This window comes from Streptomyces xingningensis, from assembly GCF_054957865.1.
Genome location: NZ_JBDJPF010000002.1, coordinates 57253 through 112451, shown reverse-complemented (window position 1 = coordinate 112451; position 55199 = coordinate 57253). Strand labels below are relative to the sequence as shown.

Genomic DNA, 55199 nt, shown 5'->3' with positions numbered 1-55199 from the left:
GGCTGGGGCTCGAACTGCCCGGCACGCGCGACAACGAGATCCTCACCGACACCGCGGCCGCCTATCTCGGCACCGGCTGGCTGCTGCTGGACGCCTATCGGGAGGATTCCCTCACCACCCAGAAGCTGGGCTATCTCACCCCGGAGGAGTTCGGCTACGTGCTGGCCAAGCGGGCGCTCGTCTTCGACGAGGACCCCTCCCCCTGGTTCACCAGCCCACAGGCGTATGACGCCTACACCCAGGGCCTGGCCCGGGCACGCCGTGATGCGCAGCGGCCGCCGCTGGCGGCGGCCGGGCTGCTGGGCCGACACCGTTACGCGCGGGACCGGCGCAGCGCGGGACGGGCCGCGGCTTCGACGACGTTCGAAGGGGAATTCGAAGGGGAGTACGCCTTCGAGGGCCCCGATCCGCTGCGCGTCAGCTTTCCCTGCCCGACCTGTCACCAGCGGATCCGGGTCCCGGTGCAGGGCAGGCTGCGGGCCCGCTGCGGGCTGTGCCGCACGGTGCTGGACTGCGAGACCTGACAGTCGCCGTCAGTCGACCGCCGTCAGCCGGTCACCTGCCCCACCAGCGGCGCACCACCCGCTCCGCCGGTTTGCCGTGCGGGGTGTAGGCGAGCTCCTTGGGGGTCTCCCCGGTGTCCGGCCAGTCGTCCCACATCCACCAGCAGACCCCGGCCCACCAGGGCTTGCCGTCGAAGGTGGCCAGCAACGCCTCAAAGGCGGCCGCCTGTTCGGCGTTGTCCTTGCGCTTGCTGACCGTCCAGGAGTAAGGGGCGGTGATGGTGCCGTGCTGGCTGACGTATCCCGCCTCGGTGAAAAGGATCTTGCGTTTCTGCTTGGCGGAGAAGGCGGCCAGCTCCTTGGTTATCGGCTGCCACGCCCGGCGCAGCGCGGCGGTGTCGCTGGTGGGCTTCTCGCCGAGCGGGAAATAGGCGTCGATGCCGATGACATCGAGGTCCTTCCAGAACTGAATGTTCTGGTAGTCGTCGTAATTGGCGGCATAGGTGAGCGGTCCCTTGTACACCGAGCGGATGGCCTTGATGACCTTCCCCCAGTGTTTTCCGTCCCGGGAAGTGCCCGCGAGTTCGGTGCCGACGGAGAATTGCTCGACCCCGTTGTCCTTGGCGAGCTTGGCGTAGTGGGTGATAAAGCGCTCGTACGCTGCGAACCAGGCGTCCGGGTGGGCGGGCTTGATCTCGGCCCGGTCGCCCCCGTCCTTTCGGTCCACATGGGGCTTGACCATGGTCTTGAGTCCGACGGAGTGCGCCAGCCTGATGATGTGGCGCAGGCTGTCGTCGGCGGCGGTCTCCTCCGTGGTGTGCATGGACGAGTCGCTGATCGTGTCCTGGTACCAGGTCGGAGTGAAGGTCACCCAGCGGGCGCCGGTGGCGGCGATATCGCGCAGATACGTTTTGGCTCTGGGGTTCTTGTAATCTTCCGTGTTCCACGCGGGGAGCGTGAATCCTCTCAACCCGCTCTCCTTCTTGCCCTTGGCGAGGTCCTTGTTGTCACCCTCGCCGGCGCCCGGCCCGCTGCTCTTGTCGCTCACCGGACTGCCGGCATTGTCAAGGGGGTTGCCGTGCACGTCGGCGGCGGAGCATCCGGCGAGGAAGAGGGCGGCCGCGGCCGCCAGCGCGGCGGCCGCCCTCCTCTTCGCGCTCACTGCGCCAGGTCCGTCGGGGAGACGAAGGTGTAGCCGAGGGCGCGGATGCCGTCGACCGTCTGCTGCAGCGGTGCCGTGTCGTAGTACGGGTGGTAGAAGAAGCTGGCCACCCCGTCCCGGACGGCCAGGTTGGCCTTGGCCGAGGCGATCAGGTCGGCGGGGAGCCGCGCCGGGTGGTTGTTGTACGGGAGGGGCTCGTAGTTTCCGAGGTCCTCGGGCAACACCGTGGTGCCGTATACGTCCTTGACCGCGTAGGGGAAGAACTGACCGATGTAGCGGCTGGTGTCGGGGGCGCCGCTCAGTGTTCCTGCGAAGTACAACGATCTCTCCAGACGAGCGGAGTAGCTCTGACCGAAGACACCGTAGTCGGTCGCGGAGGCCGCGTAGTGCGGAGTCGTCCAGAAGTTCGGTCTGGGCAGTCCGGCCGCGGTGAAGGCGGCAAGGGAGGAGGTGATCCGGGACTGGGCCCAGGCCGCGGAGTCCTCCGCGGGCGGCCCGTCGAGGACCACGTTGTTCGCGGTGTCGACATGGGCGCGGAAGAACTCGAAGTCGTCACCCGTGACACCGGTGTAGGGGTTGTTCACATTGCTGTACTGATGGGTGAAGCCGTGGTTCATCAGCGTTGCACCGTGCGCCAGCATGTACTGGAGCGCGGCGGTGACCTGCGGGGCCTGCGCCAGGGTGACGGTCTGCGGAACCCCGTTGTTGTAGACACCATTGGGGTCGGTGTAGACCGGGATGACGTTGATCCCGTAGGGGATCTGCTGGGAGAAGAGATAGTCGGCCATCCGCCGCAGATCGGCCGGGTTGGACTTGGGGCTGATGTCCTCGAGCCGGACGAACGCCCGGTGCCGCTCGGCGGTTTGCGGGGCGAGCCCGTCGAAGAGCAGGTCCTCGAAGGCGATGACGCGGTCCTGCTCGGAGACATAGGAGAAGGGGATCTCGCCGATATAGGTGAGATTGCCCGTGCGGATCGCCCAGGGGCTGGTGGTGCCGGTGGCGGCGTCCGTGGCCTGGGCAAGCTGGGTGACCTGGGGGTGGCCGGAGCCGGTCAGCAGCGCCGGATGCAGCACCCCGCCGTCCGCCCCGGCGGGGATGCTCCTGGTCAACTGCTGTCCCTTGTAGGCGACTTGGTTGATGCTGCCGACGCTGCCGTTGGGTGCGAAGTACGAGTTGGTGGGATCCCAGCCGTACTGCTGCTCGAAGTTGGTGACGCCGACGGCGTTGGCCATGCCCCAGATGTTGTCGCCGACCCAGGTGACGGGGTGGCTGGTGGCCAGGACGTCCTGGTAGAACGCGGCCGGAACAGCATCGGGGATGGAGCCGCCATAGTAGGTCGAGCCGACATAGACGGTGGCCGTGTACTGGTTGACCATGCCCGCGGTGTAGGCCGAGACGGGCTCGGGGGTCACGGTGCCGAAGTGACCGGCCAGGTTGGCGATCGCCATCGCATAGAGCTCGCCCAGGTACCCGTAGGGGCCGGTGGTGTCATAGAGGACGAGCGCGGAGGCGCCGGAGGTGGTGGCGGCCGCAACGGCCTTGGTGGTTACGGGAGTTGACCTCGCCACGGCGGGAGTCGCCATGGCGAGGGACTTCTTGGCGCCCCGCGCCGGGGGCCGGATGGCCAGCTTCCCGGCCCGGCGCAGCCGGTCGTTGGCCAGCCCCGCGGCGGCCCAGGACTTCAGGTCCCTGGTGTTCACCCCGGACAGCGCGGTGGGCCCGGGGCCCTTGAGACCGTGCGGTGCCGGGCGCCTGCCGCCCCCCGGGGCCGGCTCCGCCCCGTATCCCGTGGAAAGCGCGACGCCGCCCAGCAGGGCGGCGACTATCGCAAGTACGAACGGGATTCGGAAAATCCGTGGTCTCCTCCGGGAATTTTTCATTTCCATTCCCCCCTGCTTGATATATCTTTGCCGTCCCCCGGCTCGTCCCCCCGGACGCCGGTGGCAGACCTGACAGTTGGCTGATTCTTATGGCGGCCCGGCCCCCTGTCAATAGACCGCCAATGGACAACTCCGGTCCACTCCGGGCAGATTTTGTCAGCCCATTTGGTACGGACCGCAGACCTCATTCTTCACAAGCCTGGTCCGAGCAGGCGAAATTACCGACGAGTCACGAGAATCGTCAATTCCAGTCCACCAACTTCCTTCACCTACAACCGGCTTGTTCACCGAGTCTGGTACGGTCCCCCCGCAGTCTCGAACGAGGCTGAAAATGGGGGGGAACCCATGTACGGAAAACCCGCTCTGGGCACCGTTGTGCCCTTGGCCGGGCTGACGGTCGCCCCGCGTGTCCTGCCGGGCCTGCCCTTTGCCAAGGGACTTCAGGAAGCCGCCGGTGCAGGCTTCCTGCTGTACTGCGCGGTGGCCGCCGCACTGTTTTCGGCAAAACTCTGGTTCGGGATACGGAATTCCGGTGGCCGCCGGTGAACACCCAACTCCTGATCTGGTCCAGCATCGCCATCATCGTGATGGCCGGGTGCTACAACACCACTCTCTTCCTGCTCTCCAGACGTCGCTTCCGGCGCGGGCGCGGCCCGCGCGAACCACGTCTCTACGTCTTTCTGCTCGCCTGCCTCAACGAGGACAAGGTCCTCGCCGAGAGCCTGTCCCGCATCACCGCGCTGCCCGCCCCGAACGTCCTGGCCCTGGTCATCGACGACGCCTCCGACGACCGCACCGGCGAGATCGCCCGGAACGCCTGCGCCGCCGACCCCCGGGTCCGGCTGCTCCAGCGCCAACTGCCCAACGCCCGCAAGGGAAAAGGAGCCGCCCTCAACGCGGGCATCCGCCATCTGCGCGAGTCGGGCCTGTTGCTGGGCCGCCATCCACGCGATGTCATCGTCTGTGTCGTGGACGCGGACGGGCGGCTCGACCCGCATGTGGTCCAGGCGGTCGACCCGTACTTCAACAACCCGCGCACCGGCGGCACCCAGATCGGGGTGCGGATGTACAACCGGCACCAGGGTCTGCTCGCCCGGCTCCAGGACATGGAGTTCGTCGTCTACGGCGACATCTTCCAAAGCGCCCGGCGCTACATCGGCAGCGTCGGCATGGGCGGCAACGGCCAGTTCATGCGGCTCGCCGCGCTGGACACGCTGATGGGCCCGGACGGCAGCGGACCGTGGAGCGACTCGCTCACCGAGGACCTCGATCTGGGCGTGCGGCTGATCGCTCGCGGCTGGACCAACCAGCACTGCACCTCGGCCGCGGTCTCCCAGCAGGCCGTGCTCGACGTACGGCGGCTGGTGCGCCAGCGCTCCCGCTGGTTCCAGGGGCATCTGCAGTCGGCGAGCCTCGTCCCGCTGATCGTCCGCGAGGTGCCCACCCGGGCCGCGATGGACCTGCTCTACCACCTCTCCAGCCCGGTGCTGATCCTGCTCACCTCCCTGCTGCCGGTGTCCTTCCTGGTCGCCGTGGGCGGCACCGTCATCGGCTCGATCGAGGCCGGACGCGCACTGATCTCCCCGATGTGGGTGATCGGCCCCTATGTGCTGTCCTTCACCGCGGCGTATGTCTACGGCTGGGTGTACTCCCGGCGCGAACAGGGCCTCGGACTGCTGCGCGCGGTCCTGCTGTCGCACGTCTTCATCTTCTACGGCTACATCTGGTTCGCCGCCGGATGGTGGGGCCTGTGGCGGATGCTCACCGGCAAGCAGACCTGGCTCAAGACCGCCCGCACCTAATACCCATCGGCCGACACCATCTTCCAGGGAGACCCATGTCCCCGAACATGATCAACGCGCCGGTGCGGGCCATGCTCGTACTCGGCACCCGCCCGGAGGCCATCAAGCTGGCGCCGGTGGCCCGTGCCATGGCGGCGTCCCCGCTGTTCGAGCCCATCGTGGTGACCACCGGGCAGCACCGCGAGATGCTGCACCAGATGCTGGACCTGCTCCAGGTGCGCGGCCGCATCGAGCTCGATGTGATGCGCGACCGCCAGCAGCTGTCCACCCTGACCGCCCGGCTGATCGACGGCCTCGGTGAGGTGACCCGCGACCGGCGCCCCGATCTCGTCGTCGTCCAGGGCGACACCACCACCGCGCTGACCGGCGCCCTGGCGGCGTTCTACGAGCACATTCCGGTCGCCCATGTCGAGGCGGGCCTGCGCACCGGGGTGCCGGACAACCCCTTCCCCGAGGAGCTCAACCGCCGGCTCATAGGACGCGTGGCGCGCTGGCACTTCGCCCCCACCCGCCGCGCCGCCGGGCACCTCACGGCCGAAGGCGTACCGGAGTCCGAGGTGTTCATCACCGGCAACACCGTGATCGACAATCTGCTGTGGGTGCTCGCCAGGGGTGCGGGACGCAGCCACTTCACCACCGGTCTGCGGCGCGTCCTGCTCACCCTGCACCGCCGGGAGAACCAGGGCGACACCATGCGGGGCATGGGCAGAGCGCTGCGGCGGTTCGCCGACCGGGGCGATGTGGAGATCCTGCTGCCACTGCACAAGAGCCCGGCCGTCCGGGATGCCCTGCTGCCCGAGCTGACCGGCCACCCCGGCATCCGGGTGGTGGAACCACTGGACTATCCCGACTTCTCCGCCACCCTTGCGGCCTGTGACCTGGTGCTCACCGACTCGGGCGGCATCCAGGAGGAGACCCCCACGCTCGGCAAGCCGACCCTGGTCCTGCGGACCACCACCGAGCGGCCCGAGGCGGTGGAGGCGGGCGCGGCACGGCTGGTGGGCACCGCGCCGGAGGTCATCCTGGCGGCGGCCCGGCGGCTCCTGGACGACCCGGCGGAGTACCGGCGGATGGCGACGGCGGGCAACCCCTTCGGGGACGGCCAGGCCACCGACCGCATCATCGCGCAGCTGGCCGAGGACTTCGGGGCGGACGCGGACGCGGCACCACCGGCGAATCCGCTGATCGCCCGCCTGCCCGAGGAACCGGGGCCATACTCGACACCATGACGAGAGTGCAGCGGCTGCTCGGCCTCGCGCTGGTCTGCGTGGCGGCGCTGGTGGGCCTTGGATTCGCGCTCAGCGCCCTGTGGGAGAGCGGCGGCTCGGGCCGGCCGTGGGCCGAGGGTTCGGTGCACGGCTCCTGGCGGTCGGTGTTCGACGGCCACGGCACCAACATGGGCCGCGACGACGGGCTGGCCCTGTCACCGGAACCGGCCCGGCGCCCCGGGGAAACCCACGCCGGGCTGGTCGTCTCCACCACGAGCTACGACAACGTGGACTACGAGGCCCGGATGCGGACCGTCGCCCAGCTGCGCACCCCCAAGCCGAACCCCTGGGAGGTGCCGTGGCTGGTCTGGGCGTACAGCGATCCGGAGCACTTCTACTACATCACCCTCAAGCCCAACGGCTGGGAGCTGGGCAAGCGGGATCCGGCGTATCCGGGCGGCCAGCGCTTCCTGGCCACCGGGACCGGGGACTTCCCGGTCGGGAAGTGGTCGGACGTGCGGATCGCGCAGCGGGATGCGCGGATGGAGGTGAGCGTGGGAGGGCATGGGCTGGTCGCCTACCAGGATCAGGAGCGGCCCTACCTGAAGGGGGCCGTGGGGGTGTACACGGAGGATGCGCGGGTGGTGTTCAGCGAGGTGGCGGCGCGGTCGGTGTAACGCCGGGGGTTGTGCTCCGTCCACACGGTCCGGCCTCGGCGCGGTCCGGCCTCAGCAGGGTGCCGGATCCACAGTGCTCAGCGCCCGCTCGATCTCGGAGACCGGAAATGGCGTCCGCTTGCTCTCCGTGAGAAGACGCCGGTGAAACTCGTCCAGGACGACGGCAACCCGGGCGTGCCGTTCGATGATCGCGGCGATCTCCGGCGGTATCGGCCGCCTCGGACGCTTGACCTTGACACCCGTGTCAAGGTTCTAGTGTCCGAACCATGCTGAAGGAGATCGAGATGCGGATCGGAGAGCTGGCGAACCTGACCGGCGTCAGTGCCCGGTCCCTGCGCTACTACGAGCAGCAGGGCCTCCTGGCGCCCCTCCGCGCCGAGAACGGCTACCGCGCGTACGGCGAGCTGGACGCCGTACGGGCCGCGAACATCAAGGACATGCTCGACGCCGGCCTCACCCTGGACGAAGTCCGCCCCGCGCTGGTCAACGGTTGCCTGGACCTGCCGCTGCGCGAAAGCCCTTACTGCGCCGATGAGTTGCGCCGGGCCACCGACCGGCTCACCGCGCTGGACGACCGGATCGCCGCGCTCCAGAAGCTGCGCGGCCGGCTCGCGAAGCACATCGACAAGACCGTCACCCGCCGCCCCGTGGAGGGCACCGGCTGACGGCCGGCGCCGAAACGCGGGCCGGAACCTACGGTGCCGCGCCGATCAGCCATGCCCTGCCACCGGCTCCCCCGGGCCGCCTTCGCCGCAGGCCTGCGGGCGAGCGAGCCGGCGGCACCCCAAGGCCGAGGCCCTATGGACAACTACTGAATCCGACAGACCCTGAACAACCATGGGAGTACGAAGTGACACTTCTTGACACGGAACCAGGAACGGGAGTGCCGGATACCGGCGTGCCCGCAAGTCGACGCCGGTGGGCGCTCGTTCTCCTTGCCGGAGCGCTGGCACTGGACACCGGTGGAGCTGCGGTCATCAATGCCGCCTTGCCCTCCATCGGTGATGAGTACGACATTGGCAGCTCCGCGCTGCAGTGGACGATGACGGCATATTCCATTGCTTTTGCCGGGTTCCTCCTGTTCGGGGGCAGGATCGCGGACGTCCTGGGCCGCAGGAAGATCTTCGCGGTGGGCGTCGCGCTCTTCGTCGCGGCCTCGCTGGGCGCCGCGCTCGCTCCGACCGTTGGGGTGCTGATCGCGGCTCGTGCGCTGCAGGGGATCGGTGCGGCGCTGTCCGGCCCTGCGTCGCTTGCTCTGCTCAGCCAGATCTTTCCCGAAGGACCGCAGCGGAACCGGGCGCTGGCGGTCTATGCGGCGACCGGCGGGTCCAGCTTCAGCGCCGGGCTGGTTGCCGGCGGGGTCCTCACCGACTTCCTTGGCTGGCGCTCGGCGTTCGCCATCAGTGTCCTCGCCGGAGTTCTGATCCTGGCAGGGGTCCGGGCGCTGCTTCCTGCGGGCCGGCGCCAGCCGCGCCCCCTGGACATCCCGGGCGCGATCCTGGTCACCCTGGGTATAGGCCTGGTCGTGTACGGCGTGAGCGAGGGCAGTGAAGTCGGCTGGAGGTCCGCACAGGTCCTGGCCTCACTGGTGTTGGCCGCGATCGGGCTGGCGGGCTTCGTCGGGTGGGAGAAGGGGCGGACGGAGCCGCTGCTTCCGATGAGTATCTTCCGCAGCAGCCCGGTGCGGGCCGCCTCCCTCACCGGCGCTGTCTTCTACACCTGTGCCGGTGGGCTGCTGTTCTTCTCGCCGCTGTATGCGCAAGGGATACTCGGTTACTCGCCGTTCGAGTCTGCACTGGCCGTCCTGCCCATGGGCGTAGTCGTGATCATCAGTTCGCAGATCGCCGGACGTCTGATGTCGCCTGCGGCCTATAAGCCCCTGATGGCTGCCAGCCTGCTTCTCATCGGAACCGGCATCACTCTGTGGGTGGGCACACCTGAGCACGGCTCGTACTGGGTGCACATGCTCCCCGGCATCGTGGTCATGAGCACCGGCCAGGGTTTGGGTTTCGGCGCGATGACGGCCGCCACGCTGGAGGGCCTGCCGCTCCACCAGCACGGAGTCGCCGGCGCGGTCAATGTGACCGCGCAACAGGTGGGCAACAGCGTCGGCTTGGCGATCCTGGTTGCTGTTTCGACCGGTGTCAGCGGCGGTGCCACAAATCCAGCCGATCAGCTGTCGGGTTTCCACGCGGCATATTGGGTGGCGGGCGCCATCGGGCTCCTGGGCGGGCTGACCGTTCTGCTCACCAGGTTTCCCAAGGCGGACTCCGCGCCATCGGCCTCCGCGGAGAGGCCGTAACAACACCGTCCGGACGTGCCTGAACATGCCCGACAGCCGTGCGGATCGCGCAGCGGGCTGCGTGGGTGGGGTTCCGCGAGGTGGCGGCGCGGTCGGTGTGGCGCCGGGGGTTGTGGTCCCGCCTACGCATCGCGGTGCCATCTGCGTCAGGCAGCCGGGCAGAATGACGCCCCACTGGGCCTCCACCACCCCGGACCGCGCAGCGCGTGCGCGATGGCGATGGCGATGGCGGCGGAACGGTCCGCGCGGGCCTTGTCGCGCGGTGCCGGGGTCAAAGCAACCGGTAGCCCGGGCGGGCGCAGGGCGCCGTAGTTGGTGAAGCGGCGCGTGCCACAGATGCGGCACTGCTCCTCGCCGTCGCCCGGCTCCCAACCGGACTGGTGGCGGCAGTTGTTCATCAAACGTCCCACGGTGCTCGTCATCGCTCGTCCTGGTGTAGTTGCTGCCGGTGATGAAGGAGTGCTTCGACGGCTCGACCAAGGGTTCTGGAGAAGGTGATCGCGGAGGTGTAGCCGTCACCAGGGCCGAGACGGAGGAGGTGGTGAGCCTCCTCGACCGCCGCGAGGGCGCCCGTACGGACCGGGTCGTCCGCTTCTCGGCCGCGGGCGGCGGTTTCGACCTCGTCGGTCAGTAGGTGAATGCTGACGCGGAGCCGGTCGGTCAGCGTTCTCACGCGGCCTAGCGTCGGCAGGCGGCTGCCCAGGGTGCCTACTTCGCGGAGCAGTTCGTCCACGGGTGCGGCTCGGGGTGGGACTGGGGTGAATCCGCCGCCGGTGTTGCCGGTGTACGGGAAGAAGGGCATGAGGGTGCTCCTTGCGGCGCCGCGCGCGTGCGCAGCCGGTGCGTACTTGGTTTCGGCCGGAACCGAGCGCCGCCCGAGTGGCCTGAAGCCCTTCCGGCAGGGGTGTGCGCCGGGCGTATGGAGGGCATCAGGACAGCGGGAACACGGCGCCAGATGGCCGGAGTTGAGTTTCCGGTTCTGGTCACCAAGTATCTGCCACGCCCTCTACGCTCGTCTCCACCAGCGGTTTGTCAGTTCTGACATGAAAATGGCGGTTGCAGCCATGCCTGCGCCGAAGAGACTCGACCCGTCCCGGTCTCGCCTCGCGCAGTTCGGGGCGCTGATCCGGGAGTTGCGGCTGGCCCGAGGCTGGACGCAGCACCAACTCGGCAAGGAGGTGGCGATCACCCATACAGTCATCTCCCGGTTCGAGACCGGTGGCGTCATCCCCACACAGAGCACCGCCCAGGCTCTTGACGGGGTGCTCAAGGCGAGAGGCCGCCTGTTCGACGCGTGGGACTGCCTCAATGACAGCCCCGAGGCCAAATGGGCACAGCGGTACTTCGGCCTCGAATCGAAGGCGATCAGGATCCGTCACCTGGCGGACTTCATCCCAGGACTGTTCCAGACCGAGCCGTTCGCGCGAGAGGTCCTGGACCGAGGCATGGCGTTCTACGGCGGCGATCTCGAGGAGAAGGTGCGGCACCGCTTGTCGCATGCTGCGATTCTCGACCGCGCAGAACCTCCAGAGTTCTCGGCAGTCATCGAAGAACAGGCGTTCCATCACCACATCGCCAGCAGCCGTGTTATGCGTGACCAACTTGCACAGGTGATCACGGCAAGCGACAGGCCGAATGTCCGGATCAGAGTGATCCCCTTCGATAGGAAAGGGATGTTTCTCGGATTACGGTCCATGACGATCTTGACACTACCCAAAGGGCGACAAGTCGTTCACTTCAGCGATCCGGTTCGCCCCACCTACGTGACCAACACAGCAGACGTAGTCAGGTACGCCGCTCTATACGATCGCCAGCGAGACGACGCCCTGTCGGAATCTGCATCAATCGCACTGATTCGCAAGCTGATTGAGGAGAACCACCCATGCGCACCGACCATTTCGACATAACCACCGCGAGCTGGCGCAAGAGCTCCTACAGCCAAGGCGGGGACCCAAATAACTGCATAGAAGTTGCCACCAACCTGCAGGGTTTCGTCCCTGTCCGGGACAGCAAGGCCCCTCACCGGACCACCCTCGGTTTCAGCAGCCCCGCCTGGTCCGCCTTTGTGATGGCCATCGCCGAAAGCTCCGGCCGCCTCTCCGCCTGACCTGGACGCGTGTGGCGATCACGCTCCGCCGGCAGGGACTGTCTCGCGCAGGAAGCCGGTCAGCAGATCTGTCACCACGGCAGGCCGCTCCAGGCTGGGCAGATGAGCGGCCCAGGGCAGTTCGAGATGCCGGGCGTTGGCGAGCAGCCCGGGCAGCCGTGCGGCTATCTGCCGGAAATCAGCCAGGTCGCGCCCGCCTGAGACAGCGAGACAGGACGCCCTGATCGCCGACAGATCGATCTCCGCCTTGTGCCACCCGGCTCCCTCGGGCGCGGCCAGTTGCACCTCGAAGGCACGCCGCTGCATCCGGCGCACCTCCTGCCGGACCGTCTCCTCGGCATCCGGCCCCAGCCAGGTGTCCACGTTCAGTTCCACCGCCCCCGCGAGATCGCCCGCTTCGATCAGCGCGTCCTCCCGCTGACCGAACGCGCGCAGCTCATCGGTGGGTTCATGCTCCGGCAGTCCGGCGCACAACAGCGCCAAGGCGGTGACCCGGTCCGGTCGGCGCGCGGCGACCTCCAGGGCAACACATCCGCCGTACGAGGAGGCGACCAGCGCCACTTGCTCGATACCGAGGGCGTCCAGCAGGTCCAACACATCCCCGGCGTCGTTGTCACGCCGGTCCGGCAAGGGCGTCCGGCCGAAGCCCCGGAAGTCGCAGCGCACCACCCGGTACCCAGCGTCAATCAGGGCCGGCCACTGCGGATCCCACATCCTCCGGTCGCACACCGCGGAGTGCAGCAGTACCAGCGCGGGGCCTTCCCCGGCCGCATCGTAGGCGAGCGTCATACGGCAGACCCTAGGCGGCAGGCGATCCAAGCGCCCATCAATATCGCGGTTCCTTGAGTGACGCCGGGTTCCGACCCACCCGCCCGGGCGGGTACGGAACCCGGTCGTGCCGCGTCAGGCACGTTGTGGGTCAGCTTCCGGCGGAGCGGCGGCGCCACCGGACCAGGCTCGCGCCGCCCGCGAGGAGCGCGGCGGCGATGCCCGCGCCGGTGAGGATCCGGGTGCCGGTGGCGGCGAGGCCGCCGTCGTGTTTCCTGCCCGGCGACGAGGACGAGGACTACGTTCCCGGTTGCACACCGATCAGCGAGATCCGCTCCCTGTTCGCGAGAGGTTCCGAACACCGGCTGCGTGACGTCCTGAAGCAGCACACCGAGGACAGATGAACCACCCATACCGGTGAACTTCGCATTGGCGCAGGGCAAACGGGGCAGTGTGGCTGAGCATCCACAGGTGCCACCGGATTACTTGAGGGAGCCATGAAATCTGCCAAGCTGCTGGCCGCCGCCTTCGCCACCGGGCTGGCCCTGACCACCGCCGCGGTGACCGTGCCCGATGCGGCCTCCGCCGCGCCCCACACTCACCAGGTGCCGAAGCCCAAGACCTTCACACTGTCCAACAAGGACAACCGCACGGCTCTCACCGTGCTCAAGGGAGACACCGTCACGGTCCGGCTCACCGGCCAGCAGAACGGCGACTCGACCTGGGCGTGGAGCGGCCCCACCGCCGCCGACAACGCCGTGCTCCGCCGGGACGCCCAGTCCACAGCACCGAACGGCGACGCCATGGCGACCTTCCACCCGCGGGCCTCCGGCACCACCACCCTCGATTCCCAACTGCGCTGTGTGCCCCGCCGAGCCGACCACTCCTGTTCACACGCGGTCGTCCCCTGGCAGGTCACCGTCAGGGTGAAGTAGCCGGCACCCCACAGGTGGTCAGCACCCGTACGGTGTCTTCGCCCGGTCCTCCGTGATCCTCGCGAAGGCACCGTACGGTGTGTCAACAGTGCGTGATGTGCCCCGCGTTGGCTGGTCCTCGTCTCAGCCGTTCGCGGCGCCGCCATGTGGTGGCTCGTCGCCGTAGAGGGCGGCGAGGTCGACGAGGAGAACATCGTGCCGACGGGCCGCGTGCCGTTCGAGGTCGGGCCGGAAGCCGTGCAGGGAATACAGGACGAGCCGTGCCTCGGCGGCCTGGTGGCCCTGGGTGGTGAGCAGGTCGCGGCAGCGTTCCAGGCGGGCCAGGTCGGCCGGGCCGCGCGGGTCGGCGGTGGCCTTGGCCTCGCCGATCAGGGAGATGCGCGAGCGAGGGGAACACGGACGCTGTCCGGGGCCGAGGGCGAGGACGTCGATCTCGTGCTTGGTGCGGGCGGCAGGGTCGGCGATCTCCGCGGCACCGACCTGGCCGAAGCGCGGGCCCGGCAGTTCGGTGCGAGCGTAGGTACGCGTCCAGGTGCGGGCGAGATCCTCGAAATGAGGGCCGAGAATCTTGGAGTGAAAGGTGGGCGAGGAGGCACGCCATGCCTCGGCGGCATGCCCGTCCTCGATGTGGTCCGCCTGGGGCAGGGTGATGAGCTGGTTGAAGCGGATCACCGGGTCGGGCAGCGTGATCACCGGGGTGCGCTGCTTGAGCATGTCCTGCTCGCGCCGCACATACCCGGCCGACTCCAGCACCTCCAGCGGATGCGTGACCGCCGAGCGGTCCCGGCCGAGAGCGGCTCCCACCTTCGTCGGGGTGGAGGCGCCTTCCGCAATGGCGGTGAGGATCTCGTAGTAGAGCGTGCGGTGGGTGATACGCGGGTCCTCACGCAGCAGGTATTCCGTCTCGGTACGCGAGTAGGTGGCCCGGTACGGCGCGAGCAGCACCTGCTCCACCCATGCGCCGAAGTCCTCGGGCCGCTGCGGCGAGGGGACATCCGTGAGAGGGCGGTAGCCGGGTGCACCGCCCACCACGGAGTCCAGCAGCAGCGCGGTATGCGCGTCCTCGATCCCCCAGAAGGCACGAGCGGCCCGGTGGTCGAACGGCGCAAGCCGCAAGTCGACCATGGCCCGCCCCCGCAGCGGCTTGGTGCCCGAGAGCAGCTCATGCATCACGCTCATCGCCGAGCCACACAGGATCAACGCTCCTCGTGGCGCCTTCTCGACACCGAACTGGGAATCGTCGTAGATGTGCTGCAACAGGCCCGACACCTCGGGCGAATGCTGTAGCCAGTACGGGAACTCGTCGATCACCAGCAGTCCGCCGCCACCCGGGCGCGAGGTGAGCGACAATGCGGTACGCAGCAGCTGATCCCAGTCGTCCAAGCGCAACGACCCGGTCGGCAGCCCCGTGTGGGCGGCGATCTGAGCCGCGAAGCGCTCCTGCGCACCACGCCGCCCGTCCTCCTGCACAGCCGTCACATACAGGCCACCCATGGCCTGGGTCAGCAAGCGCAGCAGAAACGACTTCCCGTACCGACGGCGGCCGGACACAACCCCGATCCGCAGCGTCTCTCCGGCCTGTGCGACAAACTCGGCCAACTGCCGCCACTCGGCATCCCGGTCGACCATCCGTGACGGCTTCTCCGGCAACTGGACCACGAGCGCTCCCGGCACCTGAATGTCTTGCCTAAACTGTAGAAATCAACCTTACCTATTTAGGATGCTGTCGCAACCGGGCGGGGCAGGGCGCCACGCGCGCCGGGACCGGCTGCCTGTTGCGGGCAGTCGACCAGCCCGCCCACGAACTCCTTACAGAAATGCGTCGTTCGTAGCGCGACTGGTGCCTTCGTTGCCCGACACCGCGGTGCCCTAGAGTCGCTGCATGCGACGAAGGGCAGGAGTGGCGATGGCCGGGGCGGCAGCCCTGGCCTGGGGCGAGTGGTTGAACTGGCGCTGGTCTCGAGCTCTCGTGGGGAACAGCGGGGGCGCTGCCGAGGCCGTGGTCGTGCTGGGATACCGGAACCCCCAAGCGACGGCAAACTTCATCAACCGCTGGCGAGTCCGTGCCGGAATTCGCTCCATCACCGCTGACCGTGCACGTGGCACTCGCGTGATCTTCAGCGGCGGGGCGATCGGCAGTGGTGCCACAGAGGCCCAATTGATGGCCGACTACGCGAAGTCGGTGCTCGCGTTCGACGGCACAGTGCTCCTCGAAGATCAAAGCGGGACCACATGGGAGAACATCACGAACGTGATCCCACTGCTCGAAGACGTCGACCGCATCAAGATCGCCTCCCAGCCGGCTCACGCGCTCAAGGCCCGCGCGTACTTGCGGCGGCAGCGCCCCGATCTTGCCGAGCGGCTCGTGCGTGCGGATGACTACCGCCCTGGCGAGTGGATGATCGTCAAACCGCTGCTGGCTCTGTACGGATTGTGGACACTCCGCGGCCTCAAAGCCGACGAACGGAAGATTTCGCTGTAGTCAGCCGCTGTCGCGCCGGCATGGCAGGGAGCCTGGACCTCGTCCCCGTCCACGAGGTCCAGGACAGCGGCCCGCCGTTACACCGTCAGCGCCCGGTCCGTCGGCCGGATCGGGGCGGGCAGCGTGCTCGCGCCCGTCAGGTAGTGATCGACCGCCCGCGCCGCGGAGCGGCCCTCCGCGATCGCCCAGACGATCAGCGACTGACCGCGGCCCGCGTCACCGGCGACGAAGACACCCGGCACATTGGTGGCGTACTCCCCGTCCCGCGCGATGTTGCCACGGGCGTCCAGCTCCAGCCCCAGCTGGTCGACCAGGCCATTCGCCCGGTCCGTGCCCGTGAACCCCATGGCCAGGGTGACCAGTTGGGCCGGGATGCGCCGCTCCGTGCCGGGCTTCTGCACCGGCTTGCCGTCCTTGAACTCCACCTCGATCAGGTGCAGCCACTGCACCCGGCCGACAGTCTCTCCCTTTTCAGGGGCGGAACCCTCGAAGCGGGTCGTGGACACGGAGTAGACCCGCTCGCCGCCCTCCTCATGGGCCGAGGTGACCTTGTAGAGCATGGGGAACGTCGGCCACGGCTGGGCAGCCGTCCGCTCCTCCCCCGGCCGCGGCATGATCTCCAACTGGGTGACGGACGCGGCCCCTTGGCGGTGCGCCGTGCCGACACAGTCGGCGCCCGTGTCACCACCGCCGATGACGACCACATGCTTGCCCTCGGCGGTGATCGGCGGGGCGACGAAGTCGCCCTCCTGCACCTTGTTGGCGACGGGCAGGTACTCCATGGCGAAGTGGATGCCCGTCAGCTCCCGCCCGGGCACCGGCAGGTCACGGGAGGTGGTGGCACCGGCGGCGATGACCACCGCGTCGTAACGGCCGCGGAGCTTCGCGCCGTCGATGTCCCGGCCGATCTCCACCTCGGTACGGAACTTGGTGCCCTCCGCCCGCATCTGCTCGATGCGCCGGTTGATGTGGCGCTTCTCCATCTTGAACTCGGGGATGCCATAGCGCAGCAGCCCGCCGATGCGGTCGGCGCGCTCATAGACGGCCACCGTGTGCCCGGCCCGGGTCAGCTGCTGGGCGGCGGCCAGGCCCGCCGGGCCGGAGCCGATGACGGCGACGGTCTTGCCGGAGAGCCGCTCGGGGGGCTGGGGGGTGACGTCGCCGGTGGCCCAGGCCTTGTCGATGATGGTGACTTCGACGTTCTTGATGGTGACGGGCGGCTGGTTGATGCCCAGTACGCACGCGGACTCGCAGGGGGCGGGGCACAGCCGGCCGGTGAATTCGGGGAAGTTGTTGGTCGCGTGCAGCCGCTCGCTGGCGGCCCGCCAGTCCTCGCGGTAGGCGTAGTCGTTCCACTCGGGGATGAGGTTTCCCAGCGGGCAGCCGTTGTGACAGAACGGGATGCCGCAGTCCATGCAGCGGCCCGCCTGCTTGCTGATGACCGGAAGGAGGGAGCCGGGGACGTACACCTCGTTCCAGTCGCGGACGCGCTCCTCGACCGGGCGGGTGCGGGCGGCCTCGCGGTCGGTGGTGAGAAAGCCCTTCGGGTCAGCCATGGGTCGCCGCCTCCATCATCTTCCGGTGGGTCTCGGTCTCGGAGAGACCGGCTCGCTCGGCGGCATCCTTGGCGGCGAGCACTGCCTTGTAGGTGGGGGGCACGACCTTGCCGAAGCGGGCGGCGGCCGTGTCCCAGTCGGCGAGGAGCGCGGCCGCGACGGTCGAGGCGGTCTCCTCGTGATGGCGGCGCACCACTGAGTGCAGCCACCGCCGGTCGTCGGCGTCGAGGGGTTCGACGGCGGTGGCCAGCTCCTGGTTGACGTTGTCGGGATCGAGGTCGATGACATAGGCGATGCCACCGGACATGCCGGCCGCGAAGTTGCGGCCGGTGGGGCCGAGGACGACGGCCCGGCCGCCGGTCATGTACTCGCAGCCGTGGTCGCCGACGCCCTCACAGACCACGGTGGCACCGGAGTTGCGGACGCAGAACCGTTCGCCGACGCTGCCGCGGAGATACAGTTCGCCGCCGGTGGCGCCATAGGCGAGGGTGTTGCCCGCGATGGTGGAGTACTCGGCGAGGTGGTCGGCGCCCCGGTCGGGGCGGACGACGATCCGGCCGCCGGAGAGGCCCTTGCCGATGTAGTCGTTGGCGTCGCCCTCCAGTCGCAGGGTGACGCCGCGCGGCAGGAAGGCACCGAAGGACTGGCCCGCGGAACCGGTGAAGGTGATGTCGATGGTGTCGTCGGGCAGGCCCGCGCCGCCGAAGCGCTTGGTCACCTCATGGCCGAGCATGGTGCCGACGGTGCGGTTGATGTTGCGGATGGCCACCTGGGCGCGTACCGGCTGGGCCTCCTCGGCACCGACGGTGTTGAGCGCGTCGGCGGCCAGCTTGATCAGCTCATTGTCGAGGGCCTTGGCCAGGCCGTGGTCCTGGTCCGTGGTGCGGTGGCGGGCGGCCCCGGCGGGCAGCTCCGGTACATGGAGCAGCGGCGCCAGGTCCAGGCCCTGTGCCTTCCAGTGGTCGACGGCCCGGGTGGTGTCGAGGAGTCCGGCGCGGCCGACGGCCTCCTCCAGGGTGCGGAAGCCCAGTTCGGCGAGGAGTTCACGGACCTCTTCGGCGATGAACTCAAAGAAGTTGACGACGAACTCGGCCTTGCCGCTGAAGCGTTCGCGCAGCACCGGGTTCTGGGTGGCGATGCCGACCGGGCAGGTGTCCAGGTGGCAGACGCGCATCATGACGCAGCCGGAGACGACCAGCGGTGCGGTGGCGAAGCCGAACTCCTCGGCGCCGAGCAGGGCGGCGACGATCACATCCCGGCCGGTCTTGAGCTGGCCGTCGGTCTGCACCACGATCCGGTCGCGCAGCCCGTTGAGCAGCAGGGTCTGCTGGGTCTCGGCGAGGCCCAGCTCCCAGGGGCCGCCGGCGTGCTTGAGGCTGGTGAGCGGGGAGGCGCCGGTGCCCCCGTCGTGGCCGGAGATCAGCACCACATCGGCGTGTGCCTTGGAGACACCCGCCGCGACGGTGCCGACGCCGACCTCGGAGACCAGCTTCACATGGATGCGGGCGGCCGGGTTGGCGTTCTTGAGGTCGTGGATCAGCTGGGCGAGATCCTCGATGGAGTAGATGTCGTGGTGCGGGGGCGGTGAGATCAGGCCGACGCCGGGGGTGGAGTGCCGGGTCCTGGCCACCCAGGGGTAGACCTTGTGGCCGGGCAGCTGGCCGCCCTCGCCGGGCTTGGCGCCCTGAGCCATCTTGATCTGGATGTCATCGGAGTTGACCAGGTATTCGCTGGTCACGCCGAAGCGGCCGGAGGCGACCTGCTTGATGCTGGAGCGGCGCGCCGGGTCGTGGAGGCGGTCCGGGTCCTCGCCGCCCTCGCCGGTGTTGGACTTGGCGCCCAGCCGGTTCATGGCGATGGCGAGCGTCTCATGGGCCTCGCGGGAAATGGAGCCATAGGACATGGCGCCGGTGGAGAAGCGCTTGACGATCTCGCTGACCGGCTCGACCTCGTCCAGCGGGACGGGCTCGCGGTCGCCCTTGAGCGAGAACAGCCCGCGCAGGGTCATCAGCCGCTCGGACTGCTCGTTCACGCGCTCGGTGTACTGCTTGAAGATGTCGTAGCGCCGGGCGCGGGTGGAGTGCTGGAGCCGGAAGACGGTGTCGGGGTCAAAGAGGTGCGGCTCGCCCTCACGGCGCCACTGGTACTCGCCGCCGATCTCCAGCCTGCGGTGGCTGGCGGGGACGCCGGTGGCCGGGTAGGCCTTGGCGTGCCGGGCTGCGACCTCCTGGGCGATGACGTCTAGGCCCACGCCGCCGATCTTGCTGGCGGTGCCGTGGAAGTAGGTGTCGGAGAAGGACTCGTCCAGCCCGATGGCCTCGAAGATCTGCGCGCCCCGGTAGGAGGCGACGGTGGAGATGCCCATCTTGGACATCACCTTCAACACGCCTTTGCCCAGCGCCCTGATGAGGTTGCGGATCGCGGTCTCGGGGGCGATGTCCGGGAGGAAGGTCCCCGCGCGCACCAGGTCCTCGACGGACTCCATGGCCAGATACGGGTTGACGGCCGCGGCTCCGTAGCCGATCAGCAGCGCGACATGGTGCACCTCGCGGACATCACCGGCCTCCACCAGCAGCCCCACCTGAGTGCGCTGCTTGGTACGGATGAGGTGGTGGTGAATCGCCGAGGTGAGCAACAGTGAGGGGATGGGCGCGTGTTCGGCGTCGGAGTGCCGGTCGGAGAGGACGATCAGGCGGGCGCCGCCCTCGATCGCCGCATCGGCCTCGGCGCACATCTCGGTCAGCCGGGCGGCGAGTTCCCGGCCGCCGCCGCTCACCCGGTAGAGGCCGGAGAGGGTGGCGGCCTTCAGGCCCGGCAGGTCGCCGTCGGCGTTGATGTGGATGAGCTTGGCCAGCTCGTCGTTGTCGATCACCGGGAACGGCAGGGTGACGCTGCGGCAGGAGGCCGCGGTCGGCTCCAGCAGGTTGCCCTGCGGGCCGAGGGAGGAGATCAGGGAGGTGACCAGCTCCTCCCGGATGGCGTCCAGCGGCGGGTTGGTGACCTGCGCGAAGAGCTGGGTGAAGTAGTCGAAGAGCAGCCGCGGGCGCTCGGAGAGCGCGGCGATCGGCGAGTCCGTGCCCATCGAACCGATGGGCTCCGCGCCGGACTTGGCCATGGGCGCGAGGATGACCCGCAGCTCCTCCTCGGTGTAGCCGAAGGTCTGCTGGCGGCGGGTGACCGAGGCGTGGGTGTGCACGATGTGCTCGCGCTCGGGGAGGTCCTTGAGCTGGATGAGCCCGGCCTCCAGCCACTCCCGGTAGGGCTGTTCGGCCGCCAGGGCGGCCTTGATCTCGTCGTCCTCGATGATGCGGTGCTCGGCGGTGTCGACCAGGAACATCCGGCCCGGCTGGAGGCGGCCCTTGCGGACGACCCTGGCGGGGTCGATGTCCAGGACGCCGACCTCGGAGGAGAGGACGACCAGCCCCTCATCGGTGACCCAGTAGCGGCCCGGGCGCAGGCCGTTGCGGTCGAGAACGGCGCCGACGACCGTGCCATCGGTGAAGGTCACACAGGCCGGTCCGTCCCAGGGCTCCATCAGGGTGGAGTGGTACTGGTAGAAGGCGCGCCGGGCCGGGTCCATGGCGGTGTGGTTCTCCCAGGCCTCCGGGATCATCATCAGCACGCTGTGCGGCAGCGAACGCCCGCCCAGGTGGAGCAGTTCCAGCACCTCGTCGAAGGAGGCGGAGTCGGAGGCGTCCGGGGTACAGACCGGGAAGATCCGCTCCAGGCTCCCGCCTTCGCCGCTGTGCCCATGGTCGGCGGAGCCGCTGTGCCCATGGTCGGCGGAGCCGCTGCGCCCATGGTCGGCGGAGCCGAACAGCTCGGAGGCCAGCTGGGATTCCCGGGCCCGCATCCAATTGCGGTTGCCGCCCACCGTGTTGATCTCGCCGTTGTGCGCGACAAAGCGGTACGGGTGGGCGAGCGGCCAGCTGGGGAAGGTGTTGGTGGAGAACCGGGAGTGCACCAGGGCGATGGCCGTGGCGAAGCGGCGGTCGGAGAGGTCCGGGAAGAACGGCTCCAACTGCCCGGTGGTGAGCATGCCCTTGTAGATGAGGGTGCGGGCGGAGAGCGAGGGGAAGTAGACCCCGGCCTCGCGCTCGGCACGCTTGCGCAGTACGAACGCCTTGCGGTCGAGGGCGATCCCGCTGCTCACGCCATCCGCTACGAACAGCTGCCGGAACTCGGGCATGGTGCCGCGGGCGGCACTGCCGAGCAGTTCGGGGGCGACCGGGACGGCACGCCAGCCGAGGACGGTCAGGCCCTCCTCGGCGGCGATCGTCTCGACCTGCGAGACGGCGGTCTCGGCAGCTGCCGGAAGGAAGGCGATGCCCACCGCGTAGGCCCCCGGAGCCGGGAGCTCGAACCCGACGCTCTCGCGCAGGAAGGCGTCCGGGACCTGCACCAGGATGCCCGCGCCGTCGCCCGAGTCCGGCTCGGAGCCGGTGGCGCCGCGGTGTTCGAGATTGCGCAGGACGGTGAGCGCCTGTTCCACCAGCGCATGGCTCGCCTCGCCGGTGAGCGTCGCGACAAAGCCCACGCCGCAGGCGTCGTGCTCATTGCGCGGGTCGTACAGTCCCTGCTGGGCGGGGTGGGATGCAGAACGCATCGGCGCTCCCGTCGTCGTCTTGGCAGTCATGGCGTGTGCATGTGCCGAGGGACGACGTTGGCCCTCCGCGAAGTTGGTGCAGGCTACATGATGGGGCAATTCTCGCAAAGCGGATACTGCGTTCCATCATGTGGACGATGCCGTGTGGCTGAGCGCTTCGCAGTCTGCCGGGGATCGCCCGGTTCGAAGGCGCCGGACACGGCGCAACGCGGGCGGCGTTGCCCGCGGCGCTTGGGGATTGTGCCCTGCTGTCAAAGCCTTGAAACCGCGAGGAAACCTGCACGTTATGCGGTGGCCCGCATAGAGCATCACCCGATGGCGGTGCCAAACGCAATACCGAGGAGGTATGTCACACCCGCGGCGGCCCCGCCGAGCAGCAGCTGGCGCAGTCCGCTGAACCACCACGACCGGGCCGTGACCCGGGCGACGACGGCGCCGCAGGCGAAGAGACCGCCGAGGGCCAGCAGGATGGCGGGCCACAGCTGGTTCATGCCGAGCAGGTAGGGCAGCACGGGCAGCAGCGCGCCCAGCGCGAAGGAGCCGAAGGAGGCCACCGCGGCGGTCATCGGCGACGGCAGATCGGAGGGGTCTATGCCCAGCTCCTCGCGGGCGTGGATCTCCAACGCCTGCTCCGGGTCGTTGGACAGCTGCCGGGCGACCTCGCGGGCGAGCGCGGGCTCCACGCCCCGTGACTCATAGAGCGCGGCCAGCTCCTCCAGCTCGTCGACCGGGTATTTGCGCAGCTCGCCGCGCTCGACGTCCAGCTCGGCCAGGACGAGCTCACGCTGTGAGGCGACCGAGGTGTACTCGCCGACGGCCATGGAGAAGGCCCCGGCCGCGAGCCCGGCCAGGCCGGTGATCACTATGGTCTGTGAGGTGGCGGAGCCGCCGGCCACGCCCGTCATCAGGGCCAGGTTGGACACCAGCCCGTCCATGGCGCCGAAGACGGCGGGGCGCAGCCAGCCGCCGTTGACATCGCGGTGCGTGTGGTTGTCACGGTGGGCGATGTGCGGCGTGGCGACGGTGTCGAGGACAGACATGCTCCGGGTGCTCCCTTCCCGGGGGCGGAGCCTGTCGCTTCACCCCCATCCGATGTCGAAGGTACGCACGAATGAGGGTGATCCGCTAGCAAGGAAGGCCGAACTTACCGCGCTGACCTGCGGTTTTGTAAAACAGGGGTCAGCGTTTGGTGGCCGGCTCGGAGTCCGGGCCGGTGCCGGTGTCGCGCCCCTCGGCGGGCTTGCCGACGGGCTTGCCGTCCCGCTCGCCGTCCCCGCCGTCCCCGCCGTTCTCGGTGGCCCCGCCGTTCTCGGTGGCCCCGCCGTCCCCGGTGGCCGCCGGGGCCGCCACCGCCGTCGGTTCGACGACCGCCTCCCGGCCGGGGACCCGCTTGTTGGAGAGCACGATGTAGGCGACCGCCGCGAGGAAGAGCAGGATCGCCGTCCAGTCGTTGAGCCGCAGGCCCAGCACATGGTGGGCGGTGTCCACCCGCAGGTACTCGGTCCAGAACCGGCCCACCGTGTACGCGGCCACATAGAGGGCGAACGCCCGCCCGTGTCCCAGCTTGAACCTGCGGTCCGCCCAGATCACCAGGGCCGCGACGCCCAGGCACCACAGCGACTCGTACAGGAAGGTCGGGTGGTACGTTCCGGCGACGCGGCCGACCGCCGGATCGGCGTCGATCTTCAGCGCCCAGGGCAGGTCCGTCGGCTTGCCGTAGAGCTCCTGGTTGAACCAGTTGCCCCAGCGGCCGATGGCCTGGGCGATGGCAATGCCGGGCGCCAGGGCGTCCGCCCAGGCGGGGAGCGGAATGCCGCGGCGTCGGCAGCCGATCCAGGCGCCCACGGCACCCAGGGCGACGGCGCCCCAGATGCCGAGCCCGCCTTCCCAGATCTTGAAGGCGTCGACCCAGTTGCGGCCCTCACCGAAGTACAGCTCATAGTCGGTGATCACGTGGTAGAGCCGGCCGCCGACCAGGCCGAACGGCACCGCCCACACGGCGATGTCGGCGACCGTCCCGGCCCGGCCGCCGCGCGCGATCCAGCGTCGGTTGCCGAGCCAGACGGCGACGAAGACGCCGATGATGATGCAGAAGGCATAGCCGCGCAGCGGGATCGGCCCGAGGTGGAGCACGCCGGTCGACGGGCTGGGAATGTATGCGAGATTCATGGCACCACCGACGCTACCCTGCCGGGACGCGCAAGCGGCAACCCACCCGGCACAACAGCTGCGTAACGAGCTTCCCTGCTCAGCTCCTGGCCGCCTCAGCTCTTGGGCGTCGCCGCGGCCAGCTCCCGCAGCTTGGCCGGGGTCAGCGGATTGGCCGGGTCGGCGTAGATGCTCTTGCCGTTGAGCAGCACGGTGGGGGTGGCGTGGTAGGCGCCCTTGTTGAAGGCCTCCTGGTTGTGCCGCACCCAGGAGTCGTGGGTGCCGTCGTCCACGCACTTCTGGAAGCCCGGGGTGTTGAGCTCCCCGACCTTGCCCGCCAGCTCGATCAGGCGGGACTTCTTGGCGTAGGCGTCATTGGTCTCCGGCGGCTGGTTCTTGTACAGCAGGTCGTGGTAGGCCGCGAACCTGCCCGCGTCCTGGGCGCAGGCGGCCGCGTTGGCCGCGTTGATCGAGCCCTTGCCGCCGAGGTTCTTGTCGATGAGCGTGACGATGTGGTACTCGGCCCTGAGGCGGCCCTTGTCCTCCAGCCCGTGGATGGTGTCCCGGAAGGCGTTCTCGAACTGGGCGCAGGCCGGGCAGCGGAAGTCCTCGTAGACCACCAGGGTGGCCTTGGCGGCGGGCTTGCCGACCGGGATGGCGGAGCCGTCCTTGCCGAGGGCGCCCTGGGGGGCCACGGCGGGGGCGGCGGCCTTCGGCTTGCCGCCGCCCTTGCCCGCGGTGGCGGCCCAGACCGCGGCCCCGCCGCCGATGCCGAGCACCGCCACCACCACACCGGCCATCCTGGCCTGTCGTTTGAGATTCCCCCGCGCCTCTTCTCTCCGGCGCTGTTCCTGCAGCCGCTCGCGGGCGCTGCGCTTTCCGTCACTGTTCTTCTGACTCACGTCCCCGTACAACGAACCGGGGGTGCGCTCTCGCACACCCCCGGCGGCAAGTTCCGTCGAACGGGTTAGCCGCGCTTGCGCACGCCCTCCGCGAGTTCACCCGCGAGGGTGCGCACCGCGGCAAGCCCGGTCTCCAGGTCCGGGGCGTCCAGCAGCCGCTTGACGAAGGCCGAGCCGACGATGACACCATCGGCGAACTGGGCGACCTCGGCCGCCTGTTGGGCGTTGGAGACGCCGAGGCCGACGCAGACCGGCAATTCGGTCACGGCCCGGGTGCGGCGCACCAGCTGCCGGGCCTCCTGGCCCACGGACTCCCGGGTGCCGGTGACGCCCATCAGCGAGGCCGCGTAGACAAAGCCGCTGCCCGCTGCCGTGATCTTGGCCAGCCGGTCGTCGCGGCTGCTCGGCGCGACCACGAACACCGTGGCCAGGCCGTGCTGTTGGGCCGCCTTCCGCCAGGCCTCGGACTCCTCGACCGGCAGGTCCGGCAGGATGCAGCCCGCTCCCCCGGCCGCGCCGAGCTCGGCGGCGAACCGTTCGGGGCCATGGCGGTCGACGGGGTTCCAGTACGTCATGCACAGGATGGGCGCGCCGGTCGCCCGGTGCGCCCGGCGGACCGTGTCGATCACATCGGCGATCCGCACCCCGCCGCGCAGGGCGATGTCGTCGGCGGTCTGGATGACCGGGCCGTCCAGGACCGGGTCGCTGTGCGGGAGTCCGACCTCGACGATGTCACAACCGCCGTCGAGCATCGCGGTGATGGCCCGTACGCCGTCGTCCACGGTGGGGAAGCCGGCCGGGAGGTAGCCGACGAGTGCGGCGCGGTTCTCCGCCTTGGCGGCGGCGATGACGGAGTTCAGCAACTCCAGGTTCCCTGCCATCACTTGGCCTCCTGCTTCTCGTCGGCCTCGTCGTAGAGCCCGAAGTAGCGGGCGGCCGTGTCCATGTCCTTGTCGCCGCGCCCGGAGAGGTTCACCAGGATCAGCCCGTCGGGGCCCAGTTCCTGGCCGACGTCGAGCGCGCCGGCCAGGGCGTGGGCGCTCTCGATGGCCGGGATGATGCCCTCGGTGCGGGAGAGCAGGCGCAGGGCCTCCATGGCCTCGCCGTCGGTGACGGCCCGGTATTCGGCCCGGCCGAGGTCCTTGAGGTAGGAGTGCTCGGGGCCGATGCCGGGGTAGTCGAGCCCGGCCGAGATCGAGTAGGGCTCGGTGATCTGGCCGTCCTCGTCCTGCAGGACGTAGGAGCGGGAGCCGTGCAGGATGCCCGGGCTGCCCTGGGTGAGGGTGGCCGCGTGCTCGCCGGTCCCCACGCCGTGTCCGCCGGGTTCGCAGCCGATGAGCCGGACGCCGTCGTCGGGCAGGAAGGCGTGGAACAGCCCGATGGCGTTGGAACCGCCGCCGACGCAGGCCAGGGCCGCGTCCGGCAACCGGCCGGTGCGCTCCAGGAGTTGGCGGCGGGCCTCCACGCCGATGACCCGGTGGAAGTCTCGGACCATCGCGGGGAAGGGGTGGGGGCCGGCCACCGTGCCGAAGAGGTAGTGGGTGCGGTCCACATTGGCGACCCAGTCGCGGAACGCCTCGTTGATGGCGTCCTTGAGGGTGCGGCTGCCGGACTTCACGGAGATGACCTCGGCGCCGAGCATCCGCATCCGGGCGACGTTCAGCGCCTGGCGCCGGGTGTCGACCTCGCCCATGTAGATGGTGCACTCCAGGCCGAAGAGCGCACAGGCGGTGGCAGTGGCGACGCCATGCTGGCCGGCGCCGGTCTCGGCGATGACCCGGGTCTTGCCCATGCGCCGGGTGAGCAGGGCCTGGCCCAGCACATTGTTGATCTTGTGGGATCCGGTGTGGTTGAGGTCCTCGCGCTTGAGGAACACCCGGGCGCCGCCCGCGTGTTCGGCGAAGCGGGACACCTCGGTCAGCGCGCTGGGGCGCCCGGTGTAGTTGACCAGCAGGTCGTCGAGCTCGGCCGCGAAGGCGGGGTCCGCCTTGGCCTTCTCGTACTCCACGGCCACCTCGTCGACGGCGGCGACGAGTGCCTCGGGGATGAACTTGCCGCCGAACGCGCCGAAGTAACCGGCGGCGGTGGGGACTTGACCCTCTGGGTCGGGAATGAAGAAGTCAGAGGACACTGAAGGTACTCCTGGGGTGACGGTCAATGCGGGCGGGTATGCCCATGGCTTCGGTTACCACGCCACCCGACGCCATCGGCGCCCGTTGACCTGCCCCGGCTCGCACCCGATGTGATACCGCACCCTGCGGCCCCGTACCCGCCGGGCAGGCGCACGACAGCCCCGGGGGCGGCACCCCCGAGCCAGACGTGCGCACCCGGCCACGTGCTCAGCCCCTGCCGTGCCGCAGCGCGGGGTGCGCCCCGGCCGCCACCAGATCGGCGACGGCGCCCTTGGGGTCGCGGCCGGTGACCAGCGACTCGCCCACCAGCACCGCGTCCGCCCCGTCGTTGGCATAGGCGATCAGGTCGTGCGGGCCGCGCACCCCGGACTCCGCGATCTTGATGATCCCGTCCGGAATCTCCGGTGCGACCCGGGCGAAGTTGCCCCGGTCCACCTCAAGGGTCTTGAGGTTGCGGGCGTTGACGCCGATGACCCGGGCGCCCGCGGCGACCGCCCGCTCCGCCTCTTCCTCGTCGTGCACCTCCACCAGCGGGGTGAGCCCGATGGACTCGGCCCGCTCGATCAGGGAGACCAGCGCCTCCTGTTCGAGCGCGGCGACGATCAGCAGGGCCAGGTCGGCGCCGTGGGCGCGCGCCTCCCACAGCTGGTAGGCGGTGACGATGAAGTCCTTGCGCAGCACCGGGATGTCGACCTGGGCGCGCACCGCCGCCAGGTCGGCGAGGGAGCCGCCGAAGCGCCGCTGTTCGGTCAGCACGCTGATGACCGCCGCGCCGCCCGCCTCGTACTCCGCGGCGAGCCCGGCGGGGTCGGCGATCGCGGCGAGCGCTCCCTTGGACGGGCTGGACCGCTTGACCTCGCAGATCACGGCGACGTTCTCGCCGCGCAGTGCGGCGGCGCCGTCCCGGGCCTGCGGCGCCCTGGCCGCCCGCTCCTTGAGTTCGTCGAGGCTGACGCGCGCCTGCCGCTCGGCGAGGTCGGCACGGACTCCGTCGATGATCTCGTCGAGCACACTCACGCGAGCGGCCCCCTTCCGAACTCGGATCGTCTGGGCTGATGCGATGCGTACCACCTCACCAGCACACTGCGATGGTACTTGCCGTCGGGCAGAGGTTTCGCATCCGGTTGACGCACGTCCCACCAGGTGGACGCGTCAGGGGACCAGCGCCGCGCCGAAGGGCAGGTTCCGGGCCACCGTGAAGGCCGCCAGCAGGGCGCCGAGCGCCCACCAGTGGACCGGGCGCAGCCGGAGCGGCATGCCACCGCCGGTGCGTGCGGCCCGGACCACCCAGACCGCCCAGAAAACAGCGAACGCCGCGTATCCGGCCACTGCGAGGGCATTGGCGCCGAGCGCGGCGGCAAGATCGCCGTGGACGAGGGCGTGCAGGCCGCGCAGGCCGCCGCAGCCGGGGCAGTGGATGCCGGTGTGGCGCAGCAGCGGGCAGGCGGGGTAGTGGCCGGGCCGGTTGGGGTCCACCGCCCCGACATAGCCTGCGGCGGCGGCGAGGGCGGCGGCGACGCCCAGCGGGGCGGCGAGGCGGCGCGCGAGCAGGGCGGCGGGGGCGAGGTGCGGCACACCGCCGAGTGTGCGCCGGAACCGGTGAAGGCGCAGCTCAGGGCGTGCGGACGGGCCCGGGCCGCGCCTTGGCGGAGGGGACGGCGGTCAGCTCTGGGCCTGCGGCTGGGCGCTGGGCAGGGTCTCCACCTGACCGCGGCCCATCAGACGCATGATCCCGCCGACGACGGCGCCGAGGACGGTGAGGCCGACTCCGGCCCAGAAGCCGACCGGCTTGGACATCACGATGAACACGCTGGCGACGCAGAAGCCGATGAAGCTGATGGTGACACCGGTCCAGGCGGCCGGGGTGCGACCGTGATGGTACTTGTGCATGGGTTTGACTCCTCGCTGCTGTGTCGCGCCCGCGGGCGCGAAGAACGCTCGCCGGTCATTGTTCCCGACGGCCCGGGGTGGTGCGGACGTGGGGTCGGCCTCAGCGGCTCGTGTCGCCGGTCGGGTCCTCGCCGCGGTCGAGGGCCTTCCACAGCTCCTCGGGGCGTTCGGGGTCGGGGGTGGTGCGCGGGCGGCGGGGGCGGGGGGTGCCGTCGCGCTCGTAGCGGCCGGACATCGCGGGCCAGTGGCGGCCGTGGCGCAGCGCCAGCAGCCCGGCGAGGAGCAGCAGGACGCCGCCCGCGAGGGCGGCCCACGGCCAGCCGGTGTGGGTGACGTGCTCGATGGCGGTGCCGGTGACGCCGGTGGTCCTGGAGGCCTTCTCCTCCAGGGCGGCGGTGTCGGTGGCACCGGTGAGGGAGCCCGCGACGACTCCGGCGCCGCTGAGCGCGAGCAGCGCGGCGACGAGGGTGCGGCCGACGCCGCGGACGGCGAAGACGGCGACCAGCGCGGCCAGGGCGACGATCGCCAGGGCGCCGGGCAGGCCGGTGATGTCCTGTCCGCTGGCGTGCTCGCGCACGGCGTTGCCGATGCCGGCCGCCGAGCCCTCGGCCCAGGTGCGGCCGCCGGCGAGGAGGACGAGCGCGGCACCGAGGGCCGTGCACAGCAGCGCCACGGCGACGCTGCGGCGGCTGCCCCGGCCGGGGGACGGCACGGGCTCGGCGTGGGTACGGGGATGGGGTACGGCTGCGCTCACGGTTCCACTATCCCCTGGGCGCCGGCGCCCCGCGCAGCCGGGGTCAGCAAGGCAGCCGGGGTCACGAGGGCACCTCCGGCCGGGTGAGGTGGGCCGCGCCGTGTACGGCGCGCAGCACGGCGGCGGCCTTGTTGCGGCACTCGGCGTCCTCGGCGACCGGGTCGGAGTCGGCGACGATGCCCGCGCCGGCCTGGATGTAGGCGGTGCCGTCGCGCAGCAGTGCGGTGCGGATGGCGATGGCGGTGTCGGAGTCCCCGGCGAAGTCGAGGTAGCCGACGCAGCCGCCGTAGAGGCCGCGGCGGGCGGGTTCCAGCTCTTCGATGATCTGCATGGCGCGTGGTTTGGGCGCGCCGGACAGGGTCCCGGCGGGGAAGCAGGCGGTGAGCACGTCGAAGGCGGTGCGGCCGGGGGCGAGGCGGCCGGTGACGGTGGAGACGATGTGCATCACATGGCTGTAGCGCTCGATCGACATGAAGTCGACGACCTCGACGCTGCCGGGTTCGCAGACCCGGCCCAGGTCATTGCGGCCGAGGTCGACGAGCATCAGGTGCTCGGCGCGCTCCTTGGGGTCGGCGAGCAGTTCCTCGCCGAGCGCGGCGTCGGCCTGCGGGGTGGCGCCGCGCGGCCGGGTACCGGCGATGGGGTGCACCATGGCGTGCCCGTCCTCGACCTTGACCAGCGCCTCGGGGCTGGAGCCGACGACATCGAATCCGTCGAAGCGGAACAGGTACATATACGGGCTGGGGTTGGTCGCCCGCAGCACCCGGTAGACGTCCAGCGCGGAGGCCGTGCACGGGGTCTCGAACCGCTGGGAGGGCACGACCTGGAAGGCCTCGCCCGCCCGGATGCGTTCCTTGATGTCCTCGACGGCCGCCATGAAGTCCGGGCCGCCCCAGCGGGCGGTGAATGCGGGCAGTTCGGAGGGCGGCAGGGTGGCGGGGCTGGTGGGTGCGGACCGGTTGAGGTCGGCGGCCATCGCGTCCAGGCGGGCCACGGCGTCGGCGTGGGCCTCGTCGATGCCGGTGTCGAGGTCGTTGTGGTTGATCGCGTTGGCGATCAGCAGGACGGTGCCGTTCCAGTGGTCGAGGACGGCGAGGTCCGAGGTGAGCAGCATGGTCAGCTCGGGCAGGCCGAGGCTCTCCGGTTCGCCCCGGTGGGTGCCGATCTTCTCCAGGCGGCGGACGATGTCATAGCCGAGGTAACCCACCATGCCGCCGGTGAAGGGCGGCAGGCCCACGCCCTCGATGAGGTCGCGGGGGGTGTGCAGGGTTTCGAGCGTGGTCCGCAGGGCGTGCAGCGGGTCGCCGTCGGTGGGCACGCCGACGGGCGGGGTGCCGAGCCAGTGGGCCGCTCCGTCGCGCACCGTCAGGGTGGCGGCGCTGCGCACGCCGATGAAGGAGTAGCGCGACCAGGTGCGGCCGTTCTCGGCCGACTCCAGCAGGAAGGTGCCGGGCCGTTCGGCCGCGAGCTTGCGGTAGAGGCCGACGGGGGTGTCGCCGTCGGCGAGGAAGCGGCGGGTGACCGGGATGACCCGGCGGTCCTTGGCGAGTGCGCGGAAGGTGTCGGCGTCCGGGATGACGGACCCGTCGGAGGCGGATGCGGTGACGGCCATGGCCCGGAGCCTACTGGGCCAGCGGCAGGTCACCGGAGTCGAAACAGGTGCGGTCGCCGGTGTGGCAGGCGGGGCCGACCTGGTCGACCTTGACCAGCAGGGTGTCCGCGTCGCAGTCCAGGGCCACGGACTTGACGTGCTGGACGTGTCCGGAGGTGTCGCCCTTGACCCAGTACTCCTGCCGGCTGCGGCTCCAGTAGGTGCAGCGGCCGGTGGTGAGGGTGCGGTGCAGGGCCTCGTCGTCCATCCAGCCGAGCATCAGCACCTCGCCGGTGTCGTACTGCTGGGCGACGGCGGGGACCAGGCCGTCGGCGTCGCGCTTGAGGCGGGCGGCGATGGCGGGGTCGAGGGCGGAGGAGCCGGTGGGGATGCGGGCGGTCATGAATTCATGATGCCGGAGGCCCCTTGCCGTATCCCACTCGCACGGTTGTCGGAGGCATGCGGCATGCTTCCGTCATGACCACACCGCCTCCGCCGCCTCCGTCGAATCCGCCGCAACCTCCCGGCGGCGGCGGTGGTTTCGGCCCGCCGCAGGGCTTTGGCCCCCCGCCCGGACAGCAGCCGCCGCCCTTTGGGCAGCAGCCGCCCCAGGATCAGCCCGGGTACGGCCAGGGGCAGCCGGGCCATGGCCAGGGGCAGGGCTTCGGGCCGTATGGGCCGTACGGCCAGCAGCCCATGCCGCCCGGGCCGCCGGCGCCGTCCGGTGGCAATGGCGCGAAGATCGCGGCGATCGTGGTCGCGGTGGTGCTGGTCGTGGGGCTGGCCGTCGGCGGCGTCATCTACGCCAACCGGGGCGGGAAGAGCGAGCCGGTGGCGAAGTCGTCCCCCTCGCCCGCGTCCGCCTCGCCGAGCGACAGCGCCTCGCCGTCACCGGCGGACTCCCCCTCGCTGCCCGGCCCGGGCGGTGGCGGCATACCCAGCCGCGATGTGAACACGCCGTCGCCTTCCACCACCCCGCTGATCAACCTGAAGATCGGCGAGTGCTTCGACCATCCGTCGATGACCCCCTCCGTGACCAAGGTGGAGAAGAAGTCCTGCAACGGCACGCATGACGGTGAGGTGGTCGCGACCGAGACCCTCGACGGCCCGATGGGCAATGACTCGGAGATCAAGGAGAAGGCCCTGGGGCTGTGCAAGGCGGACGCCCAGAAGAAGCTGAATTCCATAGGCGACGGCAAGCGGTACTACTACTTTGCGCTGTACCCGACCAAGCTGGCCTTCCTGATCCGCGGCGAGCGCACCGTCGCCTGCTCGCTCACCCGCAGCGACAGCCCGGGCGGCGCCAAGCTGACCGAGCCCCTGCCGTAGGGGGCGGGCGCGGCAGCGTGGCATGGGTGGGGTGGTCACCGTAGGGTGACGTCATGTCAACTCACGCACAGCGCGAACGCCTGCTCCTGGCTGACCTGTTGGAGACGGCGGGGCCGCACGCCCCGACGCTCTGCGAGGGCTGGGGCACCCGTGATCTGGCGGCCCACCTGGTGGTGCGCGAACGCCGCTCCGACGCGGCCGCCGGTGCACTGATCAAGCCGCTGGCCGCCCGACTGGAACGAGTGCAGGCCGAATTCGCCGCGAAACCGTACGAGGAGCTGCTCCAGCTCATCCGCACCGGTCCGCCGCGCACCTCGCCGTTCGCCCTCAAGCAGATCGACGAGGCGGCCAACACCGTCGAGTTCTATGTGCACACCGAGGACGTGCGCCGCGCCCAGCCGGACTGGACGCCGCGCGAGCTCGACCCGGTCTTCGCCGATGTGCTGTGGAACCGCCTGGAGAAGGCAGGGCGGCTGGTCGGCCGCAAGTCGCCGGTCGGTCTGGTGCTGCGCCGGCCCGACGGCCGCACGGTGGTGGCCCGCCGCGGTGCCCCGGTGGTCACGGTCACCGGCGAGCCCGGCGAGCTGACCATGTTCGCCTTCGGCCGCCAGGACGCCGCCCGGGTGGAGCTGGACGGGGACGAGGCGGCCATCGCAAAGCTGCGGGCGGCGAAGCTGGGCATCTGACCAGCAGGATCGCGGTTCTCCGGGGGGCCGATTCTCGAGGGGGGTGACCGGAAACGACGCTAAGAAGGTGCCCACCATGGTTTTCCCCAGCAGATCCTCCCTCGGCGGCCTCGGCAGCCTCCCCGACCCCGCCGCGACCGCCACCTCCGCCGGGCTCCTGCTGCTGCGCCTGATGCTCGGCCTGACCATGGCCGCGCATGGCGCGCAGAAGCTCTTCGGCTGGTTCGGCGGGGCCGGCATCGACGGCACGGCCAAGGGCTTCACCGAACTCGGCTATCCGGCCGGCAAGGCCATGGCCGTGGTGGCCGGGCTCAGCGAGGGCCTGGGCGGCGTCGGCCTCTTCCTGGGCCTGCTCACCCCGCTGGCGGCGGCCGCGATCCTCGGCACGATGATCAACGCGCTCGATGTGACCTGGTCCGGCGGGTTCTTCGTCCCCAACGGCGTGGAGTACACGCTGCTGGTCGCCGTGGCCGCGGCGGCGCTCGCCCTGGCCGGGCCCGGGCGGTACGCGGCCGACCACTTCCTGCCGGTGCTGCGTGAGCACCGGCTCGGCTATGGGGTCGGGGCGATCATCCTGGCGGCGGTGGCGTCGGCCGCGATCCTGCTGACGCGGTCCTGACGAGGCCCTGACAAACCCCCGCCGCGCCTACCGCACCGGTTGCCCGGCCGCCCGCAGTGCCCCCTTGACCTCGGAGATCCGCAGATCACCGAAGTGGAAGACCGACGCGGCCAGCACCGCGTCCGCCCCTGCCGCCACCGCCGGGGCGAAGTGCTCGAGCCGCCCGGCGCCCCCACTGGCGATCACCGGCACGGTGACGTGCTCGCGCACGGCCCGGATCAGCTCGGTGTCATAGCCGTCCTTGGTGCCGTCCGCGTCCATGGAGTTGAGCAGGATCTCCCCCGCGCCCAGCTCCGCCGCGCGGTGCGCCCACTCCACCGCGTCCAGGCCGGTACCCCGGCGGCCGCCGTGGGTGGTGACCTCGAACGTCCCGGTCGAGCCCGGGCGGGAGGAAGCGCGGCGGGCGTCCACCGAGAGCACCAGCACCTGGCTGCCGAACCGCTCCGCGATCTCCCGGATCAGCTCGGGCCGGGCGATCGCCGCGGTATTGACGCCGACCTTGTCCGCGCCCGCCCGCAGCAGCCGGTCGACGTCCTGCGCGGTACGGACGCCGCCGCCCACGGTGAGCGGGATGAAGACCTGCTCCGCCGTGCGGCGCACCACGTCATAGGTGGTCTCGCGATGGCCGGCGGAGGCGGTGATGTCCAGGAAGGTCAGCTCGTCGGCGCCCTCCTGCCCGTAGATCCGGGCCATTTCGACGGGGTCGCCCGCGTCGCGCAGGTTCTGGAAATTGACGCCCTTGACGACCCGGCCGTTGTCCACGTCCAGGCAGGGAATGACTCGCACCGCGAGGGTCACGCGGATTCTCCTCCAAATGCTTCCACTTCCACTTCGACCAGCACCCGCGAGTCGACGAAACCGGAGACCACCACCATGGTCGCGGCGGGCCGCACGGCGTTGAAGAGCTCCTTGTGAGCGCGGCCGACGGCGTCCACGTCCCGCGCATGGGTGAGGTACATGCGGGTGCGGACGACCGACTCGGGGCCCAGCCCGAAGCGTTTGAGCGCCTCAAGGGCGTTGCCGAAGGCCACCTTGGTCTGCTCATACGGGTCTCCCTCGCCCTGGAGGACGCCGTGCACCAGCGGCATCGTCCCGGCGACGAGGACCCGGTCCCCGGCCGCCACGGCGCGTGCGAAGCCGATCGACTCTTCCCAGGGACTGTCCGTCTGCACACGCCGTGGGGTTTCACTCATGCGGACACTGCCTCCAGGGCTTCTTCCAAGGTGAACGCCTTGGCGTAGAGAGCCTTGCCGACGATGGCACCTTCGACGCCCTCCGGTACCAGAGTGGCGATTGCCCGCAGATCGTCAAGAGAGGAGACACCCCCGGAGGCGACGACCGGCTTGTCGGTGGCCGCGCAGACGTTCTTCAGCAGTTCCAGGTTGGGGCCCTGGAGGGTGCCGTCCTTGGCGATGTCGGTGACCACGTAGCGGGCGCAGCCCTCGGAGTCCAGACGGGCCAGGGTCTCATAGAGGTCGCCGCCGTCGCGGGTCCAGCCGCGGCCGCGCAGGGTGGTGCCGCGTACGTCCAGGCCGACCGCGATCCGGTCGCCGTGCTCGGCGATGGCCCGGGCCACCCACTCGGGGGCCTCCAGGGCGGCGGTGCCGAGGTTGACCCGGGTGCAGCCGGTGGCGAGGGCGGCGGCCAGCGAGGCGTCGTCGCGGATGCCGCCGGACAGCTCGACCTTGATGTCCATGGAGCGGACGACCTCGGCGATCTGCGCCCGGTTGTCGCCGGTGCCGAAGGCCGCGTCGAGGTCGACCAGGTGCAGCCACTCGGCACCGGAGCGCTGCCAGGCCAGGGCGGCGGCCAGCGGATCGCCGTAGGAGGTCTCGGACCCGGACTCGCCGTGCACCAGGCGCACGGCCTGCCCGTCGCGGACGTCGACGGCGGGGAGGAGTTCGAGCATGCTTGCAGTCGGCACGGTCACAGGGTTCCGATCCAGTTGGTGAGGAGCCGGGATCCGGCGTCGCCGGACTTTTCGGGGTGGAACTGGGTGGCCCAGAGCGGGCCGTTCTCCACGGCGGCGACGAACGGTTCGCCATGGGTGGCCCAGGTGACCTTGGGCGGCCGGATGGCCTCGTTGGTGATCTCGAGGTGCCATTCGCGGACGGCGTAGGAGTGGACGAAGTAGTAGCGGGTGCCGGCGTCCAGTCCGGCGAACAGCCGGGAGCCCTCGGCGGGGCGGACCGTGTTCCAGCCCATGTGCGGGACGACCGGCGCCTTGAGCGGCTCGACGACGCCGGGCCACTCGTCGAGGCCCTCGGTCTCGACGCCGTGCTCGATGCCCCGTTCGAAGAGGATCTGCATGCCGACGCAGATGCCCATCACCGGCCGGCTGCCGGACAGCCGCCGCCCGATGATCCAGTCGCCGCGCGCGGCGCGCAGCCCCCGCATGCAGGCCGCGAACGCGCCGACGCCGGGGACCAGCAGCCCGTCGGCGTGCATCGCCCGGTCGTAGTCACCGGTGATCTCGACCTCCGCGCCGACATGCGCAAGGGCACGCTCGGCGGACCGGACGTTGCCAAAGCCGTAGTCGAAGACGACCACCTTCTTACGGCTCATGACCACAGCCCCTCGATGCGCATCCCGCCGGCGAGGAGGCACATCGCGGCCCCGATGCCGAGCAGCACAATGACGCTCTTGGGCATGCCCTGCTTGATGAAGGAGATGATCCCGCCGATCAGGAACAGGCCGACGATGATCAGCGCGGCGGAAAGGCCGGTCACAGTACTCCCTCGTTCTCCCCCAGGCTTCGCCCGGGAGGTACCCCCACTCCGCCCACGCGGCGCAGAGGTGCGGCCATCACATCCGTCTGCGGCCCGGCGGCCGCGCGCGCGTCGCTCACAGCGCACCCTTCGTGGAAGGGAGGATCCCGGCGGCGCGCGGGTCGCGCTCGCAGGCGTAGCGCAGGGCGCGGGCGAGGGCCTTGAACTGGCACTCCACGATGTGGTGGGCGTTGCGCCCGTACGGCACATGGACGTGCAGGGCGATCTGTGCCTGGGCCACGAAGGACTCGAGTATGTGCCGGGTCATCGTGGTGTCATAGCTGCCGATCATCGGCGCCATGTTCTCGGGCTCGGTGTGCACCAGGTAGGGGCGGCCGGAGAGGTCCACGGTCACCTGGGCGAGGGACTCGTCCAGTGGGACCGTGCAGTTGCCGAAGCGGTAGATGCCCACCTTGTCGCCGAGCGCCTGCCGGAAGGCGGCGCCGAGCGCGAGGGCGGTGTCCTCGATGGTGTGGTGGGTGTCGATGTGCAGGTCGCCGTCGGTCTTGACGGTGAGGTCGAAGAGGCCGTGCCGGCCGAGCTGGTCGAGCATGTGGTCGTAGAAGCCGACGCCGGTCGAGACGTCGACCTGACCGGTGCCGTCCAGGTCTATCTCGACCAGGACCGAGGTCTCCTTGGTGGTGCGCTCTACGCGGCCCACGCGGTTCATCAGTGGCTCTCCTTCAGTACTGCACGGACCGCGTCCAGGAACGCGTCGTTCTCCTCAGGGGTACCGGCGGTCACCCGCAGCCACCCCGGTACTCCGTTGTCCCGTACCAGCACACCCCGGTCGAGGATGGCCTGCCATGCGGTGTGGCTGTCGGCGAAGCACCTGAACTGGACGAAGTTGGCGTCGGAGTCGGTCACTTGGCAGCCCATGGCCCGCAGTTCGGTGACGATCCGGTCGCGTTCGGCCTTGAGCTGTTCGACGTAGCCGAGCAGGGTGTCGGTGTGCTCCAGTGCGGCCAGCGCGGTGGCCTGGGTGACGGACGACAGGTGGTACGGCAGCCGGACCAGCTGTACCGCGTCCACCACCGCCGGGTCGGCGGCGAGGTAGCCCAGCCGCAGCCCGGCCGCGCCGAAGGCCTTGGACATGGTGCGGGAGACGACGAGGTGGGGCCGCCCCTCGGTCAGCGGCAGCAGCGAGGGGCGGTGGCTGAACTCGCCATACGCCTCGTCGACGATCACCAGTGACGGCCTGGCGGCCTGCGCGGCCCGGTACAGCCGCAGCACCGTCTCGGCCTCGACGGCCGTGCCGGTGGGGTTGTTGGGCGAGCAGACGAAGACCACCTCGGGCCGGTGCTCGCCGATGGCCCGTACCGCGGCGTCGACGTCGATGGTGAAGTCGTCGTGGCGCGGTCCGGAGAGCCAGCCGGTGCCGGTGGCCCGGGAGATCAGGGCGTGCATCGAGTACGAGGGCTCAAAGCCGATGGCGGTGCGGCCCGGGCCGCCGAAGGTCTGCAGCAGCTGCTGGATGACCTCGTTGGAGCCATTGGCCGCCCAGACGTTCGCCCTGGTGACCGGGTGCCCGGTGCTGCGGGTGAGGTACTTGGCCAGCTCGGTGCGCAGCTCGGTCGCATCGCGGTCGGGGTAGCGGTTGAGGTGCCGGGCGGCCTCGGTGACGCGCTCGGCGATCCGGGCGACCAGGGGTTCGGGCAGCGGGTAGGGGTTCTCGTTGGTGTTCAGGCGTACGGGGACATCGAGCTGGGGGGCGCCGTACGGGGACTTGCCGCGCAGCTCGTCCCGGATGGGGAGGTCGTCGATGTGCGTCACTTGCCCTGTGGAACCTTCCAGTCGAACCGTGCCTTGATCGCGGCGCCGTGCGCGGGCAGGTCCTCCGCCTCGGCGAGGGTGACCACATGGTGGGCGACCTCGGCGAGGGCGTCGCGGCCGTAGTCCACGATGTGGATGCCGCGCAGGAAGCTCTGCACGGACAGCCCGGAGGAGTGGCAGGCGCAGCCGCCGGTCGGCAGCACATGGTTGGAGCCCGCGCAGTAGTCGCCGAGCGAGACGGGGGCGTACGGGCCGACGAAGATCGCTCCCGCGTTGCGCACCCGGGCGGCGACCGCCGCCGCGTCCGCGGTCTGGATCTCCAGGTGCTCGGCACCATAGGCGTCCACCACGGCGAGGCCCGCCTCGATGTCGTCGACCAGCACAATGCCGGACTGGCGGCCGCCGAGCGCGGGGACGATCCGGTCCTCGATGTGCTTGCCGGCGGCGACCTGGGTCTCCAGCTCCTTCTCGACGGAGGCGGCGAGTTCCTCGGAGTCGGTGACCAGGACGGCGGCGGCCAGCGGGTCGTGCTCGGCCTGGCTGATCAGGTCGGCGGCGACATGCACCGGGTCGGCGGTGTGGTCGGCGAGGATGGCGATCTCGGTGGGGCCCGCCTCGGCGTCGATGCCGATGCGGCCCTTGAGCAGCCGCTTGGCGGCGGCGACCCAGATGTTGCCGGGGCCGGTGACCATGTTGACCGGGCGGCAGTCCTCGGTGCCGTAGGCGAACATGGCGACGGCCTGGGCGCCGCCCGCCGCGTACACCTCGTCGACGCCGAGCAGCGCGCAGGCGGCCAGGATGGTGGGGTGGGGCAGACCACCGAAGTCCGCCTGCGGCGGGGAGGAGACGGCCATCGAGCCGACGCCCGCCTCCTGGGCGGGCACCACGTTCATGATCACGGATGAGGGGTAGACCGAGCGGCCGCCCGGCACATACAGCCCGACGCGCTCGACGGGCACCCAGCGCTCGGTGACCGTGCCGCCGGGCACCACGGTGACGGTCCGGTCGGTGCGGCGCTGTTCGCGGTGGACCTTTCGGGCCCGCCGGATGGACTCCTCGAGGGCCGCCCGTACGGCCGGGTCGAGCTCATCGAGGGCGCGGGCGATCGCCTCGGGTGCCACCCGCACCCGGTCGATCCGCACACCGTCGAAGCGCTCGGCGTGGTCGATCAGTGCCGCGGTGCCGCGATGATGCACGTCCTCGCAGATGGGCCGCACCTTCTCCAGGGCGGCCTCGACGTCGAGTTCGGCTCGGGGCAGCAGGCCGCGGTCGACGCCGTGCTCATGGAGAGCGGCGCCGCGCAGATCGATTCGGGAGATCACACGGCCAATTGTCTCAGACCCGCCCCGGCACACGACTCCCTGTACCGCTCAGTGATACGCGGAGCAAAACTCGTCACACGCACCGTGTTCAAGCGGTCACCCAGCGGGAATCGTACGCACGAACGTACGAGTGAGGGGAGGGAACGTGACCGAACCATCCGACGGCGAGCCCCCCACCGGGCTCGACCTCACCGCCGCCGAACAGGGCATGTGGCAGGCGTTCCGCACCGGCACCACCCACGATCTGCGCACCCCCTACCCCGAGCAGAACGACCCCAACGCCGCGCACACCTGGGGCCCGGAACGCTGTGTGCGCGCCCAGGTCATCGCCCTGCTGCTGCTGGCCGGACCGCCCGCCCGGCCCGGGCGGGTCAGCGCCCTCAAGCTCCGTGGCGCGCAGATCACCGGCCTGCTGGAGCTGTCCGGCGGGACCGTGACCCCCTATGTCGAGCTGCAGAGCTGCCGCTTCGAGCAGCAACTGCTGCTGCCCGAGAGCCACTTCACCACCCTGCGGCTGGTCGGCTGCACCATCCCCCGGATCGAGGCCGCCCGGCTGCACACCGAGGGCGATCTGCATCTGCCGCGCTGTGTGGTACGGCGCGGCATCCGGCTGACCGATGCGCACATCGGCACCGATCTGCTGCTCAACCAGCTGGTGGTGCGCAGGGACCGGCGCGGCCAGTCGATAGCCGCCGACGGGCTGACCGTGGGCCAGGACCTCCAGGCCGAACTGGCCCGCTCCTACGGCGAGCTGAGCCTGCGCGGCGCGAAGATAGGGGCCTCGCTGAGCCTGCGCGGCACCACCCTGAGCAATCCCTACGGTCACCGGGCGCTCAACGCCCCGCAGCTCACCGTGGAGCGCACCGTCTATCTGACCCCGGCGGGCGTCAGCGGCGCCACCCTCGCCCCGGGCGCCACTCCCCCGTACGGCATCGCCGCGGGCACCGCCGAGCCCGGCACCCGGCTGCAGCGCTTCACCTGCGAGGGCGGGATCCGGCTGGACGACGGGCGGTTCGGCGACGCGGTGGACTTCAGCCTGGCCCGGCTGGCGCTGGGGCCCGACCAGGAGCTGTCGCTGCGCCGCATCCAGACACCCGAACTGCGCTTCCTGGGCGAGCGGCCGGCCGGCGGGCGGGTGGTGCTGTCGGGCTCCCGGGTGGCCAACCTGGTCGACCGGTGGGACAGCTGGCCGGAGCCCGGCGGTCTGGTGATGGCCGGGTTCTCCTACGAGCACCTGATACCGCTCGGTCACTTCCCGCTCGCCAAGCGCCTGGAGTGGGTGGCCGCCGCCACCCCGGAGTACGCCCCGGAGCCGTACGAACGGCTGGCCGGCGCCCTGCGCGACAGCGGTGAGGACGCCGACGCGCGCCTGGTGCTGCTCGCCAAGCAGCGCCGCAGACGCGAGACGCTCCCGCTCGCCGCCAAGGTCTGGGGCTTCATCCAGGACTGGACGGTCGCCTATGGCTACCGGCCCGGCCGGGCCGCGCTGTGGATGGCCCTGCTGTGGGCGCTGGGCACGGTCTACTACGACCGTCACCCCATGCCGCCCGTCAGGCCGGACGAGGGGGCGCCGACCTGGAACCCCGAGCTCTACACCCTGGACCTGCTGCTGCCCGTCATCGATCTGGGGCAGAGCGCGGCCTGGAAGACCAGCGGCCCGGGGCAGTGGCTGGCCGCCGGCCTGGTGCTGGTCGGCTGGACCCTGGCCACCACGGTCACCACGGGCGTCTCCCGGCTGTTGCGCCGCCAGTGACCGCGGACTCCCGGCGCGCCGACGGGCAGGGCCATTAGGCTTACCGGCTGTGACCACCGCGCGCCTTCCGATCTTTCCCCTGAACTCGGTGCTGTTCCCGGGCCTCGTGCTTCCGCTGAACGTCTTCGAGCAGCGGTATCGCGCGCTGATGCGCCGGCTGGCGGAGCTCCCCGAGGACCAGCCGCGCCGCTTCGGCGTCGTCGCCATCCGGGACGGCCTGGAGGTGGCGTCCAGCGCCCCGGGCCTGCCCGAGGGGGCCAGGCCCGAGCCCGGTCCGGCCACCGGCTTCGGCCCGGATCCGATCAGTGCCTTCCACCCGGTGGGCTGTGTGGCGGACGCGGCCACCATCAAAAAGCGCCCGGACGGCGGCTATGAGGTGCTGGCCACCGGCACCACCCGGTTCCGGCTGCGGTCCGTCGACGCCACCGGCCCCTATCTGGTGGGCGAGGTCGAGGACATCGAGGAGCGGCAGGGAGACGAGGCGGGTGCGCTCGCCTCGGGTGTGCTGCGGGCGTTCCGGGCGTACCAGAAGCGGCTGGCCGGTGCGAGCGAGCGCTCCCTGGCCGGGGAGACGGATCTGCCGCAGCAGCCCTCGGTGGTGTCGTTCCTGGTCGCCGCCGCGATGATGCTCGATGTGCCCACCAAGCAGCGGCTGCTGCAGGCGCCCGACACGGCGTCCCGGCTCGCGGAGGAGCTGAAACTGCTGCGCGCCGAGACGGCGTTGATCGGCAAGCTCCCCTCGGTGCCGGCCACCGAGCTGACCCGGCGGCCGATGAGCCCCAACTGAGCCCGAGGAGCGGTAACTTGGCGAGGAAGTCCGGCGCGACCCCGGCCATCGTCGCGCTGCGGAAAGCGGGCACCGTCCACTGGGTCCACGCCTATGTGCACGACCCGGCCGCCGCGTCCTACGGCGAGGAGGCCGCACGGGCGCTGGGCGTCGATGCGGGCCGGGTCTTCAAGACCCTGGTGGCCGAGGTGGACGGCGCACTGACCGTGGCCGTGGTCCCGGTCTCCGGTTCGCTCGACCTCAAGGCCCTGGCTGCGGCGGTCGGCGGCAAGCGGGCGGCCATGGCCGACCCGGCGGCCGCGGAGCGGGCGACGGGGTATGTGCGGGGCGGGATCTCGCCGTTGGGGCAGCGGCGCCGGCTGCGCACGGCGCTGGACGCGTCCGCGCTCCCGCTCGGCACGGTCCATGTGTCGGCCGGCCGCCGGGGGCTGGAGGTCGAGCTGGCGCCCGGCGACCTCGCGGAGCTGACCGGCGCGGTGATCGCACGGATCGCGCGCGGCGCGTAGCCCGTACGTTCGCACTGGACGAACCCCCGTCCCTCCGGTATTGACCAAAGAGGCGATCCGCCACACCCAGGGAGGGGACCCCATGTCCAAGCGAACGCGCAAACGCAAGTGGCGCCTGCGCAAGAACCCCGCCAACCACGGCCGCCGGCCCGCATAACGCCCTCAGGCGGACGGCTTGCCATCCTCCGGGGTCTCCGGTGCCTTCGGGGCCGGCCCCGGAACCGGCGTCCCCGGAGGATTCGCCCAGCCGCGCACCACCCCCGCCGGCTCCGGGTCCCGCGGCCCGAACAGCGCGGTCAGCAGCAGGTGCACCGCCATCGCCGCCAACGGCCAGGCCAGCAGCATCCCCTTGGCACCCAGCTTGAGCGGGGCGTCGAAGACGACCCCCTTGCCCACCGCCCTGGCATGCGCGACCACATTGGAGGTGGGCCCCAGCCACATGCCCAGCCGCCAGCCGATCAGCGAGGCCAGCAGGGACCCCACCGCGAGAGCGACCACCACCGCGATGCCACCGCTGCGCCGGAACCAGAAGACCAGCGCCGCGCTCAGCGCACCGAACCCCAGCCCGAGGAACGCGAACACACCGTCCGCACCGATCGCCTGCTCGCCCTCGGTGTTCTTGAGGTAGACCGCCTTGGCATCCGAGATCAGCGGCACCTTGGGCGCCAGCCACACCCACAACAGCCCCAGCAGCACCCCGGCCACCGTGACCGCCGCCGTGACAACGGCGGCGGGCCGCAGCTCGGCGAGTACGGGCGACGGCCCACCGGGCTCACCAGGCTCATCGGGCCCTTTGCCGCCATCCGAGGGCAGGGGCTGGTCATGCGGCGTCAGTGGTGCGGTCACCCCGCCATCGTGCCAGGTGGCGGCCGCACCCCCGGCGGCAGGCCGGTCGGCGCGCCGCGTCACCGGACCGCCGCCCGCCGGTATGCCCAGGTCGCGAGGGCCAGCGAGACCACTCCCACCGCGGCGCACACCCCGAGATCCGCGGCCACCAGCAGCCAGTCGGGCCGGGCGGCGAAGCTCCGCGCCAGCGCCTCCACCCCATAGGTGGACGGCAGCAGATCGCGTGCGTACGCGATGGGCTCCGGCAGGTGCGCGGCCGGCAGCACTCCGAGCAGCAGCGCCGCCGACATGCCCAACTGGCCGCACAGCGTGGCCAGTTCCGGCCGGGGCGCGAGCAACCCCAGCGCCGCACCGAGCCCGGCCAGGGCCGCGCCGGACAGCGGGACCACTCCGGCCAGCACCCACAGGTGCACCAGCGGCAGCTTGAAGAGCACGCTGCCCGCCACCGCCGTGACCACCGTGCCGGGCACGGTGAAGGACGCGTACGCCCCCGCCGCACCCAGCACCACGGCGGCGGGCGGCACCGGCAGCGTGGCGTAGTGGTCCAGACCGCCGCTGGCGCGCAGCTGTCCGAAGTACTGGGCCAGCAGGTTCAGCGCGACAAACGCCACCACCAGCACGCTGGAACCGGCCACCACGGCGCGGGCCTCGTCCCCGCCGTCCACCACTCCGCGCATCAGGACCATGATCCCGACGGACTGGAAGGTCGCCACGAACAGCAGCGGGATCCGGGCCACCCGGGCCCGCGACAGCTGCGCCCGGTAGACGGCCGCCAGGGCGGGCAGCAACCGCGCCCGCGGCGCCAGCGCCGCGGGCCCGTCGTCGGCGGGCCGGGCACTGTGGGCCGGGACCCGGGTCTGACCGGTCGCCGCCTCCGCGGATACTGCACTCACTGGGCACCGCTCCTGTTCGTCCGCCACCCGGCCGGCATCCGTACCCTCACCCCTTCACCAGCCCCTTCGCCCGGCCGCCGAGCGCCAGGTAGACGTCCTCCAGACTCGGGGTGGCCAGGGTGAAGTCATCGAGGGCGGCGAAGGCGGGCCCGCCGGTCACCGCGGCGACGGCGGCCCGCGCCTCGGCGGGGGCGAGCCGCAGCGACCAGCGGCGCCCGGTCTCCTGGGCGCTGTCGCGCAGCGCCGCGACCTCGGGTACGTCCAGCGGGGGCGCGTCGCGCCACACCAGTTCGACCCGGACCTCGTCGCCGACCAGCTCCTTGAGCCCGGCCGGGGTGTCACAGGCGATGATCCGGCCGTGCTCCAGCACCGCGACCCGGTCCAGGACGGTCTCGGCCTCGATGACGTTATGGGTGACCAGCAGCACCGTCGCGCCACGCTCGGCCCGGCGCCGGTCGACGGCGGCCCAGACGGCGCGCCGGGCCACCGGATCCATGCCGGTGGTGGGTTCGTCGAGGACGAGCAGCGGGCGGTCGCCGACCAGGGCGGCGGCGAAGCAGGCGAGGCGACGCTGTCCGCCGGAAAGTTTCTTCAACGGCCGTCCGGCGAGCGGGGCGAGCCCCAGCTCGTCCAGTACGGCATCCCGCTCGGCACGGGCGGTGCGCAGGTCCAGGCCGCGCAGCCGCCCGGTGGTCTCGGCGGCGAGGGACACGGTCAGCTCGTCCAGGGCGGAGGACTCCTGCCCGAGATAGCCGATCAGCCGGGCGGCGCGCTCGGGGTGCCGGACCAGATCGTGTCCCAGCAGCTCGATGCCGCCCTCGTCGGGCCGCAGCAACCCGGTGAGCTGGCGTACCAGGGTGGTCTTGCCCGCGCCGTTGGGGCCGAGGAGGCCGAAGATCTCACCGCGCCGGACGTCGAGGTCGATGCCGTCGGTGGCCCGTACGGCCGGAGCGGCCGGGGTGCCCCGGCGGGCGCGGGCGGCCGGGTATGCCTTGACGAGACCGCGCACGGCGCACACCGTGTGCGGTGCCGCCCCCTGCTTCGCGCCCGTCGTCACGAGCCATGAGAGTACGCGCCCGGCCGTGCGCCCCTTGCCTCGGGGTACGCCGTGCCGCACCCTCTAATCCCCGGCAGGGGCATGCTCCGCCGCCGTGCGTGCGTCGATCTCCCGCCAGAACCCGGCCCGGATCGCATATCGGTCGTGCTCGTCGATCTGGTCGTCCTTGTGTGCGAGCAGCCCGAAGCGGGCGGCATAGCGCAGCAGCTCGCCGTCGATCCGGTGCGGAATCCTCGGGTACTCGGTGGAAATGTGCTGCAGATGGACGGAGTCGGTGATCCGCTCCGTCCAGCGCCGGGCGAAGACCTGGCCGACCTCGAAGGGGTCGCCCCCGACGGTGGTGATGTCCTCCTCCCGGTCGGCCCAGCGCTGCTCCGCGCTGGTGAGCTGAGCGAGCATCGGCAGGGCGGCGATCTCGGGCGACTCGCCGAGGCCGTTCCCGGTGCTTCTGTCGACCCAGCCCTTGTCGGAGGACCAGCGGAGGGTGGCGTTGGTGGCCGGAGTCCCCCCGGAGGGCCCGGTGCCCGACGGGGACTGCGGGCCGCCGGACCGGTTGAGGCAGGCCAGGTCCTTCGGGGTGGGCACGGTCTTGCCGCCCGTCCCGTCACCGCGCTCGGCGGCCAGCGAGGAGCCCGCCGGGCGGACCCCGTTGCGTACCGCGGAACCGGACTCCGCGGCCTGGGCCGATCCGACGCCGGAGGCGGCACCCGCCGTCTCGGGCAGCGGCGCGGAGAGGATCGCGGCGATCTCGGGCTCGGGCTCGGGCGGCGGGGCGCAGGGCCCGGTGAGCTCCTTGGCCCGCACGGCCCGGGTGATCCAGGTACGGTCCAGAACGCGCCGTTCATCAGCCTCGGCGACCAGGTCCTCGGACTGGTTGTAGTCGCCGTCGGCGGCCTGGACGGCCCACAGGTGGACGGCGACGCCGTGTTCCTTGGCGGACATCAGGCCGGGCAGCAGATCGCCGTCGCCGGTGACCAGCACGACGTCGGAGCAGGCGCGGTTGCGGGCCAGCTCGGTGAGCTCGGCGTGCATGGCCGCGTCCACGCCCTTCTGGCCCCAGCGGCCGTCGGTGCTGCGGGTCAGTGCGCCGAGCCGGACGGTGACCCGGGGCATCACCCGGAGCCTGCGGTGCTCGGGCTGGGGGACGCGGTCGGGGGCGCCGTCGAACCAGTAGATGCGCAGCAGCGGCCGACTGGTCTCGTTCTCGGCGCGCTCCCGCAGGCCCTGGATCAGAGTTGCGTGGTCAACGGTGATGCGGGAGCGGGCGGAGTCCCCGGCCAGCAGGCTTGCGGCGGCGCCCAGCAGATAGCCGGCGTCCACCAGGACGACGCAGCGGTCCACGGTCCACCTTCTCTCCGTAAGTCCAGTGTGTCCAGAAGTGCGGTCGCCCCCGGCACGGCAGTGCCCCGGTCGTGAGTGGGCTTTCCCTGGAGTCTGCCCGACCGTGCGGGGGTTATCAGTCCGAACTGGATCATCGGCGTGGCGGATACGGCCTGTGGCCGAGAAGTATCCCTGTCACACAGGGTGATTGCCCGAAATGCGTCGTTCCTTAGTGCATGCCAGGGTGTTGGCGGGGGCCACTCCAACTGGAGGCACAGAAGAAATGGCCAAGAACAAGAACCGGCAGCAGCCGCAGAAGCAGGCGAGCCAGGCCGAGCGCCAGCAGCAACAGGCAAGAAGCTCCTCGATGGAGGACCGGGCCGAGCAGCGGCAGTCACAGGTCACCCCGGGCGACATGGCCCGCAAGAGCAAGCAGAAGCGCTTCGGCCACAACTGACCGGCGCTTCGGTGTGTTTGAGGGGCGCGCCCGTGCCAACCGAGCGCGCCCCTCGCATGCGTATCCGCCTCAGCCCGCCAGGCAGGACGGGCCGAGCAGCTGCTTCAAGTCACCGAAGAGCGCCGGGTCGGGGGTCACCCGGTGCCGGTCCAGCCGGAGCACGGTGGTCTTGCGGGCGCCCTGGAGCTTGATCCGCACCTCGCTGGAGCCCCGGTGGTGGGTGAGGACCTGGCCGAGCCTCTCCACCAGCGGCGGGGTGACCTTGACCGTCGGGATGGTGATCACCACGGGTGCGTTGCTGCCCGCGTTGGACAGGTCGGGGACCATCAACTCCATGGCGACCAGGCGCGGGATGTCCTCGCGCTTGTCCAGCCGGCCCTTGACGAAGACCACGGCGTCCTCGACGAGCTGGGTGGAGACCAGCTGGTAGGTGGCCGGGAAGAACATGCAGTCGATGGAGCCGGCCAGGTCCTCCACGGTGGCGATGGCCCAGGCGTTGCCCTGCTTGGTCATCTTGCGCTGGAGGCCGGAGATGATGCCGCCGATGGTGACGATCGCCCCGTCCGCGTGCTCGCCGCCGGTCAGCTGGGAGATGGCGGCGTCGGCCTTGTCGTTGAGCACATGCTCGATGCCGAAGAGCGGGTGGTCGGAGACATAGAGGCCGAGCATCTCGCGCTCCTGGGCGAGCAGATAGGGCTTCTCCCACTCGACGTCGGAGAACTCCACATCGAGCCCGAAGCCCGGTCCCTCGTCGGTGCTCTCGTCGCCCATGCCGCCGAAGAGGTCGAACTGCCCCTCGGCTTCCTTGCGCTTGACCTGCACCACGTTGTCGATCATCGGCTCGTAGTGCGCGGTGAGGCCCTTGCGGGTGTGCCCCATCTCGTCGAAGGCACCGGCCTTGATGAGCGATTCAACGGTCCGCTTGTTGCAGACCACCGCCTCCACCTTGTCGAGGAAGTCGGGGAAGGAGCTGTACTTCCCCTTGGACTTGCGGCACCGGATGATCGAATCGACCACGTTGGCGCCGACGTTGCGCACCGCCGTGAGGCCGAAGAGGATCACATCGTCACCCTGGGCGGCGAAGTTTGATTCGGACTCGTTGACGTTCGGCGGGAGCACCTTGATGCCCATCCGGCGGCATTCGTTGAGGTAGGTCGCCGACTTGTCCTTGTCGTCCTTGACCGAGGTGAGCAGCGCGGCCATGTACTCGGCCGGGTGGTTGGCCTTGAGGTAGGCGGTCCAGTACGAGACCAGGCCGTACGCGGCCGAGTGGGCCTTGTTGAAGGCGTAGCCGGCGAACGGGACCAGCACGTCCCAGAGCGCCTGGATGGCCTCGTCGCTGTAGCCGTTCTTCCGGGCGCCGCCCTGGAAGATGGTGAAGTTCTTCGCCAGCTCGTCGGGCTTCTTCTTGCCCATCACCCGGCGGAGGATGTCGGCCTCGCCGAGCGAGTACCCGGCGATGATCTGGGCGGCCTTCTGGACCTGCTCCTGGTAGACGATCAGACCGTAGGTGACGGCCAGCACCTCTTCGAGCGGCTCCTCCAACTCCTTGTGGATCGGGGTGATCTCCTGCTGCTTGTTCTTGCGCAGCGCGTAGTTGGTGTGCGAGTTCATGCCCATCGGGCCCGGCCGGTAGAGGGCGGACACGGCGGAGATGTCTTCGAAGTTGTCGGGCTTCATCAGCCGCAGCAGCGACCGCATGGGCCCGCCGTCGAACTGGAAGACGCCCAGGGTGTCGCCGCGCTGGAGCAGGTCGAAGGTGGTGGGGTCGTCGAGCGGGAGGGCCAGGAGATCGATGTCGATCCCCTTGTTGGCCTTCACCATCTTGACGGCGTCGTCCATGATCGTGAGGTTGCGCAGGCCCAGGAAGTCCATCTTCAGCAGGCCGAGCGACTCACAACTCGGGTAGTCCCACTGGGTGATGGTGACGCCGTCGGTGTGCCGCACCCAGACCGGGACATGGTCGGTGATGGTCTCGCTGGACATGATCACGCCTGCCGCATGCACGCCCATCTGCCGCACCAGGCCCTCGACGCCGCGCGCGGTGTCGATCACCTTCTTCACATCCGGCTCGTTCTCATACATCCCGCGCACCTCGCCCGCCTCGCTGTAGCGGGGGTGCTGGGGGTCGATGATGCCGGACAGCGGAATGCCCTTGCCGAGGACGTCGGCGGGCATCGCCTTGGTGATGCGGTCGCCCATGGCGTACGGGTAACCCAGCACCCGGGCCGAGTCCTTGATCGCGTTCTTGGCCTTGATGGTGCCATACGTGCCGATCATGGCGACCTTGTCGGCGCCGTACTTCTCCGTGACATACCGGATCACCTCGGCGCGCCGGCGCTCGTCGAAGTCGATGTCGACATCGGGCATCGAGACGCGCTCGGGGTTGAGGAACCGCTCGAAGATCAGGCCGTGCGGGATGGGGTCGAGGTCGGTGATGCCCATCGCGTACGCGACGATCGAACCGGCCGCGGAGCCACGGCCGGGGCCGACCGCGATGCCGTTCTTCTTCGCCCACATGATGAAGTCGGCGACCACCAGGAAGTAGCCCGGGAACCCCATCTGGATGATGACGTCCATCTCGTACTCGGCCTGCCGCTGCCGGTCCTCCGGGACGCCGCCGGGGAAGCGGCGGGCCATGCCGCGCCGGACCTCCTCCTGGAACCAGGTGACCTCGGTGAACCCCTCGGGCACATCGAACTTGGGCATCAGGTCGCGCTTCTCGAACCAGCCGGTGGTGTCGATCTGTTCGGCCACCAGCAGGGTGTTGGCGCACCCCTGCTGCCAGGCGTCCGAGGGGTCGACGGCGTACATCTCGTCCGTGGACTTGAGGTAGTAGCCGGAGCCGTCGAACTTGAAGCGGTCCGGGTCGGAGAGGTTCTTGCCGGTCTGGATGCACAGCAGGGCGTCGTGCGCGCTCGACTCGTGGGCGTAGGTGTAGTGCGAGTCATTGGTGACGAGCGGGGGGATGCCCAGCTCCTTGCCGATCTTCAGCAGGTCCTCGCGGACCCGGCGCTCGATCTCGATGCCGTGGTCCATCAGCTCCAGGAAGTAGCGGCCCTTGCCGAAGATGTCCTGGTAGTCGGAGGCGGCCTGGCGGGCCTCTTCGTACTGGCCCAGCCGCAGCCGGGTCTGGAGCTCGCCGGAGGGGCAGCCGGTGGAGGCGATCAGCCCCTCCGACCACTTGGCGATGGTCTCCTTGTCCATCCGGGGCCACTTGGTCAGCCAGCCCTCGGCATAGGCGTCCGAGGAGAGCCGGAAGAGGTTGTGCAGACCGGTCCTGTTGGCCGCCCAGATCGTCTTGTGCGTATAACCACCGGAGCCGGACACATCGTCCCGCTTCTGGTGCGGCTGGCCCCACTGGATGCGCCGCTTGTTGCGCCGCGACTCGGGGGCCACATACGCCTCGATGCCGATGATCGGCGTGACGCCCGCCTTCTGGGCCTGGTGGAAGAAGTCATAGGCACCGTGGAGATTGCCATGGTCGCTCATGGCGATGTGCGTCATGCCCATCTCATTGCAGGCATTGAACATGTCCTTGAGCCGCGCGGCACCGTCCAACAGCGAGTACTGGGTGTGGACGTGCAGGTGTGTAAAGGGCGGCTTGCTCACGGTGGAAGACCTCCGGCGGACGGCTGGCGGGGCGGGGCAGGCCATGAAGGTTACCGGCCTCGCCTCGAGGGGCAGCGGCGTACCACCAGGCACACTCTCCAAGAGCGACGACCCGAATACACATTCGATACGGAAGCGAACTTTAGTCGCGGCTTATCCCACCCCATGACAGACTCGACCTCTATGGACATATCAGCGGCACGGTTGCGGGCACTGCGCGCGGCGCTGTTCACGGCGCTCTGCGTGCTGCTGTCCACGGCCTCCCAGGTGCTGCTGTCCGGCAGGCCGCTGCCGCTGCCGACCGTCGCGGCCGCCACCGCCGCCGTCTTCGCCCTCGCCTACGCGCTGGCGGGCCGCGAGCGCCGGTACTGGCCGATCGCCGCCCTCCTCATCCCCCTGGAGCTGGCCGTGGGCGCGCTCCTCACCACCGGCCAGGACACCTGCTACGACCCGACCGGGCACCCCCTCCCGGGAGCCCTCACCCTGATCTGCGGCGGCGGCAGCATGGGCTCGCCCCTGGCACACACCGTCGCCCCGGGCACCGCCCCCTGGCTGCTGCTCGCCGGGCACCTCGCGGTCGGCCTGCTGGCCGCCGCCTGGCTGAGCCGGGGCGAGGCGGCCTTCGGCCGCCTGCTGCGCGCCACCGCGGCGGTGGCATTCCGCCCGCTGCTGCTGGCCGTCGCGGCGCTCACCCCGGCCGACCGGAGCCAGGGCGCCCGCCTCGGCCCCGTGCACCACACCCGCGCGGCCCGGCCGCGCCCCCCGCTGCTCCACTCCGTGATCCGGCGCGGGCCGCCGTCTCTCTCCGCCCTCGGCTGAGCAGAAGACCACCCCGATCACGGAGCAGACAGGCAACATCATGAGCAACCGCAACAACCAGCAGAACAAGCAGGCCGCCCGCGAGCGGCTGCGCGCCGAGCGCGCCCAGCAGGTGAAGAAGGACAAGGTCCGCCGCCAGCTGCTGGTCGGCGGCGGAGTCGTCGCCGGACTGGCCGTGGTGGCCGGGATCGCCCTGGCCGTGACCCAGCTGGGCGGCGGCAGCGGCGCCAATGCCGCCTGGGAGGCGGCCGCCAAGAAGACTCTGGTCAAGCCCGCCAACGCCACCGGAGCCAACGGCACCGAGGTGATCGTCGGCGACCAGAAGGCCAAGCACACCCTGGACATCTACCAGGACATGCGCTGCCCGATCTGCTCGGTCTTCGAGCAGAACGTCGGCAACACCATCGACAAGGACGTCAAGGACGGCAAGTTCAAGATCCAGTACAACATCGGCACCTTCATCGACAGGAACCTCAACGGCACCGGTTCCAAGACCGCGCTCAGCGCAATGGGCGCCGCCCTCAACGTCAGCCCGCAGGCCTTCGCCGAGTACAACAAGGCGCTCTACGCCAAGGCCAACCACCCGGACGAAACCAAGGACTCCTTCGCCAACAAGGACACCCTGCTGAAGATCGCGGACGAGGTCCCGGCGCTCAAGGGCAACGCGGACTTCCGCAAGAACGTCAAGGACGGCACCTTCGACAAGTGGGCGCTGGAGATGTCCAACACTTTCGACAACGCCAAGGACGTCACGGGCACCCCCACCCTCAAGCTGGACGGCAAGAAGATCGAGGTGGACTCCCCCAACGGCAAGGGCGCCCCGATGACCCCGGAGACCTTCAACTCGGCGATCGACGCCCAGCTGAAGTCCTGACCGAAGCCCTGACATTCCGGGCTGAATTCCGGGCCGAACTCCCGCCCCTTCCGTAACGCCGGGCCGTGAGGCGACAATTGCGGCGTGTCGTGGCACACTTCCGCGTTATGAAGGGGACGGGAGTTCGGTTGCGGGCGCTGCGCGCCGGGCTGTTCACCGCCTTGTGCGTGACCCTCTCGGCCGCCTCCCACATCCTGCTCTCCCGGGCGCCCCTGCCGCTCTCCACGGTCGCCATCCTCTCGGCCGCGTTCTTCGCGATCGCCTACGCGCTGGCGGGCGCGCGTGAGCGCGGCTACTGGTCCATAGCCGCTCTGTTGGTCCCCCTGGAACTGGCCGCCGACACCGTCTTCACCACCGGCCAGCACGCCTGTTACGGACCGGCCGGCGGCCCGGTCTCCGGCCCGCTGCGCTCCATGGGCATAGATCTGGTCTGCCACGGCGGCAGCCTCGGCACCCCGCTGGCCCGGATGGCCGCCGCCCAGAACGGCCCCGCCCCGGCCATCGACTCCGCCGCCCCCTGGCTGCTGCTCAGCTGCCACCTCGCCATCGGCCTGCTGGCCGCCGCCTGGCTGCGCCGCGGCGAGGTGGCCTTCGCCCGACTGCTGCGCGCCGTCGCCTCGTTCGCGTTCCGCCCGCTGCTGCCGGCGTTGGGGGTCGACACCGTGCCCGGCCCGGGCGGCGTACGGCTACGTCCCGTCCGCAACACCCTCCCGGCCCACGCGCTCCCCCTCCTCATCCACTCCGTCGTACGGCGCGGACCGCCGCCCGTGTGCTGCTGAACACACGCAGAGCACACGCAACGGCCCCAACACCCGTACACCGACGGAGAAGACACCATGAGCAACCGCAACAACCAGCAGAACAAGCAGGCCGCCCGCGAGCGGCTGCGCGCCGAGCGCGAGCGGCAGGCGAAGAAGGACAAGACCCGCCGCCAACTCCTGGTCGGCGGCGCAGTCGTCGTCGCCCTCGCCGTGGCGGGCGGCATCGCCATCGCGGTGACCAAGATGAACGACAAGAGCGACGGCCACTGGGAAGCGGCGGCCAAGAAGGCGCTCGTCAATCCCTCCAACCTCACCGACGAAAAGGGCAACAGTGGCAAGGGCGACCTGATCGTCATCGGCAAGGACAGCGCCAAGGACACCCTCACCATCTACGAGGACCCACGCTGCCCGGCGTGTGCCCAGTTCGAGCAGAACGTCGGCAAGCAGCTGCGCCAGGACGTCGCGGACGGCCGGTACAAGGTGCGGTACATCATGGTCAACTTCATCGATGGCATGGGCAACGGTGGCACCGGCTCCAAGAACGCCGTCAGCGCCCTCGGCGCCGCGCTGAACGTCAGCCAGGAGGCCTTCGTCGACTACAAGGAAAAGCTCTACTCCGAGAAGTACCACCCCGAAGAGACCGACGACGCCTTCGCCGACGACAAGAGGCTCATCGAAATCGCCCAGCAGGTGCCCAAGTTGAAGGACAACAAGGACTTCCAGCAAGCCGTCAACGCCCATACCTACGACAAGTGGGCCCTGGTGATGGGCGAGCAGATGAAGAAGGACGGCGTCAATAGCACTCCGACCCTGAAGCATGGCGGTCAGACCCTGACCGTCCAGGGCCCGCAGGGCCAGGTCCCCCCGATGAAGCCGGAGACCTTCGCCGCGGAGATCGACAAGGCATTCGGGCCGAAGAAGAAGTGACCTGACGGGCCTGACGGTCAGACTCAAGCGGTCAAGGGTGGGACGGGCTCCCCGGAGCCCGCTCCACCAGCGCCCGGAGGATCAACTCGGCCTCCGTCCACAGCACCGCACCCCCAACCCCGGGGACGATATGCCGCACCGCCCCGGGGATGCTCTCGGCCAACCCGGCCCCCTGGTCGGGCGAGTGGCCGAGATCCCGCTCCCCGTACCACAGGTCCACCGGCACCGTGATCGCCGAGAGATCGATCCCCCACCGCCCCATGGCCAGCGCGGTATCACGCGCATAACCCTCCGCGCCCTGCGCGAAGGCCTCCTCGAGCGCCCGCCGATAAGCAGCGGCGAACACCGGCTCCTGGTACACCGCGAGGTCACATTCCGGGCTGTTGGCCATGACCATGTCCCACATCGCGTCGGGCGTAAAACCCGCGAAGATTCCCTCCGCCGCGGCCGAATCCGCCACCGCGAGATCAACCAACCGCCGCAATTCCTCCGGCAGCACATCGGCGAACCGCGGCGCCGCAACCTCATCCGCCCCAGAAACCACCGCGAGCGCGCCGATCACCCCACCCGCGGCGCAAGCGAGAGCAAACGGCGCCCCCTGCGAATTCCCCACCATCGCGGGCCGGTTCAGACCCCGCTGAGCGGCAAAGCAACGAACATCCTCAGCGAAATCCGCGAAGGTGCG

Annotated in this window: 57 protein-coding genes (2 of these 57 only partly in view); 23 read left to right on the top strand and 34 right to left on the bottom strand. The window is 70.3% G+C overall.

What is annotated here, in order from left to right; translation table 11 throughout:
• A protein-coding gene (locus ABCR83_RS01735; protein WP_462692538.1) for a hypothetical protein crosses the window boundary here: on the top strand, nucleotides 1-524 show its 3' portion. Its footprint begins 376 nt before the window's first position; only the last 524 of its 900 coding nucleotides appear in the window; its start codon lies off the left edge, out of view; the stop codon is at nucleotides 522-524.
• A 31-nt stretch (nucleotides 525-555) separates the two neighbouring features.
• Here the strand turns inward: ABCR83_RS01735 and ABCR83_RS01730 are convergent, their stop codons facing one another.
• Together ABCR83_RS01730 and ABCR83_RS01725 are read right to left on the bottom strand one after the other, a co-directional pair.
• Nucleotides 556-1665, bottom strand: coding sequence for a glycoside hydrolase family 113 (locus ABCR83_RS01730; RefSeq protein ID WP_462692535.1), 1110 nt, complete (start codon nucleotides 1663-1665; stop codon nucleotides 556-558).
• Nucleotides 1662-3365: a DUF2334 domain-containing protein gene (locus ABCR83_RS01725; RefSeq protein WP_462692533.1), complete on the bottom strand. Its 1704-nt coding sequence runs from the start codon at nucleotides 3363-3365 to the stop codon at nucleotides 1662-1664. The genes ABCR83_RS01730 and ABCR83_RS01725 overlap by 4 nt, the downstream gene beginning before the upstream one ends.
• Before the next feature lie 561 nt (nucleotides 3366-3926).
• Between ABCR83_RS01725 and ABCR83_RS01720 the strand changes: the two genes are divergently transcribed.
• From ABCR83_RS01720 to ABCR83_RS01695, 6 genes are all read left to right on the top strand, one after another.
• Nucleotides 3927-4091: a hypothetical protein gene (locus ABCR83_RS01720; RefSeq protein WP_462692531.1), complete on the top strand. Its 165-nt coding sequence runs from the start codon at nucleotides 3927-3929 to the stop codon at nucleotides 4089-4091.
• The gene (locus ABCR83_RS01715) at nucleotides 4088-5347 is read left to right on the top strand and encodes a glycosyltransferase family protein (protein ID WP_462692529.1); all 1260 of its coding nucleotides are present in this window, start codon (nucleotides 4088-4090) and stop codon (nucleotides 5345-5347) included. The genes ABCR83_RS01720 and ABCR83_RS01715 overlap by 4 nt, the downstream gene beginning before the upstream one ends.
• Nucleotides 5348-5382: 35 nt before the next feature.
• Nucleotides 5383-6576, top strand: coding sequence for a non-hydrolyzing UDP-N-acetylglucosamine 2-epimerase (wecB, locus tag ABCR83_RS01710; RefSeq protein ID WP_462692527.1), 1194 nt, complete (start codon nucleotides 5383-5385; stop codon nucleotides 6574-6576).
• Nucleotides 6573-7232 (top strand): calcium-binding protein, encoded by a 660-nt coding sequence (locus ABCR83_RS01705; protein ID WP_462692525.1) that lies wholly within the window; start codon nucleotides 6573-6575, stop codon nucleotides 7230-7232. The genes wecB and ABCR83_RS01705 overlap by 4 nt, the downstream gene beginning before the upstream one ends.
• A gap of 266 nt (nucleotides 7233-7498) precedes the next feature.
• On the top strand, nucleotides 7499-7897 hold the full coding sequence (locus ABCR83_RS01700; RefSeq protein WP_462692523.1) for a MerR family transcriptional regulator: 399 nt from the start codon (nucleotides 7499-7501) through the stop codon (nucleotides 7895-7897).
• A 218-nt stretch (nucleotides 7898-8115) separates the two neighbouring features.
• Nucleotides 8116-9534 (top strand): MFS transporter, encoded by a 1419-nt coding sequence (locus tag ABCR83_RS01695; protein ID WP_462692521.1) that lies wholly within the window; start codon nucleotides 8116-8118, stop codon nucleotides 9532-9534.
• A gap of 146 nt (nucleotides 9535-9680) precedes the next feature.
• Here ABCR83_RS01695 and ABCR83_RS01690 read toward each other — a convergent pair whose 3' ends face one another.
• Entirely contained in the window at nucleotides 9681-9956 is a 276-nt protein-coding gene (locus ABCR83_RS01690; RefSeq protein WP_462692519.1) for a DUF6255 family natural product biosynthesis protein, read from the bottom strand.
• Nucleotides 9953-10336: a DUF6415 family natural product biosynthesis protein gene (locus tag ABCR83_RS01685; RefSeq protein ID WP_462692517.1), complete on the bottom strand. Its 384-nt coding sequence runs from the start codon at nucleotides 10334-10336 to the stop codon at nucleotides 9953-9955. The genes ABCR83_RS01690 and ABCR83_RS01685 overlap by 4 nt, the downstream gene beginning before the upstream one ends.
• A gap of 241 nt (nucleotides 10337-10577) precedes the next feature.
• On the opposite strand from ABCR83_RS01685, the gene ABCR83_RS01680 reads away from it, so the two are divergent.
• On the top strand, nucleotides 10578-11441 hold the full coding sequence (locus tag ABCR83_RS01680) for a helix-turn-helix domain-containing protein (protein ID WP_462692515.1): 864 nt from the start codon (nucleotides 10578-10580) through the stop codon (nucleotides 11439-11441).
• Entirely contained in the window at nucleotides 11417-11641 is a 225-nt protein-coding gene (locus ABCR83_RS01675) for a DUF397 domain-containing protein (protein ID WP_462692513.1), read from the top strand. Before ABCR83_RS01680 ends, ABCR83_RS01675 begins: the two co-directional genes overlap by 25 nt.
• Before the next feature lie 18 nt (nucleotides 11642-11659).
• Here the strand turns inward: ABCR83_RS01675 and ABCR83_RS01670 are convergent, their stop codons facing one another.
• Nucleotides 11660-12430, bottom strand: coding sequence for an alpha/beta fold hydrolase (locus ABCR83_RS01670; protein ID WP_462692511.1), 771 nt, complete (start codon nucleotides 12428-12430; stop codon nucleotides 11660-11662).
• A gap of 197 nt (nucleotides 12431-12627) precedes the next feature.
• Between ABCR83_RS01670 and ABCR83_RS01665 the strand changes: the two genes are divergently transcribed.
• On the top strand, nucleotides 12628-12813 hold the full coding sequence (locus ABCR83_RS01665) for a hypothetical protein (RefSeq protein ID WP_462692509.1): 186 nt from the start codon (nucleotides 12628-12630) through the stop codon (nucleotides 12811-12813).
• 93 nt (nucleotides 12814-12906) lie between these two features.
• Nucleotides 12907-13344 (top strand): hypothetical protein, encoded by a 438-nt coding sequence (locus ABCR83_RS01660; RefSeq protein ID WP_462692507.1) that lies wholly within the window; start codon nucleotides 12907-12909, stop codon nucleotides 13342-13344.
• Nucleotides 13345-13467: 123 nt separating this feature from the next.
• Here ABCR83_RS01660 and ABCR83_RS01655 read toward each other — a convergent pair whose 3' ends face one another.
• Nucleotides 13468-14973: an AAA family ATPase gene (locus tag ABCR83_RS01655; protein WP_462692700.1), complete on the bottom strand. Its 1506-nt coding sequence runs from the start codon at nucleotides 14971-14973 to the stop codon at nucleotides 13468-13470.
• 253 nt (nucleotides 14974-15226) lie between these two features.
• Here ABCR83_RS01655 and ABCR83_RS01650 point away from each other — a divergent pair, with 253 nt between their 5' ends.
• The gene (locus tag ABCR83_RS01650; protein ID WP_462692505.1) at nucleotides 15227-15826 is read left to right on the top strand and encodes a YdcF family protein; all 600 of its coding nucleotides are present in this window, start codon (nucleotides 15227-15229) and stop codon (nucleotides 15824-15826) included.
• Between the two features lie 77 nt (nucleotides 15827-15903).
• Here the strand turns inward: ABCR83_RS01650 and ABCR83_RS01645 are convergent, their stop codons facing one another.
• The 14 genes from ABCR83_RS01645 to hisI form a co-directional block, all read right to left on the bottom strand.
• Nucleotides 15904-17382, bottom strand: coding sequence for a glutamate synthase subunit beta (locus ABCR83_RS01645; protein ID WP_462692504.1), 1479 nt, complete (start codon nucleotides 17380-17382; stop codon nucleotides 15904-15906).
• Complete coding sequence (gltB, locus tag ABCR83_RS01640; RefSeq protein ID WP_462692502.1) at nucleotides 17375-21988, bottom strand: glutamate synthase large subunit; 4614 nt, start codon at nucleotides 21986-21988, stop codon at nucleotides 17375-17377. Before gltB ends, ABCR83_RS01645 begins: the two co-directional genes overlap by 8 nt.
• A gap of 308 nt (nucleotides 21989-22296) precedes the next feature.
• Nucleotides 22297-23028: a VIT1/CCC1 transporter family protein gene (locus tag ABCR83_RS01635; protein ID WP_462692500.1), complete on the bottom strand. Its 732-nt coding sequence runs from the start codon at nucleotides 23026-23028 to the stop codon at nucleotides 22297-22299.
• 139 nt (nucleotides 23029-23167) lie between these two features.
• Nucleotides 23168-24157 carry a prolipoprotein diacylglyceryl transferase gene (lgt, locus tag ABCR83_RS01630; protein ID WP_462692498.1) on the bottom strand — a complete coding sequence of 330 codons (990 nt, stop codon included), beginning with the start codon at nucleotides 24155-24157 and terminating at the stop codon, nucleotides 23168-23170.
• 95 nt (nucleotides 24158-24252) lie between these two features.
• Nucleotides 24253-25038, bottom strand: coding sequence for a DsbA family protein (locus ABCR83_RS01625; protein WP_462692496.1), 786 nt, complete (start codon nucleotides 25036-25038; stop codon nucleotides 24253-24255).
• Between the two features lie 65 nt (nucleotides 25039-25103).
• A complete protein-coding gene (gene trpA, locus ABCR83_RS01620; protein ID WP_462692494.1) occupies nucleotides 25104-25919 on the bottom strand; it encodes a tryptophan synthase subunit alpha in 816 nt (271 codons plus the stop codon).
• Nucleotides 25919-27169, bottom strand: a complete 1251-nt coding sequence (gene trpB / locus ABCR83_RS01615; RefSeq protein ID WP_462692492.1) for a tryptophan synthase subunit beta — start codon at nucleotides 27167-27169, stop codon at nucleotides 25919-25921. The genes trpA and trpB overlap by 1 nt, the downstream gene beginning before the upstream one ends.
• Before the next feature lie 54 nt (nucleotides 27170-27223).
• Nucleotides 27224-27427 (bottom strand): tryptophan biosynthesis modulator TrpM, encoded by a 204-nt coding sequence (trpM, locus tag ABCR83_RS01610; protein ID WP_462692698.1) that lies wholly within the window; start codon nucleotides 27425-27427, stop codon nucleotides 27224-27226.
• A complete protein-coding gene (trpC, locus tag ABCR83_RS01605) occupies nucleotides 27378-28187 on the bottom strand; it encodes an indole-3-glycerol phosphate synthase TrpC (RefSeq protein ID WP_462692490.1) in 810 nt (269 codons plus the stop codon). Before trpC ends, trpM begins: the two co-directional genes overlap by 50 nt.
• Nucleotides 28188-28322: 135 nt before the next feature.
• Nucleotides 28323-28745: a DUF2752 domain-containing protein gene (locus ABCR83_RS01600; protein WP_462692488.1), complete on the bottom strand. Its 423-nt coding sequence runs from the start codon at nucleotides 28743-28745 to the stop codon at nucleotides 28323-28325.
• An 87-nt stretch (nucleotides 28746-28832) separates the two neighbouring features.
• On the bottom strand, nucleotides 28833-29060 hold the full coding sequence (locus ABCR83_RS01595) for an HGxxPAAW family protein (RefSeq protein WP_462692486.1): 228 nt from the start codon (nucleotides 29058-29060) through the stop codon (nucleotides 28833-28835).
• Between the two features lie 100 nt (nucleotides 29061-29160).
• The gene (locus ABCR83_RS01590; RefSeq protein ID WP_462692484.1) at nucleotides 29161-29814 is read right to left on the bottom strand and encodes a TIGR02234 family membrane protein; all 654 of its coding nucleotides are present in this window, start codon (nucleotides 29812-29814) and stop codon (nucleotides 29161-29163) included.
• 61 nt (nucleotides 29815-29875) lie between these two features.
• Nucleotides 29876-31426 (bottom strand): anthranilate synthase component I, encoded by a 1551-nt coding sequence (locus ABCR83_RS01585; protein WP_462692482.1) that lies wholly within the window; start codon nucleotides 31424-31426, stop codon nucleotides 29876-29878.
• Nucleotides 31427-31436: 10 nt separating this feature from the next.
• The gene (gene hisI, locus ABCR83_RS01580; protein ID WP_462692480.1) at nucleotides 31437-31808 is read right to left on the bottom strand and encodes a phosphoribosyl-AMP cyclohydrolase; all 372 of its coding nucleotides are present in this window, start codon (nucleotides 31806-31808) and stop codon (nucleotides 31437-31439) included.
• A 74-nt stretch (nucleotides 31809-31882) separates the two neighbouring features.
• Between hisI and ABCR83_RS01575 the strand changes: the two genes are divergently transcribed.
• The 3 genes from ABCR83_RS01575 (at nucleotide 31883) to ABCR83_RS01565 (ending at nucleotide 34039) form a co-directional block, all read left to right on the top strand.
• The gene (locus ABCR83_RS01575) at nucleotides 31883-32734 is read left to right on the top strand and encodes a septum formation family protein (RefSeq protein WP_462692478.1); all 852 of its coding nucleotides are present in this window, start codon (nucleotides 31883-31885) and stop codon (nucleotides 32732-32734) included.
• Nucleotides 32735-32787: 53 nt separating this feature from the next.
• Entirely contained in the window at nucleotides 32788-33420 is a 633-nt protein-coding gene (locus tag ABCR83_RS01570) for a TIGR03085 family metal-binding protein (RefSeq protein ID WP_462692476.1), read from the top strand.
• A gap of 76 nt (nucleotides 33421-33496) precedes the next feature.
• Nucleotides 33497-34039, top strand: coding sequence for a DoxX family protein (locus tag ABCR83_RS01565; RefSeq protein WP_462692696.1), 543 nt, complete (start codon nucleotides 33497-33499; stop codon nucleotides 34037-34039).
• A 27-nt stretch (nucleotides 34040-34066) separates the two neighbouring features.
• Here ABCR83_RS01565 and hisF read toward each other — a convergent pair whose 3' ends face one another.
• From hisF to hisD, 8 genes are all read right to left on the bottom strand, one after another.
• Nucleotides 34067-34837: an imidazole glycerol phosphate synthase subunit HisF gene (gene hisF / locus ABCR83_RS01560; protein ID WP_462692474.1), complete on the bottom strand. Its 771-nt coding sequence runs from the start codon at nucleotides 34835-34837 to the stop codon at nucleotides 34067-34069.
• Nucleotides 34834-35232: a RidA family protein gene (locus ABCR83_RS01555; protein WP_462692472.1), complete on the bottom strand. Its 399-nt coding sequence runs from the start codon at nucleotides 35230-35232 to the stop codon at nucleotides 34834-34836. Before ABCR83_RS01555 ends, hisF begins: the two co-directional genes overlap by 4 nt.
• On the bottom strand, nucleotides 35229-35948 hold the full coding sequence (gene priA / locus ABCR83_RS01550) for a bifunctional 1-(5-phosphoribosyl)-5-((5-phosphoribosylamino)methylideneamino)imidazole-4-carboxamide isomerase/phosphoribosylanthranilate isomerase PriA (RefSeq protein ID WP_462692694.1): 720 nt from the start codon (nucleotides 35946-35948) through the stop codon (nucleotides 35229-35231). The genes ABCR83_RS01555 and priA overlap by 4 nt, the downstream gene beginning before the upstream one ends.
• A gap of 17 nt (nucleotides 35949-35965) precedes the next feature.
• Nucleotides 35966-36604 carry an imidazole glycerol phosphate synthase subunit HisH gene (gene hisH, locus ABCR83_RS01545; RefSeq protein ID WP_462692470.1) on the bottom strand — a complete coding sequence of 213 codons (639 nt, stop codon included), beginning with the start codon at nucleotides 36602-36604 and terminating at the stop codon, nucleotides 35966-35968.
• Nucleotides 36601-36768, bottom strand: coding sequence for a hypothetical protein (locus ABCR83_RS01540; protein ID WP_462692469.1), 168 nt, complete (start codon nucleotides 36766-36768; stop codon nucleotides 36601-36603). Before ABCR83_RS01540 ends, hisH begins: the two co-directional genes overlap by 4 nt.
• A 115-nt stretch (nucleotides 36769-36883) precedes the next feature.
• The gene (gene hisB, locus ABCR83_RS01535) at nucleotides 36884-37477 is read right to left on the bottom strand and encodes an imidazoleglycerol-phosphate dehydratase HisB (RefSeq protein ID WP_462692467.1); all 594 of its coding nucleotides are present in this window, start codon (nucleotides 37475-37477) and stop codon (nucleotides 36884-36886) included.
• Nucleotides 37477-38580: a histidinol-phosphate transaminase gene (locus tag ABCR83_RS01530; RefSeq protein ID WP_462692465.1), complete on the bottom strand. Its 1104-nt coding sequence runs from the start codon at nucleotides 38578-38580 to the stop codon at nucleotides 37477-37479. The genes hisB and ABCR83_RS01530 overlap by 1 nt, the downstream gene beginning before the upstream one ends.
• The gene (gene hisD, locus ABCR83_RS01525; protein ID WP_462692463.1) at nucleotides 38577-39902 is read right to left on the bottom strand and encodes a histidinol dehydrogenase; all 1326 of its coding nucleotides are present in this window, start codon (nucleotides 39900-39902) and stop codon (nucleotides 38577-38579) included. The genes ABCR83_RS01530 and hisD overlap by 4 nt, the downstream gene beginning before the upstream one ends.
• Before the next feature lie 145 nt (nucleotides 39903-40047).
• Between hisD and ABCR83_RS01520 the strand changes: the two genes are divergently transcribed.
• Genes ABCR83_RS01520 through ybaK form a run of 3 tightly spaced genes read left to right on the top strand, consistent with a single transcriptional unit; the run spans nucleotide 40048 to nucleotide 42948 of the window.
• Nucleotides 40048-41655: an oxidoreductase gene (locus tag ABCR83_RS01520; protein WP_462692461.1), complete on the top strand. Its 1608-nt coding sequence runs from the start codon at nucleotides 40048-40050 to the stop codon at nucleotides 41653-41655.
• A 49-nt stretch (nucleotides 41656-41704) separates the two neighbouring features.
• Nucleotides 41705-42442 (top strand): LON peptidase substrate-binding domain-containing protein, encoded by a 738-nt coding sequence (locus ABCR83_RS01515; protein ID WP_462692459.1) that lies wholly within the window; start codon nucleotides 41705-41707, stop codon nucleotides 42440-42442.
• A 17-nt stretch (nucleotides 42443-42459) separates the two neighbouring features.
• Nucleotides 42460-42948, top strand: a complete 489-nt coding sequence (gene ybaK / locus ABCR83_RS01510) for a Cys-tRNA(Pro) deacylase (RefSeq protein ID WP_462692457.1) — start codon at nucleotides 42460-42462, stop codon at nucleotides 42946-42948.
• A 162-nt stretch (nucleotides 42949-43110) separates the two neighbouring features.
• Here the strand turns inward: ybaK and ABCR83_RS01505 are convergent, their stop codons facing one another.
• The 4 genes from ABCR83_RS01505 to ABCR83_RS01490 all read right to left on the bottom strand — a co-directional run bounded on the left by ABCR83_RS01505 (nucleotide 43111) and on the right by ABCR83_RS01490 (nucleotide 47085).
• Nucleotides 43111-43794 (bottom strand): ABC transporter permease, encoded by a 684-nt coding sequence (locus ABCR83_RS01505; protein ID WP_462692455.1) that lies wholly within the window; start codon nucleotides 43792-43794, stop codon nucleotides 43111-43113.
• Nucleotides 43795-43853: 59 nt separating this feature from the next.
• Nucleotides 43854-44687, bottom strand: a complete 834-nt coding sequence (locus ABCR83_RS01500; RefSeq protein WP_462692453.1) for an ABC transporter permease — start codon at nucleotides 44685-44687, stop codon at nucleotides 43854-43856.
• A gap of 46 nt (nucleotides 44688-44733) precedes the next feature.
• A complete protein-coding gene (locus tag ABCR83_RS01495) occupies nucleotides 44734-45705 on the bottom strand; it encodes an ABC transporter ATP-binding protein (RefSeq protein WP_462692692.1) in 972 nt (323 codons plus the stop codon).
• Nucleotides 45706-45807: 102 nt separating this feature from the next.
• Nucleotides 45808-47085 (bottom strand): NYN domain-containing protein, encoded by a 1278-nt coding sequence (locus tag ABCR83_RS01490; protein WP_462692451.1) that lies wholly within the window; start codon nucleotides 47083-47085, stop codon nucleotides 45808-45810.
• 262 nt (nucleotides 47086-47347) lie between these two features.
• On the opposite strand from ABCR83_RS01490, the gene ABCR83_RS01485 reads away from it, so the two are divergent.
• Nucleotides 47348-47521 (top strand): hypothetical protein, encoded by a 174-nt coding sequence (locus ABCR83_RS01485; protein ID WP_462692449.1) that lies wholly within the window; start codon nucleotides 47348-47350, stop codon nucleotides 47519-47521.
• Nucleotides 47522-47590: 69 nt separating this feature from the next.
• Here the strand turns inward: ABCR83_RS01485 and dnaE are convergent, their stop codons facing one another.
• The gene (dnaE, locus tag ABCR83_RS01480; protein WP_462692447.1) at nucleotides 47591-51133 is read right to left on the bottom strand and encodes a DNA polymerase III subunit alpha; all 3543 of its coding nucleotides are present in this window, start codon (nucleotides 51131-51133) and stop codon (nucleotides 47591-47593) included.
• Nucleotides 51134-51316: 183 nt separating this feature from the next.
• On the opposite strand from dnaE, the gene ABCR83_RS01475 reads away from it, so the two are divergent.
• The 4 genes from ABCR83_RS01475 (at nucleotide 51317) to ABCR83_RS01460 (ending at nucleotide 54514) form a co-directional block, all read left to right on the top strand.
• The gene (locus tag ABCR83_RS01475) at nucleotides 51317-51952 is read left to right on the top strand and encodes a hypothetical protein (protein ID WP_462692445.1); all 636 of its coding nucleotides are present in this window, start codon (nucleotides 51317-51319) and stop codon (nucleotides 51950-51952) included.
• 40 nt (nucleotides 51953-51992) lie between these two features.
• On the top strand, nucleotides 51993-52826 hold the full coding sequence (locus ABCR83_RS01470) for a thioredoxin domain-containing protein (RefSeq protein WP_462692443.1): 834 nt from the start codon (nucleotides 51993-51995) through the stop codon (nucleotides 52824-52826).
• Between the two features lie 107 nt (nucleotides 52827-52933).
• Nucleotides 52934-53605 carry a hypothetical protein gene (locus ABCR83_RS01465; protein ID WP_462692441.1) on the top strand — a complete coding sequence of 224 codons (672 nt, stop codon included), beginning with the start codon at nucleotides 52934-52936 and terminating at the stop codon, nucleotides 53603-53605.
• A gap of 57 nt (nucleotides 53606-53662) precedes the next feature.
• The gene (locus ABCR83_RS01460; RefSeq protein ID WP_462692439.1) at nucleotides 53663-54514 is read left to right on the top strand and encodes a thioredoxin domain-containing protein; all 852 of its coding nucleotides are present in this window, start codon (nucleotides 53663-53665) and stop codon (nucleotides 54512-54514) included.
• Between the two features lie 31 nt (nucleotides 54515-54545).
• On the opposite strand, the gene ABCR83_RS01455 is transcribed toward ABCR83_RS01460, so the two are convergent.
• Nucleotides 54546-55199 carry the 3' portion of an alpha/beta fold hydrolase gene (locus ABCR83_RS01455; RefSeq protein ID WP_462692437.1) on the bottom strand. Its footprint extends 231 nt past the window's final position, so the window shows 654 of its 885 coding nt (coding positions 232-885); its start codon lies beyond the right edge, outside the window — the gene reads right to left on this strand; the stop codon is at nucleotides 54546-54548.

What these genes read in the sequence shown, in the direction of transcription:
- wecB (WP_462692527.1), top strand. Translation starts at nt 5,383, where the DNA reads ATGTCCCCGAACATGATCAACGCGCCGGTGCGGGCCATGCTCGTACTC.
- ABCR83_RS01705 (WP_462692525.1), top strand. Translation starts at nt 6,573, where the DNA reads ATGACGAGAGTGCAGCGGCTGCTCGGCCTCGCGCTGGTCTGCGTGGCG.
- ABCR83_RS01700 (WP_462692523.1), top strand. Translation starts at nt 7,499, where the DNA reads ATGCTGAAGGAGATCGAGATGCGGATCGGAGAGCTGGCGAACCTGACC.
- ABCR83_RS01690 (WP_462692519.1), bottom strand. Translation starts at nt 9,956, where the DNA reads ATGACGAGCACCGTGGGACGTTTGATGAACAACTGCCGCCACCAGTCC.
- ABCR83_RS01685 (WP_462692517.1), bottom strand. Translation starts at nt 10,336, where the DNA reads ATGCCCTTCTTCCCGTACACCGGCAACACCGGCGGCGGATTCACCCCA.
- ABCR83_RS01680 (WP_462692515.1), top strand. Translation starts at nt 10,578, where the DNA reads ATGAAAATGGCGGTTGCAGCCATGCCTGCGCCGAAGAGACTCGACCCG.
- ABCR83_RS01675 (WP_462692513.1), top strand. Translation starts at nt 11,417, where the DNA reads ATGCGCACCGACCATTTCGACATAACCACCGCGAGCTGGCGCAAGAGC.
- ABCR83_RS01670 (WP_462692511.1), bottom strand. Translation starts at nt 12,430, where the DNA reads ATGACGCTCGCCTACGATGCGGCCGGGGAAGGCCCCGCGCTGGTACTG.
- ABCR83_RS01665 (WP_462692509.1), top strand. Translation starts at nt 12,628, where the DNA reads ATGCCCGCGCCGGTGAGGATCCGGGTGCCGGTGGCGGCGAGGCCGCCG.
- ABCR83_RS01660 (WP_462692507.1), top strand. Translation starts at nt 12,907, where the DNA reads ATGAAATCTGCCAAGCTGCTGGCCGCCGCCTTCGCCACCGGGCTGGCC.
- ABCR83_RS01655 (WP_462692700.1), bottom strand. Translation starts at nt 14,973, where the DNA reads ATGGTCGACCGGGATGCCGAGTGGCGGCAGTTGGCCGAGTTTGTCGCA.
- ABCR83_RS01650 (WP_462692505.1), top strand. Translation starts at nt 15,227, where the DNA reads ATGCGACGAAGGGCAGGAGTGGCGATGGCCGGGGCGGCAGCCCTGGCC.
- ABCR83_RS01645 (WP_462692504.1), bottom strand. Translation starts at nt 17,382, where the DNA reads ATGGCTGACCCGAAGGGCTTTCTCACCACCGACCGCGAGGCCGCCCGC.
- gltB (WP_462692502.1), bottom strand. Translation starts at nt 21,988, where the DNA reads ATGCGTTCTGCATCCCACCCCGCCCAGCAGGGACTGTACGACCCGCGC.
- ABCR83_RS01635 (WP_462692500.1), bottom strand. Translation starts at nt 23,028, where the DNA reads ATGTCTGTCCTCGACACCGTCGCCACGCCGCACATCGCCCACCGTGAC.
- lgt (WP_462692498.1), bottom strand. Translation starts at nt 24,157, where the DNA reads ATGAATCTCGCATACATTCCCAGCCCGTCGACCGGCGTGCTCCACCTC.
- trpA (WP_462692494.1), bottom strand. Translation starts at nt 25,919, where the DNA reads ATGGCAGGGAACCTGGAGTTGCTGAACTCCGTCATCGCCGCCGCCAAG.
- ABCR83_RS01595 (WP_462692486.1), bottom strand. Translation starts at nt 29,060, where the DNA reads ATGCACAAGTACCATCACGGTCGCACCCCGGCCGCCTGGACCGGTGTC.
- ABCR83_RS01585 (WP_462692482.1), bottom strand. Translation starts at nt 31,426, where the DNA reads ATGGCCGTCACCGCATCCGCCTCCGACGGGTCCGTCATCCCGGACGCC.
- hisI (WP_462692480.1), bottom strand. Translation starts at nt 31,808, where the DNA reads ATGACCGCCCGCATCCCCACCGGCTCCTCCGCCCTCGACCCCGCCATC.
- ABCR83_RS01575 (WP_462692478.1), top strand. Translation starts at nt 31,883, where the DNA reads ATGACCACACCGCCTCCGCCGCCTCCGTCGAATCCGCCGCAACCTCCC.
- ABCR83_RS01570 (WP_462692476.1), top strand. Translation starts at nt 32,788, where the DNA reads ATGTCAACTCACGCACAGCGCGAACGCCTGCTCCTGGCTGACCTGTTG.
- ABCR83_RS01565 (WP_462692696.1), top strand. Translation starts at nt 33,497, where the DNA reads ATGGTTTTCCCCAGCAGATCCTCCCTCGGCGGCCTCGGCAGCCTCCCC.
- ABCR83_RS01555 (WP_462692472.1), bottom strand. Translation starts at nt 35,232, where the DNA reads ATGAGTGAAACCCCACGGCGTGTGCAGACGGACAGTCCCTGGGAAGAG.
- priA (WP_462692694.1), bottom strand. Translation starts at nt 35,948, where the DNA reads ATGCTCGAACTCCTCCCCGCCGTCGACGTCCGCGACGGGCAGGCCGTG.
- hisH (WP_462692470.1), bottom strand. Translation starts at nt 36,604, where the DNA reads ATGAGCCGTAAGAAGGTGGTCGTCTTCGACTACGGCTTTGGCAACGTC.
- hisB (WP_462692467.1), bottom strand. Translation starts at nt 37,477, where the DNA reads ATGAACCGCGTGGGCCGCGTAGAGCGCACCACCAAGGAGACCTCGGTC.
- ABCR83_RS01485 (WP_462692449.1), top strand. Translation starts at nt 47,348, where the DNA reads ATGGCCAAGAACAAGAACCGGCAGCAGCCGCAGAAGCAGGCGAGCCAG.
- ABCR83_RS01475 (WP_462692445.1), top strand. Translation starts at nt 51,317, where the DNA reads ATGGACATATCAGCGGCACGGTTGCGGGCACTGCGCGCGGCGCTGTTC.
- ABCR83_RS01470 (WP_462692443.1), top strand. Translation starts at nt 51,993, where the DNA reads ATGAGCAACCGCAACAACCAGCAGAACAAGCAGGCCGCCCGCGAGCGG.
- ABCR83_RS01465 (WP_462692441.1), top strand. Translation starts at nt 52,934, where the DNA reads ATGAAGGGGACGGGAGTTCGGTTGCGGGCGCTGCGCGCCGGGCTGTTC.
- ABCR83_RS01460 (WP_462692439.1), top strand. Translation starts at nt 53,663, where the DNA reads ATGAGCAACCGCAACAACCAGCAGAACAAGCAGGCCGCCCGCGAGCGG.